This is a genomic window from Laribacter hongkongensis DSM 14985, assembly GCF_000423285.1.
Lineage (GTDB): Bacteria > Pseudomonadota > Gammaproteobacteria > Burkholderiales > Aquaspirillaceae > Laribacter > Laribacter hongkongensis.
Map to the genome: position 1 here is coordinate 168,575 of NZ_AUHR01000002.1, position 57,671 is coordinate 226,245.

Annotated in this window: 49 protein-coding genes (2 of these 49 running past the window's edge); 30 read left to right on the forward strand and 19 right to left on the reverse strand. The window is 63.6% G+C overall.

Translation table 11 applies throughout. The annotated features are described in order from the left end of the window. On the reverse strand, window positions 1-2,235 hold the 5' portion of the coding sequence (glnE, locus tag G542_RS0102340) for a bifunctional [glutamate--ammonia ligase]-adenylyl-L-tyrosine phosphorylase/[glutamate--ammonia-ligase] adenylyltransferase (protein WP_081433693.1). Its footprint begins 462 nt before the window's first position; 2,235 of the gene's 2,697 nt are visible here — the first part of the coding sequence; the start codon lies at window positions 2,233-2,235; its stop codon lies beyond the left edge, outside the window. A gap of 42 nt (window positions 2,236-2,277) precedes the next feature. Here glnE and G542_RS0102345 point away from each other — a divergent pair, with 42 nt between their 5' ends. From G542_RS0102345 to G542_RS0102380, 8 genes are all read left to right on the forward strand, one after another. Then, the gene (locus tag G542_RS0102345) at window positions 2,278-6,078 is read left to right on the forward strand and encodes a YhdP family protein (protein ID WP_027823276.1); all 3,801 of its coding nucleotides are present in this window, start codon (window positions 2,278-2,280) and stop codon (window positions 6,076-6,078) included. Beyond that, window positions 6,075-6,887: a carbon-nitrogen hydrolase family protein gene (locus G542_RS0102350; RefSeq protein ID WP_027823277.1), complete on the forward strand. Its 813-nt coding sequence runs from the start codon at window positions 6,075-6,077 to the stop codon at window positions 6,885-6,887. The genes G542_RS0102345 and G542_RS0102350 overlap by 4 nt, the downstream gene beginning before the upstream one ends. 25 nt (window positions 6,888-6,912) lie before the next feature. Beyond that, window positions 6,913-8,358, forward strand: coding sequence for a metalloprotease TldD (gene tldD / locus G542_RS0102355; RefSeq protein WP_012697611.1), 1,446 nt, complete (start codon window positions 6,913-6,915; stop codon window positions 8,356-8,358). Window positions 8,359-8,595: 237 nt separating this feature from the next. Further along, window positions 8,596-10,248, forward strand: a complete 1,653-nt coding sequence (locus G542_RS0102360) for an acyl-CoA synthetase (protein ID WP_012697610.1) — start codon at window positions 8,596-8,598, stop codon at window positions 10,246-10,248. 59 nt (window positions 10,249-10,307) lie between these two features. Beyond that, window positions 10,308-10,679 carry a VanZ family protein gene (locus tag G542_RS0102365; RefSeq protein WP_244878669.1) on the forward strand — a complete coding sequence of 124 codons (372 nt, stop codon included), beginning with the start codon at window positions 10,308-10,310 and terminating at the stop codon, window positions 10,677-10,679. 109 nt (window positions 10,680-10,788) lie between these two features. After that, window positions 10,789-12,093, forward strand: coding sequence for a Xaa-Pro aminopeptidase (gene pepP, locus G542_RS0102370; RefSeq protein ID WP_027823279.1), 1,305 nt, complete (start codon window positions 10,789-10,791; stop codon window positions 12,091-12,093). Window positions 12,094-12,095: 2 nt separating this feature from the next. Beyond that, entirely contained in the window at window positions 12,096-13,259 is a 1,164-nt protein-coding gene (locus G542_RS0102375; protein WP_172622963.1) for an FAD-dependent monooxygenase, read from the forward strand. Window positions 13,260-13,306: 47 nt separating this feature from the next. Beyond that, window positions 13,307-14,461: a UbiH/UbiF family hydroxylase gene (locus G542_RS0102380; RefSeq protein ID WP_027823281.1), complete on the forward strand. Its 1,155-nt coding sequence runs from the start codon at window positions 13,307-13,309 to the stop codon at window positions 14,459-14,461. A gap of 122 nt (window positions 14,462-14,583) precedes the next feature. On the opposite strand, the gene G542_RS18765 is transcribed toward G542_RS0102380, so the two are convergent. After that, window positions 14,584-14,835, reverse strand: coding sequence for a hypothetical protein (locus G542_RS18765; protein ID WP_161493532.1), 252 nt, complete (start codon window positions 14,833-14,835; stop codon window positions 14,584-14,586). Between G542_RS18765 and G542_RS0102385 the strand changes: the two genes are divergently transcribed. Further along, complete coding sequence (locus G542_RS0102385; RefSeq protein WP_051189860.1) at window positions 14,822-15,661, forward strand: substrate-binding domain-containing protein; 840 nt, start codon at window positions 14,822-14,824, stop codon at window positions 15,659-15,661. The two genes, G542_RS18765 and G542_RS0102385, sit on opposite strands and share 14 nt — an antisense overlap. 21 nt (window positions 15,662-15,682) lie before the next feature. On the opposite strand, the gene dinG is transcribed toward G542_RS0102385, so the two are convergent. After that, a complete protein-coding gene (gene dinG, locus G542_RS0102390) occupies window positions 15,683-17,815 on the reverse strand; it encodes an ATP-dependent DNA helicase DinG (protein WP_027823283.1) in 2,133 nt (710 codons plus the stop codon). A gap of 98 nt (window positions 17,816-17,913) precedes the next feature. Between dinG and G542_RS0102395 the strand changes: the two genes are divergently transcribed. Beyond that, window positions 17,914-18,387, forward strand: coding sequence for a pyridoxamine 5'-phosphate oxidase family protein (locus tag G542_RS0102395; protein ID WP_012697603.1), 474 nt, complete (start codon window positions 17,914-17,916; stop codon window positions 18,385-18,387). A gap of 18 nt (window positions 18,388-18,405) precedes the next feature. On the opposite strand, the gene G542_RS0102400 is transcribed toward G542_RS0102395, so the two are convergent. From G542_RS0102400 to G542_RS0102415, 4 genes are all read right to left on the reverse strand, one after another. Continuing rightward, entirely contained in the window at window positions 18,406-19,047 is a 642-nt protein-coding gene (locus G542_RS0102400; RefSeq protein ID WP_027823284.1) for a TetR/AcrR family transcriptional regulator, read from the reverse strand. Window positions 19,048-19,115: 68 nt separating this feature from the next. Continuing rightward, the gene (locus G542_RS0102405; RefSeq protein WP_027823285.1) at window positions 19,116-20,531 is read right to left on the reverse strand and encodes an efflux transporter outer membrane subunit; all 1,416 of its coding nucleotides are present in this window, start codon (window positions 20,529-20,531) and stop codon (window positions 19,116-19,118) included. Continuing rightward, a complete protein-coding gene (locus G542_RS0102410; RefSeq protein WP_027823286.1) occupies window positions 20,528-23,725 on the reverse strand; it encodes an efflux RND transporter permease subunit in 3,198 nt (1,065 codons plus the stop codon). Before G542_RS0102410 ends, G542_RS0102405 begins: the two co-directional genes overlap by 4 nt. Window positions 23,726-23,737: 12 nt before the next feature. Beyond that, window positions 23,738-24,934, reverse strand: coding sequence for an efflux RND transporter periplasmic adaptor subunit (locus tag G542_RS0102415; RefSeq protein ID WP_012697599.1), 1,197 nt, complete (start codon window positions 24,932-24,934; stop codon window positions 23,738-23,740). Between the two features lie 292 nt (window positions 24,935-25,226). Between G542_RS0102415 and G542_RS0102420 the strand changes: the two genes are divergently transcribed. Next, window positions 25,227-26,807, forward strand: coding sequence for a flagellar assembly protein A (locus G542_RS0102420; protein ID WP_027823287.1), 1,581 nt, complete (start codon window positions 25,227-25,229; stop codon window positions 26,805-26,807). 75 nt (window positions 26,808-26,882) lie between these two features. On the opposite strand, the gene G542_RS0102425 is transcribed toward G542_RS0102420, so the two are convergent. From G542_RS0102425 to G542_RS0102470, 10 genes are all read right to left on the reverse strand, one after another. Then, window positions 26,883-28,229 carry an MFS transporter gene (locus G542_RS0102425; RefSeq protein WP_027823288.1) on the reverse strand — a complete coding sequence of 449 codons (1,347 nt, stop codon included), beginning with the start codon at window positions 28,227-28,229 and terminating at the stop codon, window positions 26,883-26,885. A gap of 410 nt (window positions 28,230-28,639) precedes the next feature. Next, complete coding sequence (locus G542_RS0102430) at window positions 28,640-30,811, reverse strand: hypothetical protein (RefSeq protein WP_012697595.1); 2,172 nt, start codon at window positions 30,809-30,811, stop codon at window positions 28,640-28,642. Between the two features lie 238 nt (window positions 30,812-31,049). Continuing rightward, window positions 31,050-32,153, reverse strand: a complete 1,104-nt coding sequence (locus tag G542_RS0102435) for an aromatic ring-hydroxylating oxygenase subunit alpha (protein WP_012697594.1) — start codon at window positions 32,151-32,153, stop codon at window positions 31,050-31,052. A 164-nt stretch (window positions 32,154-32,317) separates the two neighbouring features. Beyond that, a complete protein-coding gene (locus G542_RS0102440) occupies window positions 32,318-33,475 on the reverse strand; it encodes a tyrosine-type recombinase/integrase (RefSeq protein WP_012697593.1) in 1,158 nt (385 codons plus the stop codon). Continuing rightward, window positions 33,472-34,485: a DNA-binding protein gene (locus tag G542_RS15675; protein ID WP_012697592.1), complete on the reverse strand. Its 1,014-nt coding sequence runs from the start codon at window positions 34,483-34,485 to the stop codon at window positions 33,472-33,474. Before G542_RS15675 ends, G542_RS0102440 begins: the two co-directional genes overlap by 4 nt. A gap of 72 nt (window positions 34,486-34,557) precedes the next feature. Further along, window positions 34,558-35,064 carry a GNAT family N-acetyltransferase gene (locus G542_RS0102450; protein ID WP_012697591.1) on the reverse strand — a complete coding sequence of 169 codons (507 nt, stop codon included), beginning with the start codon at window positions 35,062-35,064 and terminating at the stop codon, window positions 34,558-34,560. Window positions 35,065-35,123: 59 nt separating this feature from the next. Beyond that, window positions 35,124-36,125 carry a class 1 fructose-bisphosphatase gene (locus tag G542_RS0102455; protein WP_027823289.1) on the reverse strand — a complete coding sequence of 334 codons (1,002 nt, stop codon included), beginning with the start codon at window positions 36,123-36,125 and terminating at the stop codon, window positions 35,124-35,126. A 96-nt stretch (window positions 36,126-36,221) separates the two neighbouring features. After that, window positions 36,222-36,881, reverse strand: a complete 660-nt coding sequence (locus G542_RS0102460) for a hypothetical protein (RefSeq protein ID WP_012697589.1) — start codon at window positions 36,879-36,881, stop codon at window positions 36,222-36,224. Window positions 36,882-36,890: 9 nt separating this feature from the next. Further along, a complete protein-coding gene (locus G542_RS0102465) occupies window positions 36,891-37,400 on the reverse strand; it encodes a C40 family peptidase (RefSeq protein WP_012697588.1) in 510 nt (169 codons plus the stop codon). Further along, entirely contained in the window at window positions 37,397-39,319 is a 1,923-nt protein-coding gene (locus G542_RS0102470; protein WP_027823291.1) for an ATP-binding cassette domain-containing protein, read from the reverse strand. The genes G542_RS0102465 and G542_RS0102470 overlap by 4 nt, the downstream gene beginning before the upstream one ends. A 155-nt stretch (window positions 39,320-39,474) precedes the next feature. Between G542_RS0102470 and G542_RS0102475 the strand changes: the two genes are divergently transcribed. The 16 genes from G542_RS0102475 (at window position 39,475) to G542_RS0102550 (ending at window position 52,077) form a co-directional block, all read left to right on the forward strand. Then, window positions 39,475-39,822, forward strand: a complete 348-nt coding sequence (locus tag G542_RS0102475) for a hypothetical protein (RefSeq protein WP_012697586.1) — start codon at window positions 39,475-39,477, stop codon at window positions 39,820-39,822. Window positions 39,823-39,828: 6 nt separating this feature from the next. Further along, the gene (locus tag G542_RS0102480) at window positions 39,829-40,263 is read left to right on the forward strand and encodes a protein YgfX (protein WP_027823292.1); all 435 of its coding nucleotides are present in this window, start codon (window positions 39,829-39,831) and stop codon (window positions 40,261-40,263) included. Next, window positions 40,260-41,534 carry a bifunctional tetrahydrofolate synthase/dihydrofolate synthase gene (gene folC, locus G542_RS0102485; RefSeq protein WP_027823293.1) on the forward strand — a complete coding sequence of 425 codons (1,275 nt, stop codon included), beginning with the start codon at window positions 40,260-40,262 and terminating at the stop codon, window positions 41,532-41,534. Before G542_RS0102480 ends, folC begins: the two co-directional genes overlap by 4 nt. Before the next feature lie 26 nt (window positions 41,535-41,560). After that, window positions 41,561-42,343, forward strand: a complete 783-nt coding sequence (locus G542_RS0102490; protein ID WP_012697583.1) for an SPOR domain-containing protein — start codon at window positions 41,561-41,563, stop codon at window positions 42,341-42,343. 5 nt (window positions 42,344-42,348) lie between these two features. After that, on the forward strand, window positions 42,349-42,897 hold the full coding sequence (locus G542_RS15680; RefSeq protein ID WP_012697582.1) for a CvpA family protein: 549 nt from the start codon (window positions 42,349-42,351) through the stop codon (window positions 42,895-42,897). A 49-nt stretch (window positions 42,898-42,946) separates the two neighbouring features. Continuing rightward, window positions 42,947-44,470 (forward strand): amidophosphoribosyltransferase, encoded by a 1,524-nt coding sequence (purF, locus tag G542_RS0102500; RefSeq protein WP_012697581.1) that lies wholly within the window; start codon window positions 42,947-42,949, stop codon window positions 44,468-44,470. 94 nt (window positions 44,471-44,564) lie between these two features. Then, window positions 44,565-45,734 (forward strand): O-succinylhomoserine sulfhydrylase, encoded by a 1,170-nt coding sequence (locus tag G542_RS0102505; RefSeq protein WP_012697580.1) that lies wholly within the window; start codon window positions 44,565-44,567, stop codon window positions 45,732-45,734. Window positions 45,735-45,766: 32 nt separating this feature from the next. Next, on the forward strand, window positions 45,767-46,147 hold the full coding sequence (locus G542_RS0102510) for a diacylglycerol kinase (protein ID WP_034984890.1): 381 nt from the start codon (window positions 45,767-45,769) through the stop codon (window positions 46,145-46,147). A 48-nt stretch (window positions 46,148-46,195) separates the two neighbouring features. Next, window positions 46,196-47,185 (forward strand): asparaginase, encoded by a 990-nt coding sequence (locus G542_RS15685; RefSeq protein ID WP_162142321.1) that lies wholly within the window; start codon window positions 46,196-46,198, stop codon window positions 47,183-47,185. 142 nt (window positions 47,186-47,327) lie between these two features. Beyond that, the gene (locus tag G542_RS0102520) at window positions 47,328-47,546 is read left to right on the forward strand and encodes an RNA-binding S4 domain-containing protein (protein ID WP_027823294.1); all 219 of its coding nucleotides are present in this window, start codon (window positions 47,328-47,330) and stop codon (window positions 47,544-47,546) included. Continuing rightward, the gene (locus G542_RS15690) at window positions 47,543-47,725 is read left to right on the forward strand and encodes an oxidoreductase-like domain-containing protein (RefSeq protein WP_034984891.1); all 183 of its coding nucleotides are present in this window, start codon (window positions 47,543-47,545) and stop codon (window positions 47,723-47,725) included. Before G542_RS0102520 ends, G542_RS15690 begins: the two co-directional genes overlap by 4 nt. Window positions 47,726-47,794: 69 nt before the next feature. Then, entirely contained in the window at window positions 47,795-48,658 is an 864-nt protein-coding gene (locus tag G542_RS0102530) for a 3',5'-nucleoside bisphosphate phosphatase (protein WP_027823295.1), read from the forward strand. Between the two features lie 29 nt (window positions 48,659-48,687). Then, entirely contained in the window at window positions 48,688-49,320 is a 633-nt protein-coding gene (locus G542_RS0102535) for an L-threonylcarbamoyladenylate synthase (RefSeq protein ID WP_012697574.1), read from the forward strand. Between the two features lie 16 nt (window positions 49,321-49,336). Beyond that, entirely contained in the window at window positions 49,337-49,975 is a 639-nt protein-coding gene (locus G542_RS0102540) for a site-2 protease family protein (RefSeq protein WP_012697573.1), read from the forward strand. A 30-nt stretch (window positions 49,976-50,005) separates the two neighbouring features. Further along, on the forward strand, window positions 50,006-51,208 hold the full coding sequence (locus tag G542_RS0102545) for a tryptophan--tRNA ligase (RefSeq protein WP_012697572.1): 1,203 nt from the start codon (window positions 50,006-50,008) through the stop codon (window positions 51,206-51,208). Window positions 51,209-51,261: 53 nt separating this feature from the next. Then, window positions 51,262-52,077 (forward strand): segregation and condensation protein A, encoded by an 816-nt coding sequence (locus tag G542_RS0102550; RefSeq protein WP_051189872.1) that lies wholly within the window; start codon window positions 51,262-51,264, stop codon window positions 52,075-52,077. 340 nt (window positions 52,078-52,417) lie between these two features. Here G542_RS0102550 and G542_RS0102555 read toward each other — a convergent pair whose 3' ends face one another. Then, a complete protein-coding gene (locus tag G542_RS0102555; protein ID WP_027823297.1) occupies window positions 52,418-53,629 on the reverse strand; it encodes a branched-chain amino acid ABC transporter substrate-binding protein in 1,212 nt (403 codons plus the stop codon). Window positions 53,630-53,943: 314 nt separating this feature from the next. On the opposite strand from G542_RS0102555, the gene G542_RS0102560 reads away from it, so the two are divergent. The 3 genes from G542_RS0102560 (at window position 53,944) to G542_RS0102570 (ending at window position 57,345) form a co-directional block, all read left to right on the forward strand. Next, the gene (locus G542_RS0102560; protein WP_012697568.1) at window positions 53,944-55,347 is read left to right on the forward strand and encodes an aminotransferase-like domain-containing protein; all 1,404 of its coding nucleotides are present in this window, start codon (window positions 53,944-53,946) and stop codon (window positions 55,345-55,347) included. A 147-nt stretch (window positions 55,348-55,494) separates the two neighbouring features. After that, window positions 55,495-56,886, forward strand: a complete 1,392-nt coding sequence (gene ccoG / locus G542_RS0102565) for a cytochrome c oxidase accessory protein CcoG (protein WP_012697566.1) — start codon at window positions 55,495-55,497, stop codon at window positions 56,884-56,886. A gap of 258 nt (window positions 56,887-57,144) precedes the next feature. Continuing rightward, on the forward strand, window positions 57,145-57,345 hold the full coding sequence (locus G542_RS0102570) for a hypothetical protein (RefSeq protein WP_155826586.1): 201 nt from the start codon (window positions 57,145-57,147) through the stop codon (window positions 57,343-57,345). A gap of 57 nt (window positions 57,346-57,402) precedes the next feature. Here G542_RS0102570 and ccmI read toward each other — a convergent pair whose 3' ends face one another. After that, on the reverse strand, window positions 57,403-57,671 hold the end of the coding sequence (gene ccmI / locus G542_RS0102575) for a c-type cytochrome biogenesis protein CcmI (protein WP_012697564.1). 547 nt of this gene lie beyond the right edge of the window; the window shows 269 of its 816 coding nt (coding positions 548-816); the start codon falls outside the window, past its right edge; its stop codon occupies window positions 57,403-57,405.

Genomic DNA, 57,671 nt, shown 5'->3' on the forward strand with positions numbered 1-57,671 from the left:
GGTCAGCGCCTGGTGTTCCCACAGCCAGGCCTTGTTGGTCTGGTAGCCGGCAAAGGCTTCGACCGAACTGACCAGCAGGCCCGCCGCACCGTCCGGACGCAGGCGCAGGTCGATGTCGTAGAGCACGCCGGCCGGTGTGGCGGCCGTCAGCCAGGTGCTCAGCTTGCGGCCGAGGCGGGCATACAGCTCGCCGGCATCCGGGTCGGGATCGTCGTACAGGAAAATCAGGTCGAGGTCCGAGCCGTAGCCCAGTTCCTTGCCGCCGAGCTTGCCGTAGCCGATGACGGCAAAGCGCGGCACCTCGCGGTGCCGTTTGGCGATGTCGCGCCAGGCGTAGCGGACAGCGGCTTCCAGCACCACGTCGGCCAGCAGCGAGATCTGGTCGGACAGGGCTTCGAGCGGCCACATGCCGGCAATGTCCTGCGCCACCAGCCGGAACTGCTGCGCGTGCTGGAAGTGGCGTAGGGTGTCCATCAGGTTTTCCACGTCGCCGTCGGCATCGGCCAGCTGGCTGTCGAGCTGCTGGCGCAGGGCCGGCCAGTCAGGTTCGGCATACAGCACCCGTGCGTCCAGCAGCTCGTCCAGCAGGATCGGATGCCGGGTCAGGTAGTTGGATACCCACGGGCTGGACGAGCACAGCGAAGCCACCCGCCGCAGGGTTTGCGGGTATTCCGACAGCAGGGCGAGATAGCTCGAGCGGCGGCTGATGGCCTCCATTAGCCCGAGGATGCGCATCAGCGTTTCGTCCGGATTGCCATGCGACGCGGCCACTTCGATCAGGGCCGGAATCAGGCTGTCAAAGCGGTGGCGGTTTTTCGGCGGCAGTTGCTGGTAACGCTGCGAGTGGCGCACGGTGGCCAGCTGGCGGGCGGTTTCGTCCGCAGCGTGATAGCCGAGGCCGGCCAGCTTTCCGGCGGCCTCGGGGGTGTCGATGGTCTGCCACAGGCCGAGCAGCGGGTGTTCGGCATGGTCTTCGGTCGGCAGGAAAAACACCTGCTCGAAATGCCGGTGGACCGTGGCGCGGACCCGGTTGAGCCGGGCCAGGAAGCTGTTCCAGTCGGCAAAACCCATGCTGGCGGCAATGCGGGCCTGGAGCTCGGGCTTGTCCGGCAGGGTTTGCGTCTGCTGGTCGTCGAGGTACTGGATGCGGTGCTCAAGGTTGCGCAAAAAGGCATAGGCGGCCAGCAGCTCGTCCACGGCATCCTGTTCCAGCAGCTTGAGCTCGGCCAGCCGCCGGTAGGCTTCGCGGGTGGAGCGGACCTGCAAGGATTTTTCACGGCCGCCGCGGATCAGCTGGAATACCTGGGCGATGAATTCCGCTTCGCGGATGCCGCCCGGCCCGAGCTTGATGTTGTCGGCGAGGTCGCGGCGCGCCACTTCCTGCTGGATCTGCTGGTACAGGTCGCGCATGGCAGCATAGGCGTTGTAGTCGAGGTACTTGCGGTAGACAAAGGGCCGCGCCAGGTCGTAGACGCTTGCCGCGTCACCGGTCAGCACCCGCGCCTTGATCCAGGCGTAGCGTTCCCATTCGCGACCCTGCGTGATCAGGTAGCCTTCCAGCGCGTTGAGGTTCATGACCAGCGGCCCGGCATCGCCATACGGGCGCAGGCGCATGTCGACCCGGAACACAAAGCCGTCGGCGGTCGGTTCGTTGATGGCTGCGATCAGCTTTTTGCCCAGCAGGGTGAAGTATTCCTGGTTGCTGATGCTGCGCTCGCCATTGGTTTCGCCGGCTTCCGGGTAGACGAAAATCAGGTCGATGTCGCTGCTGACATTGAGTTCGTCACCACCGAGCTTGCCCATGCCGATGACGGTGAGTTCCTGGATGCTGCCGGTTTCCTCGCCGACCGGTTCGCCATAGCGGGCCAGCAGCGGCTTCAAAGCGCGCAGGGCAGCGTCTACGCTGAAGATGGCCAGGCCGGAGATGGTGGCCATGACTTCGTCAAGCGTGGCGCGACCGCTGAGGTCACGGGCAATCAGGCGGGCCAGGACGGCCTGCCGCAGCTTGCGCAGGGCGCGCTTGACGGCATCCTCGCTGTCCAGCGGGCAGGCGGCCAGCATGACCGCCATGTCCGCACGGGTAAACGGTCGTTCCAGTTCTGCGATCAGCCGGGCTTCGAGCGCCGGGTCTGCCGCCAGCGTGCGGCGCAGCCAGTCACTATGGGTGAGCGCGATGGACAGCGGGTTTTGTTGCATAATGTTCAACCTTGCTCTTCGGGCGATCGACTTGCCCATTTTATCCCTGCCACGCCCTTGAATGCTCCTCGTAAAACGCTGATGTCATTGCCGGTCGGCGCCACCCTCAAAAGACTGGCCCGCGCCTTGGCTGTGGCCGGGGGCATCCTTGCCGGCCTGCTGCTGCTGCTGTGGGCGTGGCTGGCCTGGTACCTGCTGCCCAATCTGGGTACTTACAAACCGCAGCTGGAGCAGGAACTGTCGGCGGCGCTGGGACATGCGGTGCATATCGGCTCGCTGACCGGCTCGCTGCAAGGGCCGGTGCTGACGCTGGCGCTGCACCAGGTCGAAATCGACAATCCGAATCCCGGCGGCTATCCGCTGCAACTGGCCGAACTGTCGGCCCGGCCTTCGTGGAAAAGCCTCATCAGCTGGTCGCCGCGCTTCACCTGCATCACCCTGACTGCGCCGGAGCTGTCGCTGCGCCGCGCCCGCGACGGCCACCTGTACCTGAACGGCATCGTGCTGGACGGCAGCCGCTCCAGCGACAGCCAGATGCTGGACTGGCTGCTGGAACAGGACGAAATCCGCATCGAACAGGCGCGCCTGCGCTGGCGTGACGAAGCCATGGGGCTTGCGGAACTGGACCTGACGCAGGGCAACCTGTCGCTGGTGCAAGGGCTGTTTGGCCACCGGCTGACCCTGACCGCCCATGCACCCGAAGGCTGGCTGGACGCCTTCCGTTTCCAGATGACCTGGCGTGGCGACCGGCTGGAAAACTGGCGTACCTGGCGCGGCAAGTTCGCGCTGGATGTCGGCGGGGCCAATCTGGCCGACTGGCGGCGTACCCTGGCGTGGCTGGCACACATGCCGGCCGGGCAGGGTGGTGCCCGTGTCGAAGCCTCGTTTGCGGATGGCCAGTTCACCAGCGGGCAGGCACGGTTCGACCTGAAAAACGTGGTGCTGCGGCCGGAGGCTGCCGGACCGCTGGTGGCCGTGCCCAACCTGTCGGGCGAGGTGGAACTCAAGCCGGGGGCTGACGGTGGCAGCGAGCTCCTGGCCCGCAACCTGGTGGCCCAGACCATCGACGGCAAACTGTTTGACCGGGCCGAATTCCGGGCCCGCTGGCGCGAAGGTGCCAAAGCCGGCGGCAGCCTGTCGTTATCCCGTGCCGATCTTGGCGCCTTGCGACCGCTCTTGCGCGTGCTGCCGCTGGGGGAAAACGCCGCATGGCGCGCGCTGGACCCGGACGGCTTTGTCGAGGAAGTGACGGCTGACTGGCAGGGCAGTCTGGCCGCACCTGGCCGTTATGCGGTCAAGGGACGCTTTTCCGGACTCGGCTGGCAGCCGGTCAAGCTGCTGCCCGGCATCAGCGGCATCAGCGGTGAACTGGATTTCAGCGAGCGGGGCGGCATGCTGCGCCTGTCGGACCCGGACGGGGCAACGCTGACCATGCCCAGCGTGTTTGCCCGGCCGATAGAGGTGCGCAAGCTGGACGCAGCCGTGCGCTGGACCCGCCAGCCCAAGGGTGTGGTGGATGTCGAGCTGGAACAGGTTGACCTGAAAAATGCCGACCTCGAAGCCCGTGTACAAGGCCGCTACCGCTGGGCGCCGGACGAGAGTGCGGCCGGCCTGATCGACCTGACTGCCAGCATTCCGAAAGTGGCGGCCACCGCCGTGCCGGCCTATCTGCCGCTGGTGGTCGGCGATGACACGCGGGCCTGGCTGGCCGGTGCGCTGAAGGCTGGACAGGCCGAAAACGCCCAGCTGAAGCTCAGCGGCAATCTGGACCGTTTTCCCTTTACCGACGGTGGCGGCGAGTTTCTGGTGACGGCGGCCACCCGCAACGTATCGCTGGAATATGGCGAAGGCTGGCCGTGGATCACGCATATTAACGGCCTTCTGGAGTTTCGCAATGCCGGCATGCTGGTCAAGGCGACCGATGCCCGCTCGATGAATGCCGCCATCGGCCCGACCACCGTAAGCATCGCCGATCTTGGTGCTGACCATCCGCACCTGCTGGTCGACGGTGGTGCCAAAGGCGCATCGGCCGACTTCGTGCGGTTCATGCAGCAAAGTCCGCTCAACACCATGCTGGACGGTTTTCCGCAAGGATTGAAGGCGCAGGGCAACGGCCAGCTGTCCCTCAGGCTTGATATTCCGCTGACCGATGTCAAAGCCATTGCCGTGGCCGGGCAATACGCCTTCCTCGACAACACGCTTGAGCTGGGGCACGGCATTCCGGCCCTGCAACAGGTCCGGGGGCGGCTGGCCTTCAGCGAGCGCGGCGTCAGTGCCCGCGGCATCGCTTTCCAGGCACTGGGTGGCTATGGCCGGCTGGATGCCGATACCCAGCCGTCCGGCCTGATGCGCTTTGTGGTCAACGGCCGGGCTGATGCCCGGGCCGCACTGGCGGAATACGTGCCGCCACTGGTGCCCAACGTTGGTGGCATGACACCGTTCCGGCTGGTCATTGACGTCAACAGGCAATTGAAATCACTGCAACTCGACAGCACGCTGCATGGCGTCACGTCCGACCTGCCGGTGCCGTTTGCCAAACGGGCCGATGCCAGCTGGCCGCTGCGGCTGACCATCAGTCCCAGCGGAACCCAGAGCCGGCTGACGCTGCGGCTGGGTCAGGAAGTCCGGGCACAGTTCTATCTCAAGGACAGTGGTGCGCTGGCCCGAGGTGCCGTCTGGGTGGCGCAGGGGCGTGGCAACCTGCCGCGCCAGGGGCTGGCGATCTACGTGGCCAGTCCGTCCATTGATGCAGCTCCGTGGCTGGCCCTGCTGGGCCGCGACGGCGGCGGTGCCATGCCTGACGTACCGCTGACACTGAACCTGCAGGCCGATCAGGTCAGCATTGACGGCCGTCTGCTGCATGCCGTGAAAGTGAACCTGGAGCCGCGCAGCAGCGGCTGGTCGGCACGGGTGGACGCCCGCGAACTGAACGGAACGGTCAGCCTGGGCGAACAGGGACGGGTGCAGATGCGGTTGGCAAGCCTGAGCCTGCCCCTGGCCCGGCAGGACGAAGGTGATGTGCCGGTTGCTGCCAACAGCAATGAATCACTGCCGTCGCTGGACGTGCAGATTGACCGGCTGACCTGGAAAGACCGCAGCATGGGCAAGCTGACACTGATGTCCACCCGGCAGAAAAACGAGTGGAAGCTGGACCGCTTCCAGTTGTCCAACGGCGACGGGCAGATCAACCTGCGGGGCGTGCAGCGTACGCAGGACGGCCAGATGCGCAGCCAGCTCAATGTACAGCTCGACAGCGCCAGCCTTGGCAAGTTGCTGGCCCGGATTGGCGAGGCCGACCTGGTGCGGGGCGGCAAGTTCCGCTCTACCGGCCAGCTGGAATGGCAGGGCGGCATGACCAGCATCCAGTGGCCCTCGCTCAGTGGCGAAATCACCCTGTCGGCAGAAAGCGGCCAGTTCACCAGGGCCGAGCCCGGAGTCGGTCGCCTGCTGGGGCTGACAACACTCCAGTCACTGGGGCGACGGCTGCGGTTTGACTTCAAGGACGTGTTTGGCGAAGGGTTTGCCTTTGACAGCATCAACGGCGCCATAGGGTTGGACAACGGCATGGCGACGCTGAATGACTTTGTGGTGCGCGGGCCGGCCGCCACCATCACCCTGACTGGCAAGGCCAACCTGGTCCGCGAAACGCAGAACCTGACTGCGCGTGTCTTGCCCAGCCTGTCGGAAGGCGTGGCGATCGCGGCCGGTGCGGCGACACTGAACCCGCTGGTCGGGGCCGCAGCCCTGGCGGCGCAGAAACTGTTGCAGGACCCGCTGGGCAAGCTTTTTGCCAGCGAATACCGCATTACCGGCACGTTTGCCAGTCCGAAAATCGACAGCGTCAGCCGGACTGCTCCGGCAGACCGGGAGAAAAACCGATGACGACACGGGTTGCCGTGGTGCAGATGGTGTCGGGCCACGTGGTGGCCGACAATCTGGAGCGTGCCCGCCTGCGCGTGCTTGAGGCCGCCCGCGGTGGCGCCGCGCTGGTGGTGCTGCCGGAATACTTTGCCCTGATGGGGCTGGCCGATACCGACAAGCTGGCCGTGGCCGAAGCGTTCGGCCACGGGCCGATGCAGGACGCCGTGGCACAGATGGCTCGCGAGGCCGGTGTCTGGCTGGTGGCCGGCACCCTGCCGCTGGCTGGCCAGAATCCCGGCCGGGTGCGCAACAGCTGCCTCGTGTTCAGTCCGGCCGGTGAATGCGTGGCACGCTACGACAAGATCCACCTCTTCGGCTTTTCCGGACTGGGCGAGCGTTATTGCGAATCCGACACCATCGAGCCGGGTGACTCGCCGGTTGCCGTTGACACGCCGCTCGGGCGGCTTGGCCTGTCGGTCTGTTACGATCTGCGCTTTCCCGAGCTTTACCGCCACCTTGGCGAGATGACGGCGCTGGTGTTGCCGGCGGCCTTTACCGCCGTGACCGGCGAGGCGCACTGGGAAGTGCTGCTGCGCGCCCGCGCCATCGAAAACCAGTGTTACGCCATTGCCGCCGCGCAGGGCGGTGTCCATTCTTCAGGCAGACGCACGCACGGACACAGCATGATCATCGACCCGTGGGGCCGGATCGTGGCCAAACTTCCCGAGGGCGAGGGCGTGCTGTGGGCCGACCTTGACCCGGCGCTGCTGGCCTCGGTGCGCAACCGCCTGCCGGCACTGCGGCACCGGGTGCTGCAATGCCGCGCTTGAACGACGAATTTTGAACGGATAGACCATGACCACCGAGTCCCATCTTGATATTGCCACCGGCCTGTTGCTGACCCGCAACGGCCTGACGCCCGCCGCGCTGGACCAGGTGTTTGCCCGTCTTGGGCAGCACGACGTGGATTACGCCGACCTGTATTTCCAGTACACCCGGCAGGAGGGCTGGAGCCTCGACGAGGGCATCGTCAAGTCCGGCAGCTTCAATATCGACGAAGGCGTGGGTGTGCGGGCGGTCGCGGGCGAAAAGACCGCATTCGCCTATTCGGACGAAATTTCGCTGGATGCCCTGCTGTCCGCTGCCGACATCACCCGGGCCATTGGCCGCACCGGCGGTGACGGGCGGGTGCAGGCGCACAGCCGCACTACCGGGCATGCGCTGTTTGCGCCCATCGACCCGATCGCCAGTCTGGATTCGGCCAGCAAGGTGGCCTTGCTCAACCGTCTGGAGCAGATGGCCCGCAGTATGGATCCCCGGGTGAAGCAGGTGATGGCCGGGCTCGCTGCCGAATACGACGTGATGTACGTTGCCCGCCGCGACGGCACGCACGCGGCCGACGTGCGGCCGCTGGTGCGGTTGTCGGTCACCGTGATTGCCGAGCACCAGGGCCGGCGCGAGCAGGGCAGTGCCGGTGGCGGCGGCCGCTTTGACCTGGCCTTCTTTACCGATGAAGTGCTGCATGACTACGCCAGAAAGGCCGTGGACCAGGCGCTGGTCAACCTGGAGGCCCGGCCGGCACCGGCCGGCCAGATGACCGTGGTGCTGGGATCGGGCTGGCCGGGTGTCCTGCTGCACGAAGCCATCGGCCATGGCCTGGAGGGTGACTTCAACCGCAAGGGCACATCGGCCTTTGCCGGCCGGCTGGGCGAGCGCGTGGCGGCACCGGGCGTCACCGTGGTGGATGACGGCACGCTGGCCAACCGTCGCGGCTCGTTGAACATTGATGACGAGGGTACGCCGACGTCCTGTACCACCCTGATCGAGGACGGCATCCTCAAGGGCTACATGCAGGACAGCCTGAATGCGCGCCTGACGGGCACGGCACCGACCGGCAACGCCCGCCGCGAAAGCTATGCCCACATTCCCATGCCGCGCATGACCAATACCTACATGCTGGCCGGGGATAAGGCGGCGGAGGAAATCATTGCCTCGGTCGAGCGCGGACTGTACGCCGTGAACTTTGGCGGCGGCCAGGTGGACATCACCAGCGGCAAGTTCGTGTTCTCGGCCAGCGAGGCCTGGATGATCGAGAATGGCAAACTGTCTTACCCGGTAAAAGGGGCTACCCTGATTGGATCAGGGCCGGAAGTCCTGAACCATGTATCGATGATCGGCAACGATCTGGCGCTGGATACCGGGGTGGGCGTGTGCGGCAAGGAAGGGCAGAGTGTCCCGGTGGGCGTGGGCCAGCCGACCTTGCGCATCGACGGCGGGCTGACCGTGGGCGGTACGGCCTGAGTCTTCGGCGCTCCCTGCAAGGCGGGCTTCGGCCCGCCTTTTTACTTCCCGGATTGTTAAAACAGTTAACAAGTTTATGACAAAATGTTTTATGTGCTGACATAATCGGGCTGTCGGACAGCCTGACCATCGGCGCGGTGCCTTCGTCTGGCGAAGGTGTCGACCGGATGTCCAATAGAGAGCAATACACCCGTTTGGGCTGAATTCGGCCAAGTCATTTAGCTGGAGAACCTACACATGGCAGCTGCACACCTCAATCCGTATGAAATCGGTCTTGACAAGAATCCGGCCAACTATGTTCCGCTGACGCCGGTCACGTTCCTTGAACGTGCCGCCCAGGTCTATCCGAACAAGCCCGCCGTCATCCACGGCCAGCGCGTCTACACCTGGAGCCAGGTTTTCGAGCGGAGCCGCCGTCTGGCATCCGCACTGGCCAAGCATGGCGTCCGCAAGGGCAGTACCGTCGCCATCCTGTGCCCGAACATTCCGGAAATGGTCGAAGCCCACTTCGGCATCCCGATGCAGGGTGCTGTTCTCAACACCATGAACTACCGTCTGGATGCCGCCACGATCGCTTTCCAGATCGACCACGGTGAAGCCGAAGTCCTGCTGGTCGACAGCGAATTTGCCAGCCTGGCCCGCGAAGCCCTGCACAAGAGCGGCCGCCGCCCGCTGATCGTCGACATCGTCGACAGCGAATACGACACCGGCGACCGCGTGGGCCGCATCACGTACGAAGAGCTGCTGGCCGAAGGCGATCCCGGTTACGAATGGCCGCAGGTGGAAGACGAGTGGGATGCCATCACCCTCAACTACACCTCCGGTACCACCGGCAACCCGAAGGGGGTGGTGTACCACCACCGCGGCGCTTACCTGAACGCGCTGGGCAACATCGTCGCCACCAACATGACGCCGGATACCGTCACGCTGTGGTCGCTGCCGATGTTCCACTGCAACGGCTGGTGTTTCAACTGGTCGCTGGCTGCGGTAGGCGGTACCTCGGTGTGCCTGCGCCGCGTCGAAGCCGGCCTGATGTTCGAGCTGATCGAAAAGTACAAGGTCAACTACATGTGCGGTGCCGCCGTGGTGCTGAGCATGTTCATCAATGCCGCCGACGAGGTCCGTCGTCCGTTCCCGCTGCCAGTGCGCTTCATTGCCGCAGCGGCTCCGGTGCCGGTACCGATCATCCGTGCCGCCGAAGCCATCGGCTTTTGCATCACCCACGTATACGGGCTGACAGAAACCTACGGCCCGGCCACGGCCTGCATCTGGAAAGACGAATACAACGCCTTGTCCGATGACGACCAGGGCGACATCCGCAAGCGCCAGGGCGTGCGCTACCACGTGCAGGAAGCTGTGAGCGTGCTCAAGTCCGACACCATGGAGCCGGTGCCGGCCGACGGCCAGACACTGGGCGAAGTGATGTTCCGCGGCAACGTGGTGATGAAGGGTTACCTCAAGAACCCGTCTGCCACCGAGCAGGCGTTTGCCGACGGCTGGTTCCACACCGGCGACATCGGCGTCCTGCATCCGGACGGCTATATCGAACTCAAGGACCGCGCCAAGGACATCATCATCTCGGGCGGCGAAAACATCCCCACCATCGAAGTGGAAGCCGTGCTGTACCAGCACCCGTCGGTGCTCGAGTGTGCCGTGGTCGCCAAGAAAGACGAAAAGTGGGGCGAGATTCCGTGTGCCTACATCACGCTCAAGTTCGGAGCAGAAGAGCCGAGCACCATGGAGCTGATGCAGTTCTGCCGTGAACGTCTGGCCCACTACAAGGTGCCGCGCCTCTACGTCTTCGGCCCGCTGCCCAAGACTTCGACCGGCAAGATCCAGAAGTTCGTGCTGCGCGACCAGGCCAACCAGGGCCAGTTCGTGCTCAACTAAGCGTACCGTGATGCTGACAGGACGGCCCGGCGGGCCGTCTTTTTCATTCCGTTTCCCCGATGATGCAACCTTTATCCCGGTCTTGCCGGTTCCGCACCGGCTGCCGCTGGCTTGCATGGGGGCTGGCTGCTGCATGGTTTGCCGGCAGTGTATGGCTGCTGTGGCGCGAAAGCACTGGCAGTGCCCCCCTGTTTGCCCACGCCGACAAAGCGGGCCATTTCCTGCTGTTTGCCATCCAGACCGCGTTGCTGCGGCTCGCGCTTGGCACCGGCCACACGCGGTTGATCCTGTCACTGGCTGCCGTCTGGGCTGCCGGATCGGAAACCGGGCAGGTTTTCCTGACGGTCAGCCGTACCGGCGACCCGCTGGATGCACTGGCCGACATGGCCGGCTGCGTCGCTGTCCTGGCATGGGTGCGACGCTGGCGCTGACCGGGGTGCAAGGTCAGGGCTACAATGCGGACATGATGCCGTGCCGGCCTTGCCGGCCATGGCGTGTTGCACCCTGTGGCCTCCGGGTCGTTTCTTGACGGAATCCAGCATGATTGATAACCGTATCTATGCCAGCCGTCGCCAGCGCCTGATGGGCGAACTGGGCGACGGCATTGCCATCCTGCCGACAGCTCCCGAACTGGTCCGTAATGGCGACGCCCATTACGCTTACCGTTTTGACAGCAGCTTTTACTATCTCACCGGTTTTGCCGAGCCTGAAGCCGTGCTGGTGCTGGATGCCACCGCCGGCAAGTCGGTCCTGTTCTGCCGCGACAAGGACATCGAACGCGAAATCTGGAACGGCTACCGCTTTGGTCCGGAAGGCGCGAAAGAAACCTTCGGATTCGACGAAGCCTATTCCATCAGCGAATTTGACGAGCGCCTGCCCGACCTGCTGGCAGACCGGCATACCCTGCACATGGGGTTCGGCCGCGATGCCGCCTTTGATGCGCGGGTCAACGTGGCGCTCAATGCCTTGCGCGCACGCTTCCGCACCGGCGTGACGGCACCGACCGTGCTGCGTGACGTGCAGGCCGTCGTGCACAACATGCGCCTCTTCAAGGACGACAGCGAAATCGCCCTGATGCGCGAGGCCGGCCGGATTTCGGCTGAAGCACACGTGGCGGCCATGCGTGCCGCGCGTCCGGGCTGCTTCGAGTACCAGCTGGAAGCAGAAATCCTGCGTACCTTCTGCACCAACGGCGCCCGCACGCCGTCCTACGAAAGCATCGTGGCCGGAGGCGGCAATGCCTGCGTGCTGCACTATGTCAGTAACCAGGACGTGCTGAAAGACGGTGACCTGGTCCTGATCGACGCCGGCTGCGAATACCAGGGCTACGCCGGAGACATCACCCGGACATTCCCGGTCAACGGTCGTTTCAGCGCTGCCCAGCGTGACGTGTACGACGTGGTGCTGGCCGCCGAACTGGCCGCCATTGCCGCCGTCAGGCCCGGTGCCCGCTGGAACGATCCGGCCGACGCTGCCCTGCGGGTGCTGGTACAGGGCCTGATCGACCTCGGGCTGCTGTCCGGTTCGCTGGACGGCAACATCGAAAGCGAAGCCTACAAGCAGTTCTACATGCACCGCATCGGCCACTGGCTGGGCCTCGACGTGCATGACTGCGGTGACTACAAGGTAGACGGCCAGTGGCGCGAATACCGCCCGGGCATGGTGACCACCGTCGAGCCGGGCCTGTACCTGCGTCCGGCCGACAATGTGCCCGAAGCCTTCTGGAACATCGGCATCCGCATCGAGGACGACGTGCTGTGCACGGCAGAAGGGCATGAAATCCTGACCGCCGGCGTGCCCAAGTCGGTCGCCGACATCGAGGCCCTGATGGCGGAAGGTCGCTGATCATGCTGCCCGCGCACGCCGATGTGGTGATCGTGGGTGGCGGGCCGGTCGGCGCGCTGATTGCGCTGTCGGCCCGGTCCGCCGGCCGCAGCGTGCTGGTGGTCGAGGCGCGTCCCCGGGAGGCGGACGTGCACGACCCGCGCGTGCTGGCGCTGTCGCATGCCAGCCGCGAGCTGCTGGCCGCGCAGGGCATGTGGCCGGACAGCCTGCCGGCCACGCCGATCGACACGGTGCATGTCAGCCAGCAGGCCACGTTCGGCCGCACCGTGCTCAACCGGCGTGACCTGGGCCTGCCGCACATGGGCTGTACCGTGGCCTATGCCGACCTTTATGCCAGTGCCCGGGCCGCCCTGCTGGCAGCGGGAGTCAACGTGGCCTTCGGTGCCCGTGCCGTGTCGCTGCGGACCACCCGCTGCTACGCCACGCTCGGCGTCAGCCTGGCCGGCAAGGAGCAGGCCGTGACCGCCCGGCTGGTCGTACTGGCCGACGGCGGCAGCCTCGTCAGCGAGTTGCCGGACATCCGCTATCGCGAGCACGATTACCAGCAGTGCGCGGTGCTGGCACGCCTGCATCCCGAACTGCCGCATCACCAGGTGGCGTGGGAGCGTTTTTCTGCCAATGGCCCGATGGCGGTGTTGCCGGTCGGGGACGACCTGATGGCCGTGTGGACGCAGTCGCATGCAGGAGCCGCCCGGCTGATCGAGCTGGACGACGAGGCTTTCGTGGCTGAATTTGCCGAAGCCTTCGGCGACCGCCTGGGACGGTTGACCGCCTGCGGACCGCGTCTGGCCGTGCCGCTCAAGCTCCGAATGGCCAGCCGCATTGCCGGCCGGCGGGTGGCCCTGGCCGGTAATGCGGCGCAGACCATGCATCCGATTGCAGCCCAGGGGCTGAACCTGGGCCTGCGCGATGCGGCTGCACTGGCCGCGTTGCTGGCACGTCCCGGAGATCCCGGAGAGGCTGCACGACTGGATGCCTATGTCGAAATGCGCCGGATCGATGCGCTGGCGGTGACCGGCTTCACCCACAGCCTTGCATACCTGTTCGACCAGCACGATCCTGTCCGGCGCGCAGTGCGCGGTGCCGTGATGACCGTGCTGGACACCCTGCCGATGGCGCGCCGGCGCTTTGCCGAATCCATGGTGTTCGGCGTCGCCAGCCGTTAGCCCGTCATGTTTTCACGGAGGCCGGCCCGAAAGGGCCGCTTGTTGTCATGCAGACTCATTACGACATTGTAATTGTGGGGGGCGGGCTGGTTGGTGCCAGCCTGGCGCTGGCGCTGGGGCAGGCAGACCGCTTCCGGGTGGCCTTGCTGGAGCCACGGCCGGCCCGGCTGGAAGGGCTGGACCAGCCGGATGACTGGGATGCCCGCGTCTACGCCGTCAGCCCGGCCAACCAGCGTTTTCTGGCGTCGATGGATGCCTGGCCGGACATGAGCCGCATGGCCGCCGTATCGAAAATGGACGTGCGCGGTGATGCCGGTGGCCGCATCGAATTCGACGCAGCCGGTGCAGGGGCCGGTGCGCTGGCCTGGATCGCCGAAAACCGATGGGTGCTGGCCGGCATCTGGCGGGCGCTGCGCGAAACACCGGTCGAAATCCTGCACGAGCGGCCGGTGGCTTTTGAATCCGACCATGGCCGTGCTGCGCTGACCCTGAACGACGGACGGCTGCTGACCGCCCGGCTGGTGGTCGGATGCGATGGTGCCAACTCGTGGCTGCGCTCGGAGGCCGGCATCGATATCCGGGTTTCACCCTACGGGCACAGTGGCGTGGTGGCCAATTTCCTGTGTGAACGCGACCACGGTGGCGTGGCACACCAGTGGTTTACCGGCGACGGCGTGCTGGCCTACCTGCCGCTGCCGGAGCGCCGGATGTCGATGGTGTGGTCGTGCGCCGATCCCGAACAGCTGCTGGCCCTGTCCGGCGACGAGCTGTGCCGGCAGGTGGCCGAACGCGGACAGTTCACGCTGGGGCAGCTGTCGCTGCTGACACCGGCACAGGCTTTTCCGCTGCGCCTGATCCGGCCGGCACAGGTAATCGGCACCCGGCTGGTGCTGGCCGGTGATGCGGCACACACCATTCACCCGCTGGCGGGGCAGGGGGTCAATCTGGGGTTTGGCGATGCCATCCTGCTGGCAAAGCTGCTGGCGCAGGCCGACGATCCGGGGTCTCGCCTGTTGCTGCGCAGTTACGAGCGCGGGCGGCTGGAATCGGTGCGTACCATGCAATATACCTGTGATGCCCTGTTCCGCCTGTTTACCCATCCGCATCCGGCCATTGGCTGGCTGCGCAATACCGGACTGAAATTCACCAATGCTCTGGGACCTGTCAAACGCCAATTGGTGAAAGAGGCCATGGGGTTGTAAATATCCGGCATCATTAAATCAAATATCATTAAATTTAATTAAAAATATAATAAATGCATTAAATGGGTGAATAAATAGAAACTTGTTTATTTATCCGTAAAGTCAGTAAAAATATTTTATCTTTATCGGGCATGATTACTCTCGACAAGCATGGATACGGTTTGCATGATTGCGGTCCGGATACCTGTTTTGGTCAGAGGGTTGTTTATGGGGTGGAAAAAGCGTGGATGGCTGGTTATTGGTGTGTTGTGCGGATTGGTGGCCTGTTCTGAAAGCATTCCTCGCGTAGATAACCGCTCCCATTCCGCTTTCAGCCAGTCAGCCGGACAAAACACTTCACCGGCACGCATCGTTCTGGTGATGAAATCACCCACCAATCCCTATTTTTCCGAACTGGCCAATGGCGCCAGCCGCGCCCAGCTGGAAACCGGCATCGACCTGTCGATCAAGGTTGCACACGAGGATGATGCACTGGAGCAACAGATCCGCCTGATCGACGAGGTCATCGCAAAACACCAGGCCGACGCGATTGTCATTGCTCCCACGGACTCGATCCGCCTTGTCCCGGTACTGGCGCGCGCCAGAAAAGCCGGCATTCACGTCATCAATATCGGCAACCGGCTGGAGCCGCGCATCGTGGCACTCTACGGCATGCCGGTGGTGCCGCTGATCAGCATCGACAACGCCAGTGCAGCCTACCAGGTGGCCGGCAAGCTGGCCGAGGGCCTGCCGCGTGGCAGCAAGGTGGCGATCATCGAAGGCCTCCTGGGCACCAACAATACCCGGCAGCGTACCGAGGGTGCCTTGCAGGCCTTCAGCGAGGCCGGCCTGCGCGTGGTGGCCAAACAGAGTGCGCGCTGGAAGGGCGACGAAGCCTACCAGGTGACCGCACAGCTGCTGCGTGACTATCCGGACCTGCGGGCCATTTTCTGCAGCAATGACATGATGGCGCTGGGAGCCGCGCGCTACCTGCGCGAAAAGGTCATTACCGGAGTGCGGCTGGCCGGGTTCGACGGCATCACCGAAGCCCGCAGCGCCCTGCACCAGCGCCAGCTGGTCGCCACCATCGACCAGCATGCCAGCGAGCAGGGCTATCTGGCGGTCAGGCTGGCGGTCGATGCCATTGCCGGCCGGCCGCTGGCAGAAGAAACCCTCGTGGATACCGAACTGCTGACGGCAACTGCCACACCGTCACCCTGATGCACTGGCGGGCTTGCCGGATCAACTGATCCGGCGGAAGGCGGGCAGGGCAGCCAGCAGTTTCTTGCCGTAGGCCGCGGTTTTCAGGCGTGTGTCCAGAATGCTGACCCGGCCGTAATCGCTTTCGGTGCGGATCAGGCGGCCCACCGCCTGGATCAGCTTGACCGATGCTTCCGGCACCGTCAGCTCGATGAACGGATTGCCGCCCTGCGCCTCGATCCAGCGGCTGAGGGTCAGCCCGACCGGATCGTCCGGCATGGCAAACGGCAGCTTGGCGATGATCACGTGTACGCAGGCCTCGCCCGGCAGGTCCAGCCCCTCGGCAAACGAATCCAGTCCGAAAATCAGGCTGGCGCGGCCATCGGCAATGGCAGCAAAGTGCTGCTCCAGCAGACGCGACTTGGGCAGTGTGCCCTGCATCAGCAGCCGGTCGGCAAACTCGGGCGACAGCCGCTCGGCCACTTCTTCCATCTGCCGGCGCGAGCTGAACAGTACCAGCGTTCCCACCGGCTGTGACAGGTCTACCAGCCTGGGTAGCCACTTGGCGATTTCGCCGGTGTGGCCGGCGGCATCCTTGGGGCTGGCAGCTAGCGGCGGCAGGTAAAGCTCGCCCTGGTGGGCATAGTCAAACGGTGACTCCAGCGCCAGCGTGGTGGTTTCCGGCAGCCAGGCCAGACCGGTCTGCCGCAGCAGCAGGTCGAAAGAATTGAGGGATTGCAGGGTGGCCGAAGTCAGCACGGCGCCCGATGCCTTGCGCCAGAGCGTGCTGGCCAGGTCGCCGGCCGCCGAGACCGGCGACGCCGAAATGCGGTAATCGCGCCGGTTGCCGCTGATCCGTGCGGCAATCCAGCGGGCGATCGGCGGCGCCTTGTCGTCGGTTTTCTGGATGAACAGCTGCCATACGGCCGCCAGCGGCTCGGCCCGGGCAATGAAGAATCCCAGCTCGCTGGCGCAGCGGTCGAGCAGCAGCGTGTCTGCTTCGCGCTCCTTGCGGGCCTCGGCCAGCGCGTCAGACAGCTGTCCGAGCTGTTTTTCCAGCGCGGCAGACACCATGGCGAGGTTGCTGGCCAGCTGGACCAGCCCTTCGGGCAGGTCGCCGGCCGGCAGCAGCCACAGGGGCTCGGCACCTTCCGGGGCTGTCAGTTCCGGAACCCCGTCGAGCACGGCCACTAGTTCGGTCAGGTGTTCGATGGCGGCGGCGGCCGAATCGATGGCCAGTCCGCCCAGCTCGGGCTTGCTGATGAAGCCGTCCAGCCGGCTGACCAGGGTGGCGACCTTGTCGAGCCAGCCCAGCGTCGGGCCGGTGACAAAATCGGCGGCAAACTGGTTGACGGCCTTTTTGGCCAGATGGTGCGCTTCGTCGAGGATATAGAAAGTCTGCTCCGGCGCCGGCAGGATCACCCCGCCGCCCATGGCGCAGTCGGCCAGCAGCAGGTCGTGGTTGGTGACCACCACGTCGACATTGTCGAGCGCCTCGCGGGCGGCGTAAAACGGGCATTCCGGCCGGTTGGGACAGGCGGCTTTCAGGCAGCCGTGGCGGTCGTTGGTAATGCGTCCCCACAGGCTGTCGTCGAGGGTTTGTGGATAGTCGTCGCGGTCCCCCGACCACTTGCGGTAATAAAAACCGTCAGCCAGCTGCTTGAGCGTGGCCAGTTCGGCCGCTTCGGGCTTGCGTTCCCACAGCGCCGCCATCGGGTCGGCAGCTAGCAGTTCGCCCTGGGTGGTGTCGGCCGTGTGCTGGTAGAGGCGGTAGGGGCAGACGTAGCGGCCGCGGCCCTTGGCCAGGGCAAACGTCAGCGGCAGTTCGCTGTTTTCCACCACGAACGGCAGGTCACGGTGTACCAGCTGTTCCTGCAAGGCCACGGTGGCCGAGCTCACCACCAGCTTGCGGCCCCGGCTTTTGGCCATGACGCCGCCGGCAATCAGGTAGGCCACGCTTTTGCCGACCCCGGTCGGGCCTTCCACCACCAGGATGCTTTCACCGGCCCGTTCGGGCAGGTCTTCGCCTTCGGCGCGTTCCAGGCTTTGCGACAGGGTCTTGGCAATGGCGGCAATCATCTGCCGCTGGGCGGCGCGTGGCTTGAAGCCGGGCAGGGCGCTAGCCAGCGTCTGGTAATGGTGCCGGATGGCGTCTTTTTCGAGATCGGTGAGCATGGCGCACATTTTACCTTGCCCGTCCCGCCTGTGCCGGTCGCTGTTGCCAGCCGGTGGTACGCTAGCAGCTCCGAACCTTTCGTGACCAAGGACGCACCATGCAAAGCCGGATGCAGAAATTCCAGCTCGCCGAAGACGCCATTCATGCCCTGCTGGACACGGCGCTGCACGGCCGCCTGTCCACGCTGAACGCCGATGGCTACCCGTACACCGTGCCGGTGCATTTCGTGTTTGCCGAGGGCCGGCTGTACGTGCACGGGCTGGACCGCGGGCAGAAAATCGACAATATCCGCAGCTATCCGCTGGTGGGTTTCGAGGTGGACGAGCTCGACGGCCTGCTGACCGACAACCTGAGCCAGCCCTGTCAGGCCGATGCTGCCTACCGCAGCGTGGTGGCGCAGGGCGATGCGCGGCTGATTGACGACCCGGCGGAAAAGCACCGGGTGCTGGGCTGGTTCGTGCGCAAGTACACGCCGGCCTTTGCGCCGCAGGACATGCCGTCCAACAAGGTGATGGCAACCTGCGTGATCGAGATCACCCTCAGGTCCCTGACGGGCAAGTATCACGCCTGACACCTGCCCGCCGGGTGGTCAGGCTGGCTGGAACAGCCCTTCGAGCGGAGCGAGGATGCCCAGCACGGCCCGCTGGATGCTGCGGACCAGCACCTCCCGGTCCAGCTGCGGGTGCAGCACGGCCCGGATCAGCAGGCCGTTGAACAGCGTGCACAGGGTGTCGAGCGCGCCGTGCAGGTCGCTGGCCTGTTCGGGCGTCAGCGATGTCCGGGGGCTGACCAGCAGGTCGTGCAGCCGCTGGCGGGCTGCCGTGTCGGCATCGCGCAGCAGCTCGGCAACCTTGGGATTGCGGGCAGCTTCGGCCAGCATTTCCAGTTGCAGCGCACTGTGATCCGGCGCCAGGTTTTCCTGCACGCCCTGGCGGATGTTGTCGACCAGTGCCTGCAGGCGCGGCCCCGGGTGCAGGGTGATTTCGTCCATGGCCGAATACATGGCCTGCAGGTCGCGGGCAATGATGGCGGCGATGATCTCTTCCTTGCTGGCAAAGAAATGGTAAATGTGGCCGGTGCTCATGGCCGCGGTGCGCGAGATGTTGGCCATGCTGGCAGCGTGATAGCCCTGCTGGAGAAAACAGGCCGCTGCGGCATCGAGAATCTGCTGGCGACGGGCATCAGCCAGCGCCGGATCGGGCTGGCGCCCGATTCTGGGTCTGGAACACATGGATAGTCCCCGAAGATTGGCAAATGACAAAAGAACGGGCCGCCGTGGCGACCCGTCTGCCGTTACGGTCAGGAGCGCCAGCCGCCACCCAGCGCCCGGTAAAGGGCGATGCGGTTGGCAAGCCGGTTGAGCTGGACCTCGATCAGCCCCTGACGGGCCGTGTAGTCGCTGCGCTGGGCAACCAGGACATTCAGGTAACTGTCGATGCCCTTGTCAAAGCGGGCCTGCGACAGCCGGTAGCTCAGGCCGGTGGCTTCTGTCAGTGCCGTCTGGGCCGACAGGCGTTCGTCGATGGTGTCCTGCACCGCCAGGGTGTCAGCCACTTCGGTAAACGCCTTCTGGATGGCTTTCTCGTATTGCGCCAGCGAGATGTCGCGATCCGCCTCGCTCACCCGCAGGTTGGCCAGGTTGTGGCCGCCTTCGAAGATCGGCAGCCGGACTTGCGGCATGAAGGACCAGCTGCGCGAGCCGGCGTCAAACAGCCCCGAGAGGTCGCTGCTGGCGGTGCCGACGCTGGCGGTCAGCGTGATGCTCGGGAAAAACGCAGCCCGGGCCGCACCGATGTTGGCGTTGGCTGCCTTGAGGGCATGTTCGGCCTCGACAATGTCCGGGCGGCGCAGCAGCAGGTCGGACGGCAGGCCGGCGGGCAGGGCGGCCGGCGTCGGCAGCTCGGCAACCGGGGCCGTCGGCAGCAGTGCGGGGTCGACACTGGTGCCGACCACCAGCACCAGCGCGTTGCGGTCCTGCGCCAGCAGGGCTTCGTAGCGGGCGACTTCGCCACGGGCTGATTCCATGCCGGTCTGGGCCTGGCTCAGGTCCAGCGCCGAAGCGCTGCCCAGTTCAAAGCGGCGGCGTACCAGCTCGTATTCGGCCCGCCGGTTGCCCAGCGTGTCGCGCGCCAGTTTCAGCTGTTCGCGGTCGGCGGCGTAGGCGAGGTAGGCATTGGCGACTTCGGACACGAGGCTGATCTGCGCGGCGCGGCGGGCTTCCTCGGTGGCGAGGAAGGTTTCCAGCGCGGCGTCCTTCAGGCTCTGGATGCGGCCGAAGAAATCCACTTCATAGCTGGTCAGCCCCACGCTGGCGCTGTACTGGCGGGCGAGGGTCGAGGCACCGTTGCCGGACAGGTCGCCTGGCAGGCGCTGGCTTTCGCTGCCGCCGCTGGCGGCGATCGACGGCAGCAGGTCGGCACGCTGGATCTGGTAGCGCGCACGGGCCTTGTCGATCTGCAATGCCGCCACCCGCAGGTCACGGTTGTGGGTCAGGGCCAGTTCGATCAGCGTCTTGAGCTGCTCGTCCGGGAAAAAGGCCCGCCAGTCAGCCAGCAGGGTGTCGCTGACGGAGCCTTCCGGGCGCGTGGCTCCGACACTGTCGGGGAACTGGCCCGCCACCGGCAGGGCCGGTTGCCGGTAATCAGGTGCCATGGTCGTGCAGCCGGTCGCCAGCAGCATGGCGGCCAGCGAAGTGACAATCATCGGATGGTTCATGGGCGGTTCTCCTCGGAAGGGGTCGGATCGGCTGCCGGCGGCTCATGCGCGCTCAGGTTGTCCCTGGGACGCAGCCAGTGCCGTTGACCATCGAAAACACGGCGGATCACCACAAAGAACAGGGGCACGAAGATCACGGCCAGTACCGTACCGGTGATCATGCCGCCGATCACGCCGATGCCCAGTGCGTTCTGCGCACCGGCACCCGCGCCGTTGCTGACGGCCAGCGGCAGCACCCCGAGGATGAAGGCAAACGACGTCATCAGGATCGGGCGCAGGCGCAGGCGCACGGCAGTCAGCGCGGCCGACAGCAACGAGTGGCCGGATGCCGCCAGGTCCTTGGCGAATTCCACGATCAGGATGGCGTTTTTCGAGGCCAGACCGATGGTGGTCAGCAGGCCGACCTGGAAGTACACGTCGTTGGAAAGCTTGAACAGCATGGCGGCTGCCAGCGCCCCGATGATGCCGAGCGGGACCACCAGCATGACCGAGAACGGAATCGACCAGCTTTCATACAGGGCAGCCAGACACAGGAAGATCACGAGGATCGACAGGGCGTACAGCATCGGTGCCTGCGAGCCGGCCATGCGTTCCTGGTACGAGAGGCCGGTCCACTCGTAGCCGATGCCTGCCGGCAGCTGGGCGACCAGCTGTTCCATGGCCAGCATCGCTTCGCCGGTGCTGTGGCCGGGTGCTGCCTGACCCTGGATCTGCACGGACGGCAGGCCGTTGTAGCGTTCCAGACGCGGCGAGCCGTAGGTCCAGTGGGCGCTGGCAAAGGCGCTGAACGGCACCATTTCACCCGTGCTGTTGCGCACGTACCATTTGTTCAGGTCTTCCGGCAGCATGCGGGTCGAGGCTTCGCCCTGGATGTACACCTTCTTGACGCGACCCTTGTCGATGAAGTCGTTGACATAGCTGCCACCCCAGGCGGTGCTCAGGGCGTCGTTGATGTCAGCGGTCGACAGGCCCAGTGCACCGGCACGGGCAAAATCGATGTCGAGCTGGTATTCCGGCATGTCTTCCTGACCGTTGGGGCGCACGGCCATCAGGGCCGGGTTCTGCGCTGCCATGCCCAGGAGCTGGTTGCGGGCCTGCATCAGGGCGTCGTGGCCCAGACCGGCGCGGTCCTGCAGTTGCAGGTCAAAACCGGTGGCGTTGCCCAGTTCGACCACGGCCGGCGGAGCAAAGGCAAACGCCATGGCATCCTTGATGCCGGCAAACGCACCCATGGCCCGGCCGGCGACGGCCTGCACCTTGCGGTCTGCGGCCTTGCGCTCCTTCCAGTCCTTCAGGCCCACGAAGCCCAGCGCCATGTTCTGGCCATTGCCGGCAAAGCTGAAACCGGCCACCGAGAAGATCGACGCGACCGAGTCGGTTTCGTTTTCGAGGAAGTGCTTTTCCACCTGCTTGACCACTTCCATGGTGCGTTCCTGCGTGGCACCGGCCGGCAGCTGCACCATGGTGAACATCATTCCCTGGTCTTCGTCCGGCAGGAAGCTCGACGGCAGGCGCATGAACATCACCGCCATGCCGGCCACGATCAGGCCGTAGATGACCATGTAGCGCACGCTGCGGCTGATCATCCTGCTGGCCATGTTCTGCGTGCCGCCGTTCAGGCGCTCCAGCCAGAGGTTGAAGCGGATGAAGATGCGGCCGAAGAGGCTGGATTCGGCGCTGCTGTGGCCTTTGGCAACCGGCTTGAGCAGCGTGGCGCACAGGGCCGGGGTCAGCACCAGCGCGATGATCACCGACAGCACCATGGCCGACACGATGGTGACGGAGAACTGGCGGTAGATCACGCCGGTGGAGCCGCCGAAGAACGCCATCGGCACGAACACGGCCGACAGCACCAGTGCGATGCCGATCAGGGCACCGGTGATCTGGTCCATCGACTTGCGGGTGGCTTCGCGCGGCGACAGGCCTTCCTCGCTCATGATGCGCTCGACGTTTTCCACCACCACGATGGCATCATCCACCAGCAGGCCGATGGCCAGCACCATGGCGAACATGGTGAGGGTGTTGATGGAGTAGCCAAAGGCGAACAGCACGCCGAACGTACCCAGCAGCACCACTGGAACGGCAATGGTGGGGATCAGGGTGGCGCGGAAGTTCTGCAGGAACAGGTACATCACCACGAACACGAGGATGACCGCTTCAAAGAGGGTCTGGACCACGCTTTCGATCGACAGCTTCACGAACGGCGTGGTGTCGTACGGCACCACCACTTTCATGCCCTGCGGCATGAAGGTCTGCAGGTCCTGCACCTTGGCTTTCAGGGCCGCAGCGGTATCCAGTGCGTTGGCACCGGTGGCGAGCTTGATGCCGAGGCCGGCCGCCGGCTTGCCGTTGAAGCGGGCAATGTGCGAATACGATTCGCTGCCCAGTTCAACCTTGGCCACGTCTTTCAGGTAGACATTGGCACCGTTGCCGGTGCTGCGCAGCAGGATGTTTTCAAACTCGGCCGGGGTCTTCAGGCGGCTCTGGGCCGTGACGGTGGCATTGAGCTGCTGGCCGGGCAGGGCGGGAGTGCCGCCGAGCTGGCCGGCAGACACCTGGGCGTTCTGCGCCTGGATGGCATTGCGGATGTCGGCCGGGGTCAGTGCGTACTGTTGCAGCCTGGCCGGGTCCAGCCAGATGCGCATGGCGTACTGGCTGCCGAACAGGTTGACTTCACCGACTCCGGGTACGCGGGCAATGATGTCCTGCACGTTGGCGGCAATGTAGTCGGCCAGGTCAGTGTTGCTCATGCTGCCGTCTTCGGACACGAAGCCCATCACCATCAGGAAGTTGGTGGCGGACTTGGTGACCGTGATGCCCTGGCGTTGAACTTCCTGGGGCAGGAGCGGCGTGGCGAGCGACAGCTTGTTCTGCACCTGCACCTGCGCCGTGTCCGGATTGGTGTTGGCGTCGAAGGTCAGGGTGATTTCCACGCTGCCGCTGGAGTCGCTGGTCGAGGACATGTAGGTCAGGTGATCGATGCCTTTCATGTTCTGCTCGATCACCTGCGTCACGGTGTCTTCCACCGTCTTGGCCGAGGCACCCGGGTAGGTGGCGGAAATCTGCACCGTTGGCGGTGCGATCTGCGGATATTGCGCCACCGGCAGGTTGAGTACCGACAAGGCACCCGCCAGCATGATGACGATGGCGATCACCCAGGCAAAAATCGGGCGATCAATAAAGAAACGGGCCATGTTTGCGTCTCCTTACCGTGCAGCCGGTGCGGCAGCAGCAGGCTTGGCCTGGCCGTCGGCCGCCGGCTTGCTGCCGGTTTCCACCGGCTTGACCGGCATGCCCGGGCGCACTTTCTGCAACCCTTGCACGATGACTTTGTCGCCGGCCTGCAGGCCGGCGCTGACCAGCCACTTGTCGCCGATGGCGCGCTGGGTCTGCAGCACGCGCTGGGCCACCTTGCCGTCCTTGCCGACCACCAGTGCCGTCGGTTCGCCCTTGGTGTTGCGGGTCACGCCCTGTTGCGGCACGAGCAGTGCCTGCGGGTTGATGCCTTCCTGTACCTGTGCGCGCACGTACATGCCCGGCAGCAGCGTGGCGTCCGGGTTCGGGAACACGGCGCGCAGGGTGACGGTGCCGGTGTTGGTGTCGACGGTCACGTCGGCAAATTCCAGCCGGCCTTCCTGCGGGTAATCACTGCCGTCTTCCAGCTTGAGGCTGACCTTGGCGCGCCCTTTTTCGTCCTGTGCCAGCGTGCCGTTGGCCAGCTCGCGCTTGAGGCGCAAGAGCTCGGCGCTGGACTGGGTGACGTCGACATAGATCGGGTCAAGCTGCTGCACCGTGGCCAGTGCGGTGTTCTGGTTGCCGGTGACCAGTGCGCCCGGCGTGACGCTGGACTTGCCGATGCGTCCGGCGATCGGCGAGGCCACGCGCGTGTAGTAGAGGTCGATTTCAGCGGTTTTCAGCTCGGCTCTGGCTGCCAGTACTTCGGCCCTGGCGGCGTGGAAGGCGGCCTGGGCGTCGTCGTTGTCCTGCTGGCTGACGGCCTGGATGGACACCAGTTCGCCATAGCGCTCGGCCTTGGTGCGGGCGGTGGTCAGGTTGGCTTCGGCCTTGGCCAGGGCTGCCTGGGCACGGGCGACAGCGGCTTCGTAGGTGGCCGGGTCGATCTGGTACAGCGGTTCGCCGGCCTTCACCATGCCGCCTTCGGTGAAGTGGCGTTTCTGGATGATGCCGCCAACCTGTGGGCGGACGTCGGCGACCAGATAAGGCGAAGTGCGGCCGGCCAGTTCGGTCATCAGGGCCAGGGGTTCGGTCTTGAGTGTGACCACGCCGACTTCGGCAGCAGGAGGTGCCGCAGCTGATTCGGCCTTCTGGCCGTTGCAGCCGGCGAGCAGCCAGCTCATGGAAAGGGCGAGCACCAGCGGGGCAAGGGGACGGGAGAGTGTCATGGTGGAGGAGGGCGTCCGGAAAATCATGAAGCCAGTCCGTACAGACTGGCCATTCTGTAATTAAGTGAGCGTTCATTCTATTTTTGATGGGCGGCCGGATCAAGACCATTCGGGTGAAATTTTCCGGTGTGATATACCAAAAAAATGACTTGACGATTGACCTTGTGTAGTGACCAAGGGGCGGCATTCCGGCTCGCTTTGTTTTTGTGCTCATGCCGATTGCATCGTGCCATTGAGCTTCTGGCGGCACGAACTCATAATCGGTGTTTCCGAACGCAAGATACTTCTGACAATGACGTTTTCCACCGGTCTGAACCTTGGCTGTGAAGGCCGCAAGATCATTGCCCGATACCTGCCGGGCGACCCCGCCGTGGCCCCGACCCGGGATGCCCTGCAGGCGTTGCTGGTGCAGCAGAAATGGCATAACGCTGCGCTGGACGAAATGGCGATCGAGGCATTCCTGAAAACCTGTCAGGAATCGGCCGAAGAAGGCAATACGGTGATCGGGGAGCTGCATGACGGCAGTTTCGAGATCAGTGTCAGCAGTGATGCCATGACAGCCTGGTTGACGCTCCGTTTGCCCATGGGCGGACAGGCTGTCGACCCGCGCAGGGTCATTCAGTCACTTCAGGATCACGGCGTGGTTTACGGATTGCAGACCGAAGCGTTGCGTACGGCCCTGACCAGCGGCCATTGCGAGCATCTGGTGGTGGCCGTCGGCTGTCCGGCCGGCCATGGCGAGCGGACGCGCTTCGTGAATCTGGTTGAGGACCAGCTGGGAGATGACCCGGGTGATTCTTCGGCGCTGGCACGGGTGGATTACCGCGCCATGGGCCACCTGCATCTGGTGGACCGCGGCGTGCAGCTGATGCGACGGATTCCGGCCAGTCAGGGCGTACCCGGCATGAACGTGCTGGGGCAGGCCGTAGCGGCTGTGCCGGTGCCGGACCTGCCGTTCGAACGCGGCCTGTCCGGTGTCGATGTGGCATCGAATGATCCGGACGTACTGGTTTCCACCCTGGCGGGTGCACCTTCCTTTCTGGAAAAGGGCGTCAAGGTGCTGCCGGTCATCGAAGTCGACGAAGTCGGCCTGGATTCCGGACACATCGAGTTTGACGGCACCTTGCACGTAAAAGGTGACATCCGTGCCGGCATGCGCGTGATGGCTGGCGGCGATGTGGTGGTCAGTGGTGCCATCGAGGCTGCCGAGGTACGGGCTGGCGGCAATGTTTCGGTCAAGGGCGGCATCATCGGCAAGCTCGGCAGCCAGGATACGGCCCTGATCCGGGCGGGAGGCTCGATCGAGGCCCGCTTTGTCGAAGGCGCCCGCCTGAGCGCCGAAGCTACCGTCAAGGCCGAGCGCGGCATCCAGCAGTCGAATGTGGAAGCCGGGCACAGCATTCTGGTCGGCAACCAGGGCAGCCTTGGGGGCGGCCAGTATTCTGCCTTGCGTCATGTGCAGGCCGGTGTACTGGGGCTGCCGACCGGTGTGACAACCGTGGTGCAGGTCGGCTACCAGCCCGGACTGATCCGCCGGCGTGACGAGCTGGAGCTGGAACGCAAGGCCCGGCTGGACGAGTTCGGCAAGGTATTGCAGGTCATCACCTTCTGCAAGCAGAGCCCCGAGCACGCCGACCAGCTGGAAAAGGCGCGGCGGACGGCCGGGACGCTCAAGTCCGAAGTCGATCGCCTGACACTGGAGCTGGCTGAACTCAACGACAAGCTGACACTGGCCGCAGATGCGGCCATCGTCGCCCTCAAGCAGATCTACTGCGGTGTCGAGCTGCGCATCGGCCAGAAGCGCATGACGCTGGACGAGGAGCGGCGTGGTGGCAGTGCCCGGCTGAAAGGCTCGCAGGTGGTCATTGAATGACGGCCTGACCCGACAGGCACGTAACGGAAAAGGGCAGCCTTCAGGCTGCCTTTGGTGTGCGTGGATGCCGGAGCGTCAGTCGTCTGCCAGATCCTCGTGTGCGGTTTCGCGGCTGGCCAGCATGGCGACCAGTGCGACCGCCGATGCAATGACCAGATACCAGGCCGGAGCCAGCTTGTTGCCCGTGACGCTGATCAGCCAGGTGGCGATGAACGGAGCCGTGCCGCCAAACAGGGCATTGGCCGAGTTGAAGCTGAAGGCAAAGCCGCTGTAGCGCACCTTGGTCGGGAAGATTTCCGACAGGAAGCTGGCCAGCGTGCCGTCGTTCATTGACAGCAGGGCGCCGAAGGCGATCTGGATCAGAAGGATGGTGATGAAGGCACCGTGGTCGAGCATGCTGAACAGCGGAACGGCCAGCAGCATGAACAGGATCGAGGCAGAAACCAGCATGGTCTTGCGGCCGAAGCGGTCGGACAGTTCGCCCATCAGGAAGATGAAGCCGATATAGGTCACCAGCGAGATGGTCGAGGCGATGAAGGAGCTCTGTTCGGTCATGCCCAGTTCTGCGGACAGATAGGTCGGCATGTAGCTGAGGATGGTGTAGAAGGCCACGGCGTTCAGGCAGGTGACACCGAAGGCGATGATGACTTTGGCGCGGTATTTGCCCAGCAGGTCGTGGATCGGCACCTTGTTTTCGACTTCACGCTTTTCCAGTGCTTCTTCCATCTGGCGGAATTTCGGCGTGTCTTGCAGGTGCACCCGGATGTAGCGGCCGATCAGGCCGAACGGGGCGGCCAGCAGGAAGGGAACGCGCCAGCCCCAGTCGTGGATCTGTTCCAGGGTCAGGAACATGTGCATGCCCGCGACGAACAGCGAACCGAACAGCAGGCCTGCTGCCGTACTGGCCGGCACGATGCTGCAATAGAGGCCGCGCTTGCCGGTGGGGGCATATTCGGCCAGGAAAGCCGAGGCTCCGGCGTATTCGCCCGAGGCGGAAAAGCCTTGGACCATGCGGATCACCAGAAGCAGGATCGGAGCCCACATGCCGATACTGGCGTAGGAGGGCAGGAAGGCAATGCAGAAGGTGGCGCCGGACATGATCAGGATCGACCATGACAAGGCGTTGCGGCGGCCGATGCGGTCACCGATGTGACCCCAGAAAATGCCGCCGACCGGGCGTATCAGGAAGGAAATGGCAAAGACGGCGAATGCCGCCAGAAGCCCTGCGGTTTTGTCGGCCTCGGGAAAGAATACGACGGCGATCACGGCAGCAAGATAACCGTACGATGCGTAGTCGAACCATTCGACAAAGTTGCCGATAAAACTCGCTACCGCTGCTCGCCGGAGCGCGAGCTTTTCATCAACATCGTTACGGTTGATGGTATGACCTGAGTTCGACGTAATGTCGCTATTGCTACTCATGTCATGTCTCCTTGGTCTATGCGAAATCGGGAGGCAATCCTGAATGGATTTCAAAGAAAACAGTCTGTGCGGAGTCACCTCACAAAATGACCATTCAATATTTGCATGAATGATGATTTTGTCAGGTGATGCCTGAATCATTCTGTGAGACTTGTCAGAAATCCGAAATTGCAAGTCGGAGACTGCTGTTTGGGCCGGGAAATATTACATACTGTTACATCGGTTGTATGTTGCGTTATATCAACCTGTATCGATAAATGGTCAAATCCTTATGATGAATCAAGGGTTACCCGAAAATTGCTTATTAACAAAGTTAATTTCTGTTCCTTGAAAATCAACGGGTTTTCTTCACGCGATAAAAAACCATCCTGATTCAGGTAATCAGGATGGTTTTCTCGACAAACGGTAGATCAGGCGGAATGGCGTGCTTGGTCGGCCACGTATTCGTTCAGCGAGACAATCTTGGTCTTGCCGACGCGGTGCCGGTAAATCTCACGCAGATACCTGATGGTTTTCTTGATGCTGTCACGGCTCAGACGGATGTCGTTGATCGATACGAATTTGTCCGGATTATGAATCAGCTCGCGATATTTCTTTTCGTACATCGGCTTGATTGCATACCAGTTGGTATCAAGGATCTTGGCCGGGTTTTCGTGCGGTTCCAGCATGCCGTCGAGCCGGCTTTCATCAAAATGCTCGCTGGTAATGAAATCGAGGATTTCCTTGTCGAGGCTTTCGTCATACCGGTACTGGTCAACGGCAAAACAGCGCTTGATGAAGGCCACGATCAGGGTCAGGAAATCGTCGCTCAGGCACGGGCTCTTGACGACCAGCGTGGTCAGCGACAGGTTGGCCGAGGCGCCGATCACCAGCGCATAGCGTTTGAGCGTGGTGTTGGGGAACAGGTTGTTGAGGTGGGTCTTGAGGCGGTTGAGGTCGGTGTATGCGAGCTTGTAGCCCTTGGGCAGCGACACGATGGTGACGATCGACGAGCAGTTCTTGAAGAAGAACAGTTCCCGCAGCTGCTCGGCATCAAAGCCCGACTGGCGGTACTGGTCGAGTGCTGCGCGATAACGCTGCGATTCGATCGGCAGCAGGCTGATGCCCTCAATGGCCTGGGTGGTGCGATTGAAGTGCGGCAGTTCGATCGAACGGAAGAAGAGGTCGTCGATGTCCAGCCCGCCGTTGTGTTCCGGCAAGGCCAGCGGATCGGATACGACCGATTCGGCATAGGCGACGGCCACGGGGCCGGCAAGGCTCATGAAGAGGTCGTTGGCATCCAGGCGGATGGTTTCGCCGATGTCGATGCCGGCATTGCGGAAATAGTTCTGGTCGTAGTCGGTGGTGACTGCCTGCGCCGTCAGGATGTTGAAGATCTGCTGCGAAATGTACTGGTTGGCATGCCGCTCCATCGCATTGACATCGATATGACCGATGCCGCTGTCCTGGTCGGATTCGGCATAGCGCATGATGTCGTTGGAGATCAGCATCATGGCGTTCCACGGGCGGATGCGGTGCATCACGCTTTCGGTATTGGCTTCTTCATTGTCGAAGTTGTAGGAAAAATCCCATTCTTCGGCGAGGTACTTGCACAGCAGGCGGCCGGCATTGATGTGCAGGGCTTCGGCACCGCTGCTGGTCGAATCGGAAATGTTCGGCAGGATGCAGATGCCGCTGGTGAAGATCGGTTCGAACACGAAGGAGCGGCCGCTGCCGTCGTCAATCTGGCTTTCGTCGCGCGTATCGAACGTCTTGCTCATGTACGAGTACTGCTGGGCCAGTCCGAATTCGGATGCCATGCCGGAACCGGTGCCGCCGCCGGCACTGAAAATGTAGAAATACAGGCGTGACTGGTTGGCCTTGATGCCGCACGAATCGATCAGGTACGAGTGGATGAATTTCCAGTCGGCGTTGGAGAAACGCTGGGTATCCTTATTGAGGATGATCTTGGCCAGATACTGGCCGAGGATCGGTGCATTGCCGGCACCACCGGCATGGACTTCGGACAAGTCCATGATTTTCATCTTGTTGTAGTCGCTGAGGAAGCTGCCGTCTCCTCCCCGGCGCGAAAACAGGATGCGGCCCTTGATGTCCTTGTCGAGGTCACCCAGCATCACCATCGGTTCGATCAGGAAGACCGGCTTGCTGACCCGGGACTGGGTGCGGGCCAGATTGCGGCGGATCCAGTTTTTCGGCTGCCGCTCGGTTTCGACGACCGGACTCTTGCTGGCTTCTTCGTGTTCGAATTCGTTGGAATAGAACTGCCGTGCGTTATAGACCAGTGAAGCCACGTCCAGTGCGATGTTCGAACCGCAACGGCCCAGGCCGATCAGGCAGACCGACGGAAACGGCTGCTCGGCATTGGCATCGTCCTGCATGTCCGTGCCCCCCAAAGGGAACACCATCGAGCGCAGTCCGTCCAGGTTGCGCAGGATCCGGTCAAAGTCCTTTTCGGTGAAATACTGGAAAGCCTCGGAGCCCTCCAGTTGCAGCTGCCCATGGATGACGGCTCCCTTGCTGGAGGGGAGCGTCTTATCGACGGGCTCAAGAAGTTCAACGGAAGTATCTGACGTCGTGGACATGGCGGGTGATCCGGCTGGAACCGATGGCGGATTAGGTCAGCACCTTGTGTTGACCCTATTCGATTTCGGCAAGTCAAAAAACTGTTAGCTTATACGAACATCATGATTTGCGGGAATACTACCGTCACAAATTTGATATTTATATAAACCGGTGCTTGACCTGATTTGCCTCGGGGCAATCAGTATGAAAAAAGCGGCATCATCTGATGCCGCCGGTTTTGCTTTGCACATGCGGATTTTACAGAAACTGGCCCATTTTGCGGCGATAGAATTCATGAAAATGCTGCATGCCGTCCTCCGTGGGAGACTGGTACGGGCCGGTTTCGCTTTCTCCCCGCAACCACAGTGCCTTGCGGCCCTCGTGCATGCGGTAGCAGATTTCGTCATCCTCGACAGCCGTTTCAAAATAGGCTTTCTGCTCGGCCTCGATGAATTCCGGTTCAAACCAGACGATGTCTTCCGGATAGTAAAACTCGGTCGTGACCGTGCAGTTTTCCGGCCCTTTCGGCAAGGCAGTGCTGATTACCAGCACATGCGGATACCATTCAACCATGATGTTGGGGTAATAAGTCAGCCATATCGCACCAAACTCCGGCTGCTTTTCGGCAAAACGCTGCAATACCTGCTCATGCCAATTGGCGTATGTCTTGCTGCCTGCGTGTGACAAGCGGTTTTTTACGCCGACTGTCTGCACGTGGTATTGCTCGCCCCATTCCCATTTGAGGTCGGCGCAATTGACAAAATGCCCGAGCCCGGGGTGGAAAGGGTCGACGTGATAGTCTTCCGAATACACCTCGATGAAGGTTTTCCAGTTGAAGGCGTATTCAGTCAGGTGCGTGCTGTGGTAGGCAAAACCGGCAAAGTCGAGATGCCGGGCAACGCCAAGCCGGGACAGGTCGCGGGCAACATCGCGCCTGGCATCAAACAGCAGGCCGTTCCAGCGGGTGAGGGCTGTGGAGTTGAGCTTCAGGCACGGGGTTTCGTGAAAATGCGGTGCACCGGTCAGCTGTCCCTGGTTGTCGTAGGTCCAGCCGTGGATGTTGCAGACGATCTGCGGAGCATTGCCCCGCCCCTTGAGCATCAGTGCCTGCCGGTGCCGGCAGACATTGGACAGCAACTCGATGCTCTTTTCATTGCGTTTGAGCATCTTGCCGTGGCCCATCCATTCCAGCGTATGGAAATCACCGGCGTTCGGCACCATCAGTTCATGACCGTAATAGACCGGTGCATCGGCAAACAGGTGCTTCATTTCCAGCTCGTAATGTGCCGGGTCAAAATAGGTATGAACGGGGAGTTGCGCAGTGGATGCGCCAAGCATGCGGGCCTGAGCCAGATCAGACATTATTCCCACTCCAGGGCAAAGAGTAAGACCAGCCGAATCTCGCCAAAACGAGTTTGCGGGGGACAGAAAAAGCAATGCCGGGTCGATTCATCGGCCCGACATAAAAGTGGCGGGGACTTTACCCTGGTGTGTTTTTCGGGGCAAGCCCCATCCCGGCGCAGGTTTCAGGCCGGCCGCCGTCGCCGCAGCAGCAGGGCCTGCGTGGCCTCATGGCGTGCGTCATCCTCGGTATGCAGGTATTTGCGGGTGGTCTGGATGCTGGCATGACGCAGGTTCTGGCTGACCACCAGCAGCGGTACGCCGGCATCCAGCTGGTGAGAGGCCGAAGTATGGCGCAGCCAGTGGGTCGAGGCATGCTGCAGCTTGGCAGCCAGCTGGGGATCGCGCTGCCGGACCACCGTGGCGACCTGCTGGAATACCTGCTTGACGATCAGGTAGATGGCCGTTGGCGACAGCGTGCTGTACTGCCCGCGACCGATCATGCGGCAGACCAGCGGCGTAGCCTCTCCGGTGGCAGGCAGGGAAGCCAGCCCCAGATGGTCCCGGTAGCGTTGCAGGGCATCCAGCAGCTCTTCGCTGACCGGAATGTCGCCGTACTTGCCGCCCTTGCCGATCACCCGCCACCACCACAGGCCATTGCGGCGGAATATGTCGCCCATGGTCGCCCGTGCCACTTCGCTGCGGCGCGCACCGGTCAGGTACAGCAGCTGGAACAGCCAGCGGGCCCGTTCGAAGTGGGCGATTTCCCGTTCGGAATCGACAGGCAGGGCATCCAGTTCGTCCAGCACGGTTTCCCAGACATTGATCTCCAGGTAGCGTTCCAGCGGTGCATTGGCAATCACCCCGGCCGATTTGCGACGGGACAGCGACAAGGGATTGGCCTGCATGTAACCGGCGTCGCACAGGTATTTGAACATCGCTCCCAGGATGGTCAGTGACTGCTTGATGCTGGAGGGCTTGAGCGGCCCATTGAACGGCCGCCATTCCGGGTGGCCGTACGGGTGACGGGGCCCGACCCAGCGGCTGGCCGGCTGGGGATTGGCCAGAAAGCGCTGGTAATCCAGCAGGTCTTCCCGGTTGAGCTGCACCAGTCCCTTCTGGCGCAGTTCGCCAGCCCACATCAGCAACCGTCGCGCTTCCTTGCGGTAATTGATCAGGGTATTGGGCGAGTCTTCGAATTCGCGCAGCCAGGTCATGATCGCGGCCACATCGTCTTCAGCCGCAATCAGCTTGGGTCGGGTGCCACCAAATGCCGGGGGCAGCAGGGGCTCATTGTCCAGCCGGGCGGGCGGGATCATGCCGGGGTAGGTCAGATGAGTCATGTCGGTGCATCCAGTGCCGGCAACGACGGATGGGCGGCCAGTTCCTGGCGGGCAACGTGCAGGGCTTCATGCAGGCGCCGGGTTTCTTCACGGGCCTGTTCGAGCATGAGCAGCCGGGCGGCATGGAGTTCTTCCTGCTGGTTCAGGGTTTCGGCCAGCTCCTGCCGGCGTGCTTCGGCATGCTCCAGCGCCGTTTCCAGGCGGCTGCGCTCACCCTCGGTTTGCAGCAGCCGTTCCTGGAGTGCGGCCTGGACACTGGCGAGTTCCTGGCGGGTCCGGTCAGCCACTTGCTCCAGCCGTTTTTTCTCTGCTGCGTGTTCGCTGCGTTCGCGTTCGGCCTGCTCGTACAGCATGGCACGCACGCCCTCCAGCCGTTCGTAGGCCAGCGTTTCGCGGCGTTCGGCCTCTTCCTGGGCCGCAACCAGCCGGGCTTCCCATTCGGTTTTCAGTGCTTCGCGCTCATCTTCCGCACGGAGGGCATCCTGCCGGCGTGCAGCCTGCTCCCGTTCCAGTTCGGCCGCCGCTGCTTCAATTGCGCGGGCCCGGGTTTCGCATTCACGCAGGCTGGCGGCCACTTCGGCCTGACTGTCGGCCAGGGCGGATTCGAGCTCCTGGCGGGCACGGGCAAGCTGTGCCAGGGCATCCTGTTGCGCGGCGAGCTCGGCCTGGCGGGCGGCCAGCTCGGCTTCAAGCGCATCTGCCCGGGCCGTGGTTTCGCGGCGGACGTTGTCGAGGTGTGTTTCGGCAATGCTGCAGGCGCGCTGCCACAGGCTTTCCATGGCGTCACCAAGTTCGGCCGGCCAGTCCGGCCGCCGGGTGGTGGATGACACGCGCGCCAGAAACCACTGGCGCCAGGCCTTGAGTTCGTTGTTGATCGTGGTGTTGGAGCCGGAGCCTAGCCGCTCACGGACATTGACCACCGTGGGCCAGGTGCCTTCGGTGACCAGTTGCTGGGCGGCGGAGCGGATGCGCGAGGCTATGTCGCTGGCGGGCATGTCGGGCAGGACCATGGGCTGCACGCAAAAGGAGTCAATCGGATGCCGAGTGTAACGAATTCATGAAAACGATAACAGGCGTTATTGTCATAATCGTACAGCGCAGACACTGGTGCGACGACTGCCGTGCGGGCGGCGTTCCGGGTCGTCGAATGTTGAAACCAGGACAAGCCCGGCGCGGCGCATCATGCCGGCCGAAGCGGCATTTTCTTCATGCCGGTCGGCCGTGATCCATGTGATGCCCCGGGTGGCGAGGGCGTCACAGGCGGCCTGCATAAGCCGGGTGCCCAGCCCCTGGCCGGCGGCTTCGCGGGACACGACAGCTTCGACCAGAAAGCCGCATTGTGCCGGTGCGACATCGTGCGGTCGCAGGTGCGGGAAGTGGTCCTCCTGCCGGTAGACCAGTGCACCCAGGAGCCGCTGGCCATTGTCGGCCACCACGGCGCCGGCAAGTCCGGTGCGAAGCTCGTCAAGCGTGCTGGCCACACCGTCTTCCGGCAGCCAGTTCCACTGGTTGGGGCCGTGCTCCATGATCAGTCCGTGAATGGCCGTGAGGTCGTCAGGCGTGGCGGGACGCAGGGTGCAGGATGTCATGCGGAGGTCCTTGAAAAGACAAAGCGCCCGGTGAAGGGCGCTGGCGGAGCGGGTGAAGGTCAGTCCTGATGGTAGCGGGTGACCGTTTCGACTTCTTCGCGGGCGCCGAGGAAAACCGCCACGCGCTGGTGCAGGCCTTCGGGCGGGATGTCGAGGATGCGCCGGTGGCCGTCGGTGGCAATCCCTCCGGCCTGCTCGACGATGAACGACATCGGGTTGGCTTCGTACATCAGGCGCAGCTTGCCGGGTTTGGAAGGATCGCGGGCGTCCTTCGGGTACATGAACATGCCGCCGCGACACAGGATGCGGTGCACTTCGGCCACCATCGAGGCGACCCAGCGCATGTTGTAGTCCTTGCCGCGCGGGCCGGTCTTGCCGGCCAGCAGTTCTTCGACATAACGCTGCACCGGTGCTTCCCAGTGGCGCTGGTTGGACATGTTGATGGCGAATTCCCTGGCCGTTTCCGGGATGCGCATGCCCGGATGGGTCAGGACAAAGGTGCCGGTGCTGCGGTCCAGCGTGAAGCCGTTGACGCCGTTGCCGGTGGTCAGCACCAGCATGGTCTGCGGGCCGTAGACGACGTAGCCGGCGGCTACCTGTTCGGTGCCGGCCTGAAGGAAATCGGCAGCACCGATGGCGGTTTTACCGGCCGGGGCCTTCAGCACCGAGAAGATGGTGCCGACGGAAATGTTGACGTCGATGTTGGAGCTGCCGTCCAGCGGGTCAAACAGCAGCAGGTAGGGGCCTTGCGGATAAGCCGCGGGAATCGGCCACGGATCGGCCATCTCTTCCGACGCCATGGCAGCCAGCTGGCCGGTCCACTCGTTGGCCGCCAGCAGCATGTCGTTGGCGATCACGTCGAGTTTTTTCTGGTCTTCACCCTGGATGTTGCCGGTGCCGGCTTCGCCCAGCACGCCCGCCAGCGCGCCGCGGTTGACGGCATCGCCAATGCCGACACAGGCAGCGGCCATCTGTTCGAGCAGAGCCCGCAGGGTCGGGCAGGTCAGTTGGCCTTGACGCTCGGCGTCGGTCAGGAAGCGGGAAAAGGAGATGCGACTCATGGATTTCCAGTCAGAACACGTGGGGGCGCCGGTTGCGCGACGGCGGAATTGTCGCGGCTTTGGCGGCAAAAGGAAATGGCAAACGGGTGCGCCGGCTTATTTCATCAGCCCGAGCCGGATGCGGATGGCTCCCTGTTCGGTCGAGAGCTGCCGGATGCCGATGTGGTCAAACAGCTTGTAGCCCATCAGCGAGCTGTCGAGCGTGGACTTGAGCGAGGGGACTTCGTCGAGCTTGACGGTCAGGACATTGCCGTTGACCGATGCCCACGGCTGTCTGGCAGCGAGCTTGTCGAGCGGATCGCCGGTGGCCATGCCGAACACGCCGACAGCCAAGGTGCCGAGCGTGCGGGCAATCAGTCCGTCACCGGCCGCAGCCGAACTGCGGTCAAAGGCAATGCGCACCGTCCGGTTGGGCCAGTCGACCGGCAGGAAGCGGAAGTCGATGGTGTGCACGGCATCGACGCCCTGCGTGGTGCGGACCTTGATGGTGCCCTTTTCCGGGGTCAGCGCCAGGCTTTCAACCGTGATGCCGTCGCGGTCAAGCTCGGTCTTGAGCTTGTCCAGCAGCCAGTCCTGTTTGAGCACCACGCCATCGGCGCGCAGTCCGGGCAGTCTGGCCGTGCTGCTCTTGAACTTGAGGTACAGCTGGATCACCGGGTCACTGGCCAGTTCGTCACTGGCCGGGGCCTCGGCGGCACGGGCGGCAGCCGGCAGCAGCAGGCTGCCGATCAGCAGAAGGGGAAACAGGCGCGACATGGGCTCTCCTTAGCGGAACACGGTTCGCCCGCCGTCAAAGCGGCTGGCGAAGTAGCGGTTGTCCAGGCTGTCGACACGTACCGTGCTGTTGGTGCGCGGTGCATGGATGAACTTGCCATCCCCAAGATAGACGCCCATGTGCGAATACGGGCGGTTCATGGTGTTGAAGAACACCATGTCGCCGGCCTGAAGTTCGTTCTTGTTGACCGGACGGGTGCGGTTGGCGATTTCGGCTGCGTTGTGCGGCAGGCTGACGCCGACCGCATTGCGGTAAATGAAGGCCGCCATGCCCGAGCAATCCAGACCGGCTTCGGGGTTTTTGCCGCCAAACTGGTAGCCCACGTCCAGCAGGCCGAGCGCCACCATCACCACTTCGCGGGCATCGCCGCTGGCCTCGATGCGGGCGAGGCTGCGGTCGGGTTTCCAGCTGCCGGTGCGTGGCGGCGGTGTGGTCGAGCAGGCTGCCAGCAGCAGGGCTGCCAGCAGCAGGACGGTGGTGCGCGGAGTAGTCAGGGTCATGATTGCTTGGCCTCCAGTTCTTCCCAGCGGGCGAGTTTGTCCAGCAGCAGTTCGTCAATGGCTTCGATGCGAGCCTGCCAGTCGCGGGCGGCAGCGGCCTGGTCTTTCCACACGGACGGGTCAAGCAGCTTTTTGTTGAGCCCGGCCTGTTCGGCCTCCAGCGCAGCGATTTCGTCCGGCAGCCGTTCCAGCTCGCGTACTTCATTGTATGAAAGCCGGGTGCGTGTCTTGTCCCGTGCCGGTCTGGCCGGTGCGGTCGCGTTGCCGGCGGCCGGTACCGGTGTTGCGGGTCTGGCCGGTGCGGCGAGTTCGGCCATGCGTGTCCGCGTGTTCACCCAGTCGGTATAGCCACCGGGATATTCGCGCAGTCGGCCTTCGCCTTCGAAGGCAATGACCTGGGTGGCGACGTTGTCGAGGAAGGCGCGGTCGTGGCTGACCAGGAAGACGGTGCCTGGGTAGTCGATCAGCAATTGTTCGAGCAGTTCCAGCGTGTCGATGTCGAGGTCGTTGGTCGGTTCGTCGAGCACTAGGATGTTGGCAGGCTGGGTGAACAGCTTGGCCAGCAGCAGGCGGTTGCGCTCGCCGCCGGAGAGCGAGCGCACCGGGCTGCGGGCGCGGGCCGGCGAGAACAGGAAATCTTCCAGATAGCTCATCACGTGCTTGCGCTGGCCGCTGATGTCGACATAGTCCTTGCCGTCCCCGATGACGTCGATGATGGCGGCGTCTTCCGGCAGCTGGCTGCGGAACTGGTCGAAATAGGCAATCTGCTGGCCGGTGCCCTGGCGGACTTCGCCGCTGTCGGGCGGGATTTCACCGAGGATCAGCTTGAGCAGCGTGGTCTTGCCGGCGCCGTTGGGACCGATCAGGCCGATCTTGTCGCCGCGCATCAGCCGGCTGGAAAAGCCGCTGATCAGCGTGCGTCCGGCGTAGCCCTTGCTGACATCCTTGAGTTCGGCGATCAGCTTGCCGGACTTGCCGCCGGCGTCGATCTGCAGGTTGACCTTGCCGACACGCTCACGGCGGGCAGCTCGCTCGCGGCGCAGCTGTTCCAGCCGGCGCACCCGGCCTTCGTTGCGGGTGCGGCGTGCCTCGATGCCCTTGCGGATCCAGACTTCTTCCTGGGCGTGGAACTTGTCGAACTTGCGGTTCTGCTCTTCTTCGATGACCAGTTCTTCGGCCTTGCGGGTTTCGTAGGCGGAAAAACTGCCGGGGTAGCTGCGCAGGATGCCGCGGTCGAGTTCGATGATGCGGGTGACGACGTTGTCGAGAAAGCGCCGGTCGTGGGTGATCAGCAGTACGGCACCGGCAAAGTTGTTGAGCAGGGTTTCCAGCCATTCGATGGCGGTGACGTCAAGGTGGTTGGTGGGTTCGTCGAGCAGCAGCACGTCTGGGGTGGCTGCCAGCGCGCGGGCGAGCGCCACGCGTTTTTTCCAGCCGCCGGAGAGGGCGGAAACCAGGGTGTCCGGGTCGAGGGACAGGTGCGACAGGGTGCTGGCGATGCGGGTTTCGAACTGCCAGCCGTTGCGGGCTTCCAGCTCCACTTGCAGGGCTTCCATGCGTGCCAGCAGGTCGCCGGTGTCGCCGCTGGCATGGGCCAGTTCGTGGCTGACGCGGTGGTAGTCGGACAGCAGGGCCTTGATGTCGCCCAGTCCTTCGGCCACGGCATCGTAGACCGTGTCGCCGTCGGCGAAGACGGGTTCTTGCGGCACATAGGCCACCACCACGTCGTTCTGGCGGTTGAGGCGGCCGTCATCCAGCCGGCTCTGGCCGGCGATGACCTTGAGGAGGGAGGACTTGCCCGCTCCGTTGCGGCCGATCAGGCCGACACGTTCGCCCGGCTCGAGGGCGAAATCAACCTGGTCGAGCAGGGGGTGATGGCCAAAGGCGAGGCTGGCTTTTTCCAGGGTCAGGAGGGGCATCGGTACGCGGTCCTTGCAGCTACAACAACGGTGAAGTGCCGCATTTTACTCCGGATGGCTTATGCGGGTGTGCGGGCCGGCTGTTACAATCCGGGCTTGCCTGCGGCCCTGGATGCGCCGTGCCGGATGCCGGTTTCTGTATTGAGGAGTTGGATATGTATTTCGTCGATCGTTCCGTGGCTGTCATCAAGCCCAAACAGCCGTTTGTCGACTGGCTCAACCAGGTTCCGGACAACGACATGGAGCTGTCGCTCGACAGCCTGCGCGCCGACTGCACGGTGATCATGATTCCCGAGTTCGACGAGCCGGAAGAAGGCGTCAGCTATGTGGACGATCTGGCAGAAAAGCTCTTCGAAATGGAGCTGTCGACCTGGTACGAAGATCCGGCCGTCTGGCCGCAGGACCGTTCGCTCAAGGTGTTCTGGGAATGGTTCGACGTTGAAATCCATTCCATGGTGATCGACACGCTCGAGGGCGACCTCGAAAACACGCCGGTCGAATAATCCGGCGTGAAGCCACCCGCCGTCGAGCCGTTTGCCTGCGTGCTGCGTCCGAGCCGGACCGGCGGTGCGCTGGCCATGCTGCTGGCGGTGCTGGCCGGTATTTCCGTGTGCCTCGCAGGCATGGCGTGGCTGGTGCCTGCCGTGCTGCTGCTGGCCCTGTGGCGGCTGCGGCAGGAAGGCTGGCTCGGTGCGCCCCGCCAGCGGCTGGTCCTCGACGTGCAGGGACAGCTGTGGCTGGACGGCCTGCCAGTCTGGCGCTCGCCTGCCACCCGGGTATGGCCCTGGCTGGTCTGGCTTGCCGGTCGCACGGCCACGCGGCCGGTACGCCTGCTGCTCTGGCCGGACCGCCTGGATGCCGGAGCAGGCCGCTGTCTGCGGCGCTACCTGATCTGGTATCGTTCTGACCCTTCTGTTGATCCTGCTGCCCACCGTTCCGCATGACCCTTCCGACTACACTCGCCGGCTGGCTGTCCCATCTGGAGAGCCTGCACCTTTCTTCCATTGACCTTGGCCTTGAGCGCGTGCGCCAGGTGGTCGACGCCATGCCGCTGCGGCCGGGGTTTCCGGTCATCACCGTGGGCGGCACCAACGGCAAGGGATCGGTCTGCGCCATGCTGACCCGCATTCTGGCCAGCGCCGGCTACCGGGTCGGTACGTATACCTCGCCGCACCTGATGGTTTACAACGAGCGCATTGCCATTGATGCCGAGCCGCTGTCCGACGAGGCCATCGTGCGCGGGCTGGCGGCCGTGGAGGCCGGGCGCGGAGATGTGCCGCTGACGTATTTCGAGTTCGGCACGCTGGCTGCCATGTGGAATTTCGTCGATGCCAAAGTAGACGTGGCCATCCTCGAAGTCGGCCTGGGCGGCCGGCTGGATGCCGTCAACGTGTTTGAGCCAGACTGTGCTGCCGTGGTGTCGGTGGACCTCGATCACCAGGACTGGCTGGGCGACAACCGCGAAGACATCGGCTTTGAGAAGGCCGGCATTTTCCGTGCCGGCAAACCGGCCTTGTGCGCTGACCCGCAACCACCGGCCCGGCTGGTCGGGCATGCTGCCGCCATCGGTGCGCCGCTGTGGCTGGCCGGGCGTGATTTCGGCTTTACCCGTACCGACCCGTTGCAGTGGGAGTTCTGGTGTGGCCAGTCCCGGCGTCATGCGCTGCCGACGCCGGCCTTGCGTGGCAATTACCAGATGGGCAATGCAGCACTGGTGCTGGCAATCCTTGAGGCCGTGCGTGACCGCTTGCCGGTCGGTGCCGGCGCCGTGCGCCGCGGACTGCTGGAGGTCGAATGGCCGGCCCGCTTCCAGGTCTTGCCCGGCCGGCCGGTAACGGTGCTGGACGTGGGGCACAATCCGCACGCCATCCGTGCCATGGTGTCCAGCCTGCAAACCCTGAATTACGCCGAACGGCGGCTGGCCGTGTTTTCCATGCTGGCCGACAAGGATGTCGACAGCGTGATCGAATTGGCCAAGGACGAATTTGATGAATGGTGGGTGGCGCCGATTGCCGATTCGCCGCGCGCCATGCCGGTGGCCGGACTGGTTGCCAGGCTGCGGGCGCACGGGGTGACGCGGATCCACGAATGTGCCGATCTGGCCACCGCTTACCGCCAGGCACGCGAGCAGGCGACGGAAAATGATAGAATCACCGTTTTCGGCTCCTTTCATACTGTCGCTGCCATCGTGGCGGCCAGCCGATCCGACTCCTGATCGACGACTGCAAAAGGCTACAGCGCATGATCGAATCGAGAAACCAGCAAGAGCTGATCCTGCTGCGCAAGCGGGCGCGCCGCCGGCTCGTGGGTGCCGTGGCGCTGGTGTCTGTCTCTACTGTGCTGCTGTGGAAAGTGGTCGATTCACAGCCGCAGCTGGATATCCGTCCCGAACGCATTGAAGTGGTCAGTCTTGGCCCGCAGGCGCCGGCATCCGTACCGGCTGCTCCGCCCGTAGCGGCCGAGCATCCCGGCGTGCCGTCAGCCGAGCAGGACCTGCCTCCGGTCAGCGAGCCGGTTACCACCAATCCCGAGCCGACCCGTCCGGAAGATGTCAAGCTGCCGCCGCCGCCAGTGGTGCCGCCGGTAAAGGCCGAGCCGCCCAAGGTGACGGTCAAGCCGGATGTACCGGCCGCCAGCCCCCGGCCGGCCCGGGACCCGGCTGCCATCCTCAACGGACTGGCCGACTTTGACGAATCCGGGCCGTTGCCGACGAGCAAACCGGCCCACAAACCGGCTGTCGCGGCCAAGGCCGAAGTGCCGCCCGCCGCTGGCAAGGCTGTTCCGGCCGCCAAGGGTGGCCGCTTCGTGATCCAGGTGGCCGCCCTGTCGGAAGAAGGCTCTGCCGAATCCCTGAAAAAGAAACTGGCCGCTGCCGGCGTATCGGCCAGCGTGACGCCGGTGCAGACCGCCAAGGGCGTGGTGCATCGCGTGCGCGTCGGTCCGTTTGCCAGCGAGGCCGAGGCCGAGGCCGCGCTCAGGAAAATCCATCAGGCCGGCCAGCCCGGCATTCTGGTGCCGCAATAACTGCCATGACGACTTTCGACTGGATCCTGCTCGCCCTGATCGGGGCTTCGACCTTGCTGTCGCTCTGGCGTGGCATGGCACACGAGGTGCTGTCGCTGGCAAGCTGGTTTGTGGCGTTCTGGGTGGCCAAAAGCTATGCCGCCGAATTCGAACCGCTGGTGCCGGCCAGTGTGCCGACCGCCGACCTGCGCTGGCTGCTGGCGTTTGCCGGGCTGATGCTGGCGGGCTGGATGGCCTGTGCCGTGGTGCGTGCCCTGGTCAGCCGGATGGTGGCCGGTGTCGGCCTTGGCGGGCTCGACCGTTTGCTGGGGGCCGGATTCGGCCTGGCGCGCGGCGTGCTGATTGCCACGCTGATCGTGCTGATGGGCGGGCTGACGCGCATGCCGGGCGAGCCGTTCTGGCAGAATTCGCAGATTGTGGCGCCGCTCGAGATGCTGGCGCAGAAGTTGACGCCGTGGCTGCCGGAAGCCATGGCCAGCCGTATCGATTTCAACAAGAAGGCCGCGCCGCCGGCCTTTCCTTCGCAACCTTTTCAGCCATCGCTTGCAACCTGAACCGCTGGCTTCATCACCAGCCCCTTAGCTATCGGGAAAACGTCAAATCATGTGTGGGATCATTGGTGTAGTGGGCAAAACGCCCGTCAATCAGCTCTTGTATGACGGGCTGCAAGTCCTTCAGCACCGCGGGCAGGATGCAGCCGGCATCGTGACCGGCAACGGCAACAGCTTTCACATGCACAAAGGCAGCGGCATGGTGCGTGACGTGTTCCGCACCCGCAACATGCGCTCCCTGGTGGGCAACGCCGGGATCGGGCATGTGCGTTATCCGACCGCCGGCTCGGCCAGCAACCTGGCCGAAGCGCAGCCGTTCTACGTCAACTCGCCCTACGGCATCGTGCTGGCGCACAACGGCAACCTGACCAATACCGCCGAGCTGAAAGAGGCAATGTTCCGGCAGGACCTGCGCCACATCAACACCAACTCGGACAGTGAAGTGCTGCTCAACGTGTTCGCGCACGAGCTGCAAAAGCAGATTTACGGCCGCGAACTGTGCGAAGACGCCATCTTCAATGCCATCGTCGAAGTCAACAAGCGCGTGCGCGGGGCCTACGCCGTAGTGGTGCTGATCGCCGGCTTTGGCCTTGTGGCCTTCCGTGATCCGCACGGTATCCGTCCGCTGGTCATGGGCCGGCACGATGGCCCGCAGGGAGCTGAATACATCCTCGCCAGCGAATCTGTTGCGCTGGACGGTCTCGGCTTCAAGCGCGAGCGCGACGTGTTGCCGGGCGAGGCCGTGGTGGTGCGTTTTGACGGTTCCCGTTCGACCCGCCACTGCGCCGAAACGCATCCGCGTACGCCATGCATTTTTGAATACGTGTATTTCGCCCGCCCGGATTCGATCATCGACGGTGCCAGCGTCTACCAGACCCGCCTGCTGATGGGCGAGAAGCTCGGTGACAAGATCCGCCGCGAAATGCCGGACCTCGAGATCGACACGGTGATCCCGATTCCGGACACCTCCATGCCGATCGCCCTGCAACTGGCCAACCATCTGGGCCTGCCGTTCCGCATGGGCTTCATCAAGAACCGCTACGTCGGCCGCACCTTCATCATGCCGGGGCAGGCCACGCGCAAAAAGTCGGTACGCCAGAAGCTCAATGCCATTGCCAGCGAATTTGCCGGCAAGAACGTGCTGCTGGTGGACGACTCCATCGTGCGCGGCACCACCAGCCGCGAAATCGTGCAGATGGCGCGCGATGCCGGCGCCAACAAGGTGTATTTCGCCTCGGCCGCTCCGGAAGTGCGCTGGCCGAACGTGTACGGCATCGACATGCCGACCCGCGCCGAGCTCTTGGCCACCAACCGCACGGTGGAGCAGATCGCCCGCGAACTGGGTGCAGATGCCGTGATCTACCAGGATCTGGACGCGCTGCGCGATGCCGTGCACGAAGCCAACCGCGAACTGACCGACTTCGAAACCAGCTGTTTTGACGGGCATTACATCACCGGCGACATCGACGAAGCCTATCTGGCCGGTGTGGAAGCCAGCCGGAATGCCGTCCGTGGCAACAGTGACAGCGAGCCGCTGGACCTGAACCTGAATGCAGCCGAGCAGAACCTGATCTGATGTGCTGCGGCATAAGGGTATGACCAAACGAACGCGCCTGAGGGCGCGTTTTTATTTATGATGAATCGATCACCCTGCCTGTCCCGATTGCATCATGACCACGACTCCGCATCCCGAAACCTTGGCCATCCGTTCCGGCCGCCATCTGACCCACTGCAACGAACACAGCCTGCCGCTGTTCCTGACGTCGAGCTTCCTGACCGAGTCGGCCGAAGACGCGCGCCAGCTGTTTGCCGGCGAGGCCGACGGCTATACCTATTCGCGCTTCACCAACCCGACCGTCAATGCGTTTGAAGAACGGCTGGCGGCCCTGGAAGGGGGCGAACGCTGCCAGGCCACGGCCAGCGGCATGGCGGCCATTCACGCCGTGCTGTTTACCCATCTGTCGGCCGGGGACCATGTGGTCGCTTCGCGCAGCCTGTTCGGCGCCACCTACACCATGCTGGCCACCCTGCTGCCGCGCTTCGGCATCGAAGTCAGCTTTGTCGAGCCGGCCGACCTGTCGGCCTGGCAGGTTGCCATCCGCGGCAACACCCGGCTTTTCTTTCTGGAAACGCCATCCAATCCGCAAACCGAGCTGACCGACATTGCCGCCGTGGCCGGCATTGCCCACGCCGCCGGGGCGCTTCTGGTGGTGGACAACTGCTTCTGTTCACCGGCCTTGCAGACGCCGCTGGCGCTGGGCGCTGACCTGGTGGTGCATTCCGGCACCAAATACATCGACGGGCAGGGCCGGGTACTGGGCGGAGCCGTGGTGGGGTCGGACAAGCTCATCGAGCCGGTTTACCTGTATGTCCGCACCACCGGTCCCACCCTGTCGGCTTTCAACGCCTGGGTCTTGCTGTCGGGGCTGGAAACGCTGTTTGTGCGCATGGAGCGGCATTGCGCCAGTGCCCTGAAGCTGGCCACCTGGCTGGAGCAACTGCCGCAGGTGCGCCGGGTGCGTTATCCGGGGCTGCCTAGCCATCCGCAGTTTGAACTGGCTCGCCGCCAGCAGCGCGCCGGCGGGGCGGTGATTGCATTCGAACTGGACGGCGGACGCGAGGCGGCCTGGAAGGTGGTGGACGCCATCAGCATGATTTCGCGTACCGGCAACTTTGGTGATGTCAAAAGTACATTGACCCATCCCGCCACCACCACCCACGGCCGGCTGGCGCCGGAAGTGCGCGAGGCGGCGGGCATTACCGAGGGCCTGCTGCGGCTGTCGGTGGGGCTGGAGCATCCGGACGACATCCAGGCCGATTTGCTGCGCGGGCTTGCCTGACCAGCGGCAAAACATGTCAATCTGCTGGAAAGATGCGCTACTATCGCGCGCATTTCCAGCGGACGATTGACATGCGCGTATACAAGGCTTTCTTCTATTCCCTCGACGGTCTCAAGGCAGCTTTCCGTGACGAGGCGGCATTCCGCGAAGTCGTGCTGATGGCCGTGATCGGCATGCCGCTGGCGCTGTGGCTGGACCTCAGCCCCCTGGCGACCGTGCTGATCCTGCTGTCGCATGTGCTGACACTGGTAGTGGAGCTGCTGAATACCGGCATCGAGGCCGCCATCGACCGCTTTGGCGGAGAGATCCATCCCGAATCGAAAAAGGCCAAGGACTGCGGCAGTGCCGCGCAGCTGATCACGCTGGTCTGGCTGGTCGGGCTTTGGGCGGCGGCGCTGCTGGGCCGGATCTGACCGCCAAATCCTTTTGCTTCGGGCGGGTGTTGTCGCACAATGCGCGCCATGAAACAACGAATCTGCTTTCTTTACGCGGGCGGCACCATCGGCATGCAGCCGACCGCCCACGGCCTGGCTCCGGTGCCCGGCGTGATGCATGCGGCACTGGCGCCGCTGCTGCCGGCGGACATCGACTGGACGCTGGCCGAATACGACCCGCTGATCGACTCTTCCAACGCCACTCCGGCCGACTGGCTGCGGCTGGCGCGGGACATTGATGCCCGGCGCGATGCGGCTGACGGCTTTGTGGTCTTGCACGGAACGGACACGCTGGCCCATACGGCGTCAGCACTGGCCTGCCTGCTGGCCGGACTGGGCAAGCCGGTGGCCGTGACCGGGTCCATGCGGCCGTTGTTCGAGGCCGGATCGGACGCACCGGCCAACATCCGGCTGGCCGTGTCTGCCGTACGACAGGCGGGCCTCTGCGAGGTGGTAGTGCCGTTTGCCGGCCGGGTCTGGCGCGGCTGCCGGGTACGCAAGGCCCACAGCCTGGCCGATGCGGCCTTTGTGGCGCCCAATGACCTGCCACTTTTCGATGCCGGAGGCTGGCATCCGGAGCGGTTTGCCGCACCGTCTGGTGTGCGCCGCATCGTGCCGGAAAGCCTGCCTGCCGTGGCGCTGGTCTGGCTGGCACCCGGTGCCACGCTGGATGCCGCCGTGGCCACGCTGGCCCTGCCGCATCTGGCCGGGGCCGTGCTGGCCGGATATGGTGCAGGCAATGTGCCGGACGCGCTGGCACCGCATCTGCTGGCCGCGGCCGGGCGTGGCGTGGTGCTGGCCACGGTGACACAGGCCTGGCAGGGGGCGGTGGCCATGGGCGCGTATGCCGCCTCGCAGGCGCTGGTGGCTGCCGGCGTGGTGCCTCTGGCTGACATGACGCCGGAAGCGGCGCTGGCCCGGCTGACCGTGCTGCTGGCGACCGAAACCGACCCGCAGCATGTCCGTCAGCAACTGGCCGGTGGCCGGCCGGGCGAATGGAGCAGTGTGCCGGCCTGAGCCGGTGCCGTACAGTTCCGGCTGTTTTGACGTGTGGCTGCCTGTTTTTTAAGCAGGTTGCTGTTTTCCGGTCAGGTTCAATGACTTGGCCAGCTTTTCCACAGGGCATGCACAGGGCTGTCCCTGTATGGGTGTGAAGAAAATGAACGAGGTATACCAGCTGGACCGTGAATTCGTGCCGTTGTGCAATCTGCTCAAGATGTGCGGCGTAGTCGATTCAGGCGGTGCCGGCAAGCAACTGGTGGCAACCGGCGTGGTCGAAGTCGACGGTCAGACCGAGTTGCGCAAGACCTGCAAGATCCGCGCCGGTCAGACTGTCAGTGGTCCGGGCTTCACGATCCGGGTCGAGGGCGGCGAATGACCGGCATGGCGGACGTGCTTGATCCGGAACCGCTGCCGCCACAGGCACCGGGAGAGAACGAGTGCTGCGGCTCCGGTTGCGAGCGCTGTGTGTGGGTGGTTCATGCCGAAGAAACGGCGCTCTGGCGGCAGGCCCATGCAGCCTGGCTGGCCCGGCAACAGCCGCCGGTGGCCGGCTAGCAGCGGGCACGGCTATCGGAGCAGGGGCTGCTGGCGTTACCATAGCGCTCTTTGTCTTGCGTTTTGGGCATGAACCTTCTTGACCTGCACTGTCACTCCACCGCATCGGACGGAGACCTGCCGCCAGCGGAACTGGTGGCCCGGGCGGCTGCCCGCGGCTGCCGCATACTGGCGCTGACCGACCATGACTGCACGGCCGGTCTGGCCGAAGCCAGGCAGGCAGCAGAAACCTGCGGCGTGCATCTGGTAGCGGGCGTGGAAGTCTCCGTGACCTGGCACAACCGGACGATCCATATCGTCGGTCTCGGGGTTGATCCGCAACAGCCGGACCTGGCCCTGGGGCTGAAATTGATCCGCGAAGGCCGCATTGGCCGCGCCGAAGCCATGGCGGCAGATCTGCTGCGCGTGGGCGTCGAGGACGCCTTTGCCGGTGCCATGCGCTATTGCAGCAATCCGGAAATGATCAGCCGTACCCACTTCGCCCGCTATCTGATCGAGACGGGTCGGGCCAAGGACAAGGACCAGGCATTCAAGCGTTTTCTGGTCAACGGCAAGCCGGGCTATGTCCGGCACCAGTGGGCCGAACTGGCCGACGTCGTGCGCTGGATCCGTGCTGCCGGCGGCATTGCCGTGATTGCCCATCCGGGACGCTACAAGATCGGCCGCAGGCTGATGGGCGAGCTGATCGCCGACTTCAAGGCGGCGGGTGGCGAGGCGATCGAGGTGGTCAGTGCCAGCCACTCAGCCAGCGAAATCAGCCAGTTTGGCAAACTGGCCCGGGCCGAGGGGTTGCTGGCATCCAGCGGCAGCGATTTCCATGCGCCGGGAGAAGGCGGGCGCGATGTCGGCCTGACCCAGCCTTTGCCCGAAGGCTGCCTGCCGGTGTGGGAGCGCCTTGGCCTGTCACCGGCCGACTATGCTGAAACCCTGTAGGGCGCATTTTTTCCAACCGATTGCCAACCATGTCACAGTTCTTTTCCATCCACCCCGAAACACCCCAGGCCCGTCTGATCCGCGAAGCGGTGAAGATCGTGCGCGAGGGCGGGGTGATCGTTTATCCCACTGATTCCTGTTATGCCCTGGGCTGCCGCCTGTCCGACAAAAAAGCGATGGACCGCATCATCACCATCCGGCAGCTGGACCTGCGCCACCACTTCACGCTGGTGTGCCACAACCTGAGCGAGCTGGGTACTTACGCCCGCGTCGACAACACGGTCTATCGCCTGCTGAAGTCGGTGACGCCGGGGGCCTACACCTTCATCCTGCAAGCCACCAAGGAAGTGCCGCGCCGTACCCTGCACCCCAAACGCCAGACCATCGGCCTGCGCGTGCCGGACAACGCCATTGCGCTGGCACTGCTGGAGGAGCTGGGCGAGCCGATGCTGTCGTGCACGCTGATGCTGCCGGGTGAAAACGAGCCGCCGTCCGATCCGTACGACATCCGTGACACTATCGGACCGCAGGTCGATCTGGTCATCGACGGCGGCTATTGTGGTGTCGACCCCACGACGGTGATTGACCTGACCTCCGGTGCTCCCGAACTGGTCCGCAAAGGCTCCGGCGCCCTCAAACCCTTTGGTTGGTCTGACGACTGATCCGCACGGAACATCCATGTTCGAATATTCACTGATCCAGAAAATCGCCATCTACGCGCTGCCGGTCCTGCTGGCCATCACCCTGCACGAAGCTGCGCACGCCTACGTCGCCAAGCGTTACGGTGACGCAACGGCCTTCATGATGGGGCGCATGACGCTCAATCCGCTCAAGCACATCGATCCGGTCGGCACCATCCTGATCCCGCTGCTGGCGCTGTTCCTGGGCGGTTTCATCTTCGGCTGGGCCAAGCCGGTGCCGGTCAACTTTTCCAACCTGCGCCACCCCAAGCGCGACATGCGCTATGTGGCCGTGGCCGGGCCGCTGGCCAATCTGGCCATGGCGATCGGCTGGGTGCTGCTGTTCAAGCTGTCCAGTACGCTGGGCGGTTATTTCGGCACGCCGCTGGCGCTGATGTGCCAGGCCGGAGTCATGATCAACGTCAGCCTGATGGTGCTGAACCTGCTGCCGATTCCACCCCTGGACGGCGGGCGCATCCTGGTCAGCCTGCTGCCGCAGCGCCAGGCGTACAGCGTGTCGCGCATCGAGCCCTACGGCATGTGGATCCTGATCGCGCTGATCTTCACCGGTCTGCTGACCACCATCATGCGGCCCTTCATGGGGCTGGTGTATGGTTTCCTCAATCTTTTCCTGTAACCGCTACCGAGCCCTTCCACGAAGATGTCCATGTTCCCCGACCGCGTTCTTTCGGGCATGCGCCCGACCGGCAGCCTGCACCTGGGCCACTATCACGGTGCGCTCAAAAACTGGGTGCGCCTGCAGTCCGAGCACGAATGCCTGTTTTTTGTCGCCGACTGGCATGCCCTGACCACCAGTTATGACGATCCGGGCATCATCGCCAGAAGTACGTGGGACATGGTGATCGACTGGCTGGCTGCCGGTGTGGACCCGGCGCAGGCCACCATTTTCGTGCAGAGCCAGGTCCCGGAGCACGCCGAGCTGCATCTGCTGCTGTCGATGATCACGCCGCTTTCCTGGCTGGAACGGGTACCGACCTACAAGGACCAGATCGAAAAGCTGTCGCACAAGGATCTGGGTACCTACGGTTTTCTGGGCTATCCGCTGATGCAGTCGGCCGACATCCTCATCTACCGCGCACAGTACGTGCCGGTGGGCGAAGACCAGATTCCGCACATCGAGATCACCCGCGAAGTGGCCCGCCGCTTCAACCACCTGTACGGCCGCGAAGCCGGGTTCGAGGACAAGGCCGAAGCCGCCGTCAAGAAAATGGGCAGCAAGAAGGCCCGCCTGTACCACGACCTGCGTACCCGCTATCTGCAAGAAGGCGATGACGAGGCGCTGGAAGCGGCGCGGGCCTTGCTGGCCGATACGCAGAACCTGAGCCACGGCGACCGCGAGCGCCTGTTTGGCTACCTTGAAAACAAGGGCAAGACCATTCTGGTCGAACCCGAGGCCCTGTTGACCGAGGCCAGCCGCATGCCGGGGCTGGACGGACAGAAGATGTCCAAGAGCTACGGTAACGGCATTTTCCTGCGCGAGGCGCCCGAGTCGGTTACGCGCAAGATCCGCAGCATGCCGACCGACCCGGCACGGGTGCGTCGCACCGACCCGGGCAATCCGGACAAATGCCCGGTGTGGCAGCTGCATCAGGTCTACACCGGCGAGCAGACCCACAAGTGGGTCAAGGCGGGCTGTACGTCAGCCGGCATCGGCTGTCTGGAGTGCAAGCAGCCGGTCATCGACGGAGTGCTGGCCGAGCAGAAACCGATGTTTGAACGGGCACAGCAGTATCTTGATGACCCGACGCTGGTGAAAAACATTGTGGCCGACGGTTGCGAAAAGGCCCGCAAGCTGGCTGAAGACACCATGCGCGACGTGCGCGAAGCCATGGGCCTGGGGTATCTGTGACCGGTACCCCCGTCAGTGACACCTCTGCCGAACATGCCGTCCCGCCGGACGGCATGCCGGTTTCTGCGCCACCGATTGCCGTGGTGTTCGGCGAAGCCGTGCTGGAAACACCGCAGGACCTGTTCATTCCGCCCGATGCACTGCGGGTGATCCTGGAGAGCTTTGAAGGTCCGCTGGACCTGCTGCTCTACCTGATCCGCAAGCAGAACCTAGACGTGCTCGACATTCCGATGGCGCGCATTACGGCCCAGTACATGGAATACATCGACGGCATGCGCGATGCCAGACTGGAACTGGCAGCCGAATACCTGCTGATGGCAGCGCTGCTGATCGAGATCAAGTCACGCATGCTGCTGCCGCGGCCGCCGGCCGAGCTGGCCGATGAGCTGGAAGATCCGCGCGCCGAGCTGGTGCGGCGCCTGCTGGAATACGAACAGATCAAGCTGGCGGCACTGGAGCTGGACCGCATTCCCCAGGCGGAGCGCGACTTTGCCTGGCTGGCGGTGCTGGTCGAGCAAAGTGCGGAAAAACGCTTGCCGGAGCTGACCGTAGTGGATATCCGCCAGGCGTGGCTGGCAATCCTTGCCCGGGCCAAAAACAACCGCCGGCATGAAATCCAGCAGGATGAGCTGTCGGTGCGCGAGCAGATGAGTGCGATCCTGCGCGTACTGGCATTCAAGCCGTTTGTACCGTTTGACGAGCTCTTTGACCCGACACTGGGCGTGCGGCATGTGGTGGTCAATTTCATTGCCATGCTGGAGCTGGCCAAGGAAGGTCTGGTCCTGATCAGCCAGGACGAAGCGTATGCCCCGATTTATGTCCGGCAGGCAATGGTGCCCCGGCGTGAGCCTGTGACCGATGAAGCGTGATGGGCTGTTTATCGGCGGAATCTGCGGCTGCATGTGGATGACTCAGCCGTTGCCAGCACGCCTCGCCCTTGCAGGTTTTTTCTTCGGGCAGGCCAGGCACAGGGCTGGAAGGTGCCCGATCGGCAGTTTTTCTGTTTCGGTCAATGGAATGGATGGCTCGTGCCGGTGAAGGACCGCCGCCGGTGACGCCTGACGGTAGCAGTTCTCCTGTGTCTGAGGCCAGTGACGTGTGGCGGCCCTGCTCATGTACGGGGGCTGGCACCAGGCAGGTTGTTCCGTTATCCGCGAATGAAAAAAGCCTCCCCTAAGGGGAGGCATCAGGATCAGCCAGACTGGCCGCTTACTGCTTTTTCTCTTCAGCCGGTGCCGGAGCTGCCACCGGAGTGTTGCCGCCCACGGTTTCCAGAGCGACCCAGCCGCCGTCCTTCACCTGGTAGACCGTCACTGCGCCATCCTTGATGTCGCCTTTGGCGTCAAACTGGATATTGCCGGTGACACCGTTGTGGTTCGTCTTGCCAATTTCACCGGCGTACTTGGCCGGATCGGTCGAATTGGCACGTTTCATGGCTTCGGCCACGATCATGGTGGCATCGTAGCTGTAGGGCGAGTAAATCTGCACTTCGCCGTACTTGGCCTTGTACTTGTCGTTGAACGACTTGAAGCCAGGCATCTTGTCCTTGGGCATGCCCACTGACGAAGCGTAGGTTCCGGTGGCGGCATCGCCGGCAAGCTTGATGTATTCCGGCGATTGCAGGCCGTCAGCTCCCAGCAGCTTGGCTTGCAGGCCGAGCTTCTGCATCTGTTTGGCCAGCGGGCCGCCCTGGGCATCCATGCCGCCGTAGAAAATCACGTCCGGCTTGGCTCCCTTGATGGAGGTCAGGATGGCCATGAAGTCGGTTGCGTTGTTGGTGGTGAATTCACGTTTGACCACCTTGGCGCCCTTGGCTTCGGCTGCCTTGACGAATTCGTCGGCAATCCCCTGGCCGTAAGCGGTGCGGTCGTCAATGACGGCGATGTTCTTGGCTTTCAGGCTGTCCACGGCGAAATTGCCGAGAGCGGTACCTTGTTGCACGTCGTTGGCGATATCGCGGTAGGCCGTCTTGAAGCCCTGGGTGGTGTAGGCCGGGTTGGTGGAAGAGGGCGAAATCTGCGGGATGCCGGCATCTGCATAGATCTTGGAGGCCGGGATGGTGGTGCCGGAATTCAGGTGGCCGATCACGGCGCTGACTTTCTGGTCCACCAGCCGCTGGGCAACCTGGGTGGCAACCTTCGGGTCTGCCTGATCGTCTTCCGAGACAACCTCAAACTTGATCTTTTTGCCATCAATCACGATGTTCTGGGCATTCAGGTCGTCGGCTGCCAGCTTGACGCCGGACTCGTTGTCCTTGCCAAGGTGGGCGATGTTGCCGGTCAGCGGAGCAACGCTGGCGATCTTGACGACTTCTTCAGCCGGTGCGCCGGCCTCGGCAGCCGGCTTGGTTTCGGCTTTCTGCCCGCAGGCAGCAAGGGTGGCGACGGCAGCGGCGATGAGACTGAGGCGCGCGAATTGCATGAGTGTTTTCCTCTGTGTTCCCTGAAATTATGTGATGCGTCGAAGGTCTTGCATGAATCATGCCAATTGACTCAATTGACCGTATGACATAACAATTATTGATATGCCATTTTCCGCTTGTCAACGTCAGGGAATGGCTGTTTGCAGACCTGTTGCCAGGACGAGGCATGGTCCCGGCCATGCGCTTTGCCGTCTTGCTGTGCGTACGGGCTCCGGATGGTGCGGACGGGCAAGGGAGCACGGCTTGATATACTTGCCAGGCAACCCCGGCCGGGGCTGCGGAATATCAGTCTGGACAGGCGCGACCACACTTCATGAGCCGGTATCAAGCACTTGCCGAACAAACGCAGCAACTGATCGACGACGGCATTCTGCGGGCGGGCGACCGGCTTCCTTCGATCCGGCAGGCTTGCCGTACTCACGACATCAGCCCGGTGACGGTGATGCAGGCCTACTACCTGCTGGAAAACCGGGGCCTGATCGAAGCGCGGCCCAGGTCCGGTTATTTCGTGCGGGCCCGTCTGGGCCACAAGCTGGCCGAACCCGGAATGACGCAGCCGGAATCCGGCTCGACCCGGTTGCAGGTCAGTGACTTCATTTTCCAGATTCTTGAAAGCGTCAGGGATCCGTTGATCGTGCCGTTGGGCTCCGGCTTTCCCTGTCCCCGCCTGTATCCCCTCGACAAACTGGGGCGCTTTCTGGCTGGCTCAGCCCGGAAATTCGCTCCTCAGGACACCCTGACCGGCTTGCCGCCCGGCCATGAAGAGCTGCGCCGGCAGCTGGCCTTGCGCTATCTGGCACAAGGGGCTGCGGTGTCGCCGCAGGAAATCGTCATTACTTCGGGTGCCATGGAAGGGCTGAACCTGTGCCTGCAGGCCGTGACGCAGCCGGGGGACCTGATTGCCGTGGAATCTCCGACCTTTTACGCCGGGTTGCAGGCAAGTGAACGTCTGGGGCTGAAAGTGATCGAAATTCCCAGCCATCCCCGCGAAGGGGTCAGCCTGGCGGCACTGGACGATGCGCTTCGGCATTATCCGGTCAAGGCCTGCCTGTTCATGCTGAATTTTGCCAATCCGACCGGCAGCCTGGTGCCGGATGAGGCCAGGCAGGCTTTGCTGGCCCTGTTGCGCCGCCACGATGTGCCGCTGATCGAGGACGATGTCTACGCCGAACTGCATTTCGGGCAGCGGGCGCCTTTGAGCAGCAAGGCGGTCGACACCACGGGGCTGGTCATGCATGTGTCGTCGTTTTCAAAAAGCCTGGCGCCCGGCTACCGGGCCGGCTGGGTGGCGGCCGGCCGCTACGCCGGTCTGGTGCAGCGGCAGAAGTTTTCGCTCAGTCTGGCCACGACGATTCCGGTACAGATGGCGCTGGCCGAATACCTGAAGCAGGGCAGTTTTGACAAGCACCTGAGACAGTTGCGGCAGACGCTGGCGAGGCAGGAGGCAGAGCTGGCCGGGGCAGTATCCCGCTGCTTTCCGGCCGGGACACGGCTGGCCCGGCCGCAGGGAGGATATTTCCAGTGGCTGGAGCTGCCAGGACAGGTGGATGCCCTGTTGTTGCACCGTGAAGCCTTGCAGCAGGGCATCAGCATTGCTCCGGGACCGGTTTTTTCGGCCAAGCGCGAATTTGGAAATTACATCCGGCTGAATTTTGGTCATGCCGATGTGCAACCGGCGGTCGCCAGGCTGGGTGAGCTGATATCAAGACAGCTATAGCCATGTTTTTTTCGATACGGATTGCCAATCTGTTCCTATGAAAAATCCGCAATCCTGAATCTGTCTGGTCTGGTTGCCGGATGATTTACTCGCCTCTTGTGCCGTCCGGGGAATGCACCCCGCGGAGTCATCAGGGGGAGAACGACAATGGGCCAGAGTATCGACAGACTGCATGCAGCCAGGCTGGAGCTGTACCGGAAAAAAGGGGCCATTCACGCCCGAGCCGTATCCGGCAGGTTCAATACCTGGCGCTGGATCATGGTCTGGATCACCCAGGCTGTTTTCTACGGTGGCTGCTGGCTGGAATGGAATGCAAACGGTACGGTCCGCCAAGCGATCCTGTTCGACATCGCCCATGAAAAGCTCTATTTCTTCGGCCTCGTCCTGTGGCCGCAGGATGCCTTGCTGCTGGCACTGCTGCTGGTTTTTGCCGCCATTGCCCTGTTCCTTGCCACGGCACTGGCCGGACGGGTGTTCTGCGGTTTTGCCTGCCCGCAGACGGTCTATACCGCCGTCTTTACCTGGATCGAGGCCCGGGTGGAAGGCGACCATCTGGCACGGCTGCGGCTTGACCAGGCTCCGGCCAGTGGACGCAAGCTGGTGCTTAAGTCGGTCAAGCATGGTCTGTGGCTGTTGCTGGCTGTCTGGACCGGCATCACCTTTGTGGGGTATTTCACGCCGGTGCGGGAGTTGCTGCCAGCCCTGCTGGCCGGATCGGCCGGTCCGTGGGAAGGCTTCTGGCTGGTTTTCTACAGTGCATTCCTGTACGTACAGGCCGGGCTGGCGCGGGAGGCGGTATGCCAGCACATGTGTCCCTATGCCCGTTTTCAGGGCGTCATGGTCGATCAGGCTACCCGCAATGCCGGTTACGACCGCCAGCGGGGAGAGCCGCGCCACGTGCGCCGGCAGGCGGGTGAACAAGGCAGCTGCATTGACTGCGGCATCTGTGTCCAGGCGTGTCCTGTCGGCATCGACATCCGCGACGGCCTGCAATATCCGTGCATCAACTGCGGCCTGTGCATTGATGCCTGCGATGGTGTCATGAAGAAAACCGGCGAACCTGTCGGCCTGATCCGCTTCATGCCGGCCAGTGAGGCATCCTGTCAGGGGGCGCAGGCATCCGTATTGCGGCGGCCGCGAGTGGTGACTTATGCCTGTCTGCTGTTGCTGGTTGCGGCGGCGGGAGGCTGGATGCTGCAAACGCGCACGCCGGTACGGATCGATGTACTGCGGGACCGGGGCGAACTGTACCGGGAGAGTGCCAGCGGACACATCGAAAACACCTATACCCTGAAAGTGGCCAATCTGGACGATGTGCCGCGACGTTTCAGCCTTCAGGTCAGCGGCTTGCCGGGCCTGGAAATCATCGGACCGGAGCAGGTCTGGCTGGCACCTGGAAGCGTCGTGCCGTTGCCGGTGACAGTGTCCGTCCCGGCTGACAGTGAGGCTTCGGGCATCCGGCCGGTCGTGTTCCGGATCGTGGCCGGGCATGATCCGGCCGTATCGGCCCAGGCGGCAAGCCGCTTTGTCCTGCCCTGAAGCGACTGGTGCTGCCGGCCTGCGGGCCGGTACAGGCAAAGACCGGACATGCGGAACTTTATTGCCGGCTGTCCGGTCTCATGTTGTAGCCGCATGGACTGGCATGCTTTGTGTCGCACGGAGGTGTACCGTGTTCATATCAGCTTCACGTAAATGTGTTAATTAGAGGATTGCATTGGGATTGCGCGTCGTGTTATGACATCCACTGCGCTGCGATCCGTCAGTGACTTCATGTTCTTCAGTCAGGAGATGTTTATGGTGCGCCATCATCCCTCACCCCAGAAGTCGTCTTCGCTCAAGGAAATCGAGCAGATGACCGGCTTCTCCCTTGGCCCGTGGCGCGAGCGCTTCCAGCACCGCCCCACTACCGGTGTAGAACGACGCGAGGCCGAGGCTCGCCGGTTCCATGAAGACCTGGACGCACTGGTAGACGCCGTCTACGGTGCACGCAAAGAATAACGCCCCTTTCCGGGGCGTTTTCTTTTTGGCCGCCGAGGCCGCAACAGGCAGGGCCCGTCACCGGGGATGACGGGCTTCCTCAATCATGGACTCGATGAATTTCACCCGCAGCGGGTCGGCTTTCTCCAGCTCCCGTGCGGCCTCCAGTTCGGCAATTGCCGCTCCGGTTTCACCGTTGGCCAGCATGTCACGGGCCAGAAACACCCGCAATGCGCTGTTGTCCGGCAGCAGCCGGCTGGCATCCTCCAGCAGCGGACGCGCCGCATGGGGCCTGGGCTCCACGCTGCTCAGCGACAGGGCGATCGCATATTCCGCCAGCAGGTCCG

Excerpts from the sequence above, each read along its gene's own strand:
- G542_RS0102345 (WP_027823276.1), top strand. The coding sequence starts at position 2,278 with ATGTCATTGCCGGTCGGCGCCACCCTCAAAAGACTGGCCCGCGCCTTG.
- G542_RS0102350 (WP_027823277.1), top strand. The coding sequence starts at position 6,075 with ATGACGACACGGGTTGCCGTGGTGCAGATGGTGTCGGGCCACGTGGTG.
- tldD (WP_012697611.1), top strand. The coding sequence starts at position 6,913 with ATGACCACCGAGTCCCATCTTGATATTGCCACCGGCCTGTTGCTGACC.
- G542_RS0102360 (WP_012697610.1), top strand. The coding sequence starts at position 8,596 with ATGGCAGCTGCACACCTCAATCCGTATGAAATCGGTCTTGACAAGAAT.
- G542_RS0102365 (WP_244878669.1), top strand. The coding sequence starts at position 10,308 with ATGATGCAACCTTTATCCCGGTCTTGCCGGTTCCGCACCGGCTGCCGC.
- pepP (WP_027823279.1), top strand. The coding sequence starts at position 10,789 with ATGATTGATAACCGTATCTATGCCAGCCGTCGCCAGCGCCTGATGGGC.
- G542_RS0102375 (WP_172622963.1), top strand. The coding sequence starts at position 12,096 with ATGCTGCCCGCGCACGCCGATGTGGTGATCGTGGGTGGCGGGCCGGTC.
- G542_RS0102380 (WP_027823281.1), top strand. The coding sequence starts at position 13,307 with ATGCAGACTCATTACGACATTGTAATTGTGGGGGGCGGGCTGGTTGGT.
- G542_RS0102385 (WP_051189860.1), top strand. The coding sequence starts at position 14,822 with ATGAAATCACCCACCAATCCCTATTTTTCCGAACTGGCCAATGGCGCC.
- dinG (WP_027823283.1), bottom strand. The coding sequence starts at position 17,815 with ATGCTCACCGATCTCGAAAAAGACGCCATCCGGCACCATTACCAGACG.
- G542_RS0102395 (WP_012697603.1), top strand. The coding sequence starts at position 17,914 with ATGCAAAGCCGGATGCAGAAATTCCAGCTCGCCGAAGACGCCATTCAT.
- G542_RS0102400 (WP_027823284.1), bottom strand. The coding sequence starts at position 19,047 with ATGTGTTCCAGACCCAGAATCGGGCGCCAGCCCGATCCGGCGCTGGCT.
- G542_RS0102405 (WP_027823285.1), bottom strand. The coding sequence starts at position 20,531 with ATGAACCATCCGATGATTGTCACTTCGCTGGCCGCCATGCTGCTGGCG.
- G542_RS0102410 (WP_027823286.1), bottom strand. The coding sequence starts at position 23,725 with ATGGCCCGTTTCTTTATTGATCGCCCGATTTTTGCCTGGGTGATCGCC.
- G542_RS0102415 (WP_012697599.1), bottom strand. The coding sequence starts at position 24,934 with ATGACACTCTCCCGTCCCCTTGCCCCGCTGGTGCTCGCCCTTTCCATG.
- G542_RS0102420 (WP_027823287.1), top strand. The coding sequence starts at position 25,227 with ATGACGTTTTCCACCGGTCTGAACCTTGGCTGTGAAGGCCGCAAGATC.
- G542_RS0102425 (WP_027823288.1), bottom strand. The coding sequence starts at position 28,229 with ATGAGTAGCAATAGCGACATTACGTCGAACTCAGGTCATACCATCAAC.
- G542_RS0102430 (WP_012697595.1), bottom strand. The coding sequence starts at position 30,811 with ATGTCCACGACGTCAGATACTTCCGTTGAACTTCTTGAGCCCGTCGAT.
- G542_RS0102435 (WP_012697594.1), bottom strand. The coding sequence starts at position 32,153 with ATGTCTGATCTGGCTCAGGCCCGCATGCTTGGCGCATCCACTGCGCAA.
- G542_RS0102440 (WP_012697593.1), bottom strand. The coding sequence starts at position 33,475 with ATGACTCATCTGACCTACCCCGGCATGATCCCGCCCGCCCGGCTGGAC.
- G542_RS15675 (WP_012697592.1), bottom strand. The coding sequence starts at position 34,485 with ATGGTCCTGCCCGACATGCCCGCCAGCGACATAGCCTCGCGCATCCGC.
- G542_RS0102450 (WP_012697591.1), bottom strand. The coding sequence starts at position 35,064 with ATGACATCCTGCACCCTGCGTCCCGCCACGCCTGACGACCTCACGGCC.
- G542_RS0102455 (WP_027823289.1), bottom strand. The coding sequence starts at position 36,125 with ATGAGTCGCATCTCCTTTTCCCGCTTCCTGACCGACGCCGAGCGTCAA.
- G542_RS0102460 (WP_012697589.1), bottom strand. The coding sequence starts at position 36,881 with ATGTCGCGCCTGTTTCCCCTTCTGCTGATCGGCAGCCTGCTGCTGCCG.
- G542_RS0102465 (WP_012697588.1), bottom strand. The coding sequence starts at position 37,400 with ATGACCCTGACTACTCCGCGCACCACCGTCCTGCTGCTGGCAGCCCTG.
- G542_RS0102470 (WP_027823291.1), bottom strand. The coding sequence starts at position 39,319 with ATGCCCCTCCTGACCCTGGAAAAAGCCAGCCTCGCCTTTGGCCATCAC.
- G542_RS0102475 (WP_012697586.1), top strand. The coding sequence starts at position 39,475 with ATGTATTTCGTCGATCGTTCCGTGGCTGTCATCAAGCCCAAACAGCCG.
- folC (WP_027823293.1), top strand. The coding sequence starts at position 40,260 with ATGACCCTTCCGACTACACTCGCCGGCTGGCTGTCCCATCTGGAGAGC.
- G542_RS0102490 (WP_012697583.1), top strand. The coding sequence starts at position 41,561 with ATGATCGAATCGAGAAACCAGCAAGAGCTGATCCTGCTGCGCAAGCGG.
- G542_RS15680 (WP_012697582.1), top strand. The coding sequence starts at position 42,349 with ATGACGACTTTCGACTGGATCCTGCTCGCCCTGATCGGGGCTTCGACC.
- purF (WP_012697581.1), top strand. The coding sequence starts at position 42,947 with ATGTGTGGGATCATTGGTGTAGTGGGCAAAACGCCCGTCAATCAGCTC.
- G542_RS0102505 (WP_012697580.1), top strand. The coding sequence starts at position 44,565 with ATGACCACGACTCCGCATCCCGAAACCTTGGCCATCCGTTCCGGCCGC.
- G542_RS0102510 (WP_034984890.1), top strand. The coding sequence starts at position 45,767 with ATGCGCTACTATCGCGCGCATTTCCAGCGGACGATTGACATGCGCGTA.
- G542_RS15685 (WP_162142321.1), top strand. The coding sequence starts at position 46,196 with ATGAAACAACGAATCTGCTTTCTTTACGCGGGCGGCACCATCGGCATG.
- G542_RS0102520 (WP_027823294.1), top strand. The coding sequence starts at position 47,328 with ATGAACGAGGTATACCAGCTGGACCGTGAATTCGTGCCGTTGTGCAAT.
- G542_RS15690 (WP_034984891.1), top strand. The coding sequence starts at position 47,543 with ATGACCGGCATGGCGGACGTGCTTGATCCGGAACCGCTGCCGCCACAG.
- G542_RS0102530 (WP_027823295.1), top strand. The coding sequence starts at position 47,795 with ATGAACCTTCTTGACCTGCACTGTCACTCCACCGCATCGGACGGAGAC.
- G542_RS0102535 (WP_012697574.1), top strand. The coding sequence starts at position 48,688 with ATGTCACAGTTCTTTTCCATCCACCCCGAAACACCCCAGGCCCGTCTG.
- G542_RS0102540 (WP_012697573.1), top strand. The coding sequence starts at position 49,337 with ATGTTCGAATATTCACTGATCCAGAAAATCGCCATCTACGCGCTGCCG.
- G542_RS0102545 (WP_012697572.1), top strand. The coding sequence starts at position 50,006 with ATGTTCCCCGACCGCGTTCTTTCGGGCATGCGCCCGACCGGCAGCCTG.
- G542_RS0102550 (WP_051189872.1), top strand. The coding sequence starts at position 51,262 with ATGCCGGTTTCTGCGCCACCGATTGCCGTGGTGTTCGGCGAAGCCGTG.
- G542_RS0102555 (WP_027823297.1), bottom strand. The coding sequence starts at position 53,629 with ATGCAATTCGCGCGCCTCAGTCTCATCGCCGCTGCCGTCGCCACCCTT.
- G542_RS0102560 (WP_012697568.1), top strand. The coding sequence starts at position 53,944 with ATGAGCCGGTATCAAGCACTTGCCGAACAAACGCAGCAACTGATCGAC.
- ccoG (WP_012697566.1), top strand. The coding sequence starts at position 55,495 with ATGGGCCAGAGTATCGACAGACTGCATGCAGCCAGGCTGGAGCTGTAC.